Origin of the sequence: Nocardioides flavescens (assembly GCF_009823805.1) — a bacterium.
Taxonomy (GTDB): domain Bacteria; phylum Actinomycetota; class Actinomycetes; order Propionibacteriales; family Nocardioidaceae; genus Nocardioides; species Nocardioides flavescens.
In genome coordinates, this window is sequence record NZ_WUEK01000013.1 from 1 (window position 1) to 54,793 (window position 54,793).

The 54,793-nt window shown below is 72.9% G+C and carries 64 protein-coding genes (1 of these 64 cut by a window edge); 23 read left to right on the forward strand and 41 right to left on the reverse strand.

Features of this window, described 5'->3' with window-relative positions; all coding sequences use genetic code 11:
• Positions 1-89: 89 nt before the first annotated feature.
• From GRQ65_RS18115 to GRQ65_RS18130, 4 genes are all read right to left on the reverse strand, one after another.
• Positions 90-2,261, reverse strand: a complete 2,172-nt coding sequence (locus GRQ65_RS18115) for an alpha-galactosidase (protein ID WP_337191854.1) — start codon at positions 2,259-2,261, stop codon at positions 90-92.
• 179 nt (positions 2,262-2,440) lie between these two features.
• Positions 2,441-3,364 (reverse strand): carbohydrate ABC transporter permease, encoded by a 924-nt coding sequence (locus GRQ65_RS18120; RefSeq protein WP_237448501.1) that lies wholly within the window; start codon positions 3,362-3,364, stop codon positions 2,441-2,443.
• Entirely contained in the window at positions 3,361-4,533 is a 1,173-nt protein-coding gene (locus GRQ65_RS18125; RefSeq protein ID WP_337191855.1) for a carbohydrate ABC transporter permease, read from the reverse strand. Before GRQ65_RS18125 ends, GRQ65_RS18120 begins: the two co-directional genes overlap by 4 nt.
• Entirely contained in the window at positions 4,530-5,912 is a 1,383-nt protein-coding gene (locus tag GRQ65_RS18130; RefSeq protein WP_160879413.1) for an ABC transporter substrate-binding protein, read from the reverse strand. Before GRQ65_RS18130 ends, GRQ65_RS18125 begins: the two co-directional genes overlap by 4 nt.
• Before the next feature lie 311 nt (positions 5,913-6,223).
• Between GRQ65_RS18130 and GRQ65_RS18135 the strand changes: the two genes are divergently transcribed.
• Positions 6,224-7,213, forward strand: a complete 990-nt coding sequence (locus GRQ65_RS18135; protein WP_160879414.1) for a LacI family DNA-binding transcriptional regulator — start codon at positions 6,224-6,226, stop codon at positions 7,211-7,213.
• A gap of 106 nt (positions 7,214-7,319) precedes the next feature.
• Here GRQ65_RS18135 and GRQ65_RS18140 read toward each other — a convergent pair whose 3' ends face one another.
• Entirely contained in the window at positions 7,320-7,940 is a 621-nt protein-coding gene (locus tag GRQ65_RS18140; protein ID WP_160879415.1) for a DUF1707 SHOCT-like domain-containing protein, read from the reverse strand.
• Between the two features lie 37 nt (positions 7,941-7,977).
• On the opposite strand from GRQ65_RS18140, the gene GRQ65_RS18145 reads away from it, so the two are divergent.
• The gene (locus GRQ65_RS18145; protein ID WP_337191856.1) at positions 7,978-9,690 is read left to right on the forward strand and encodes a fumarate hydratase; all 1,713 of its coding nucleotides are present in this window, start codon (positions 7,978-7,980) and stop codon (positions 9,688-9,690) included.
• 108 nt (positions 9,691-9,798) lie between these two features.
• Here the strand turns inward: GRQ65_RS18145 and GRQ65_RS18150 are convergent, their stop codons facing one another.
• A complete protein-coding gene (locus tag GRQ65_RS18150; protein WP_160879417.1) occupies positions 9,799-10,008 on the reverse strand; it encodes a hypothetical protein in 210 nt (69 codons plus the stop codon).
• A gap of 55 nt (positions 10,009-10,063) precedes the next feature.
• Between GRQ65_RS18150 and GRQ65_RS18155 the strand changes: the two genes are divergently transcribed.
• Positions 10,064-10,759, forward strand: a complete 696-nt coding sequence (locus GRQ65_RS18155; RefSeq protein WP_337191857.1) for a spermine/spermidine synthase domain-containing protein — start codon at positions 10,064-10,066, stop codon at positions 10,757-10,759.
• Here the strand turns inward: GRQ65_RS18155 and GRQ65_RS18160 are convergent.
• Entirely contained in the window at positions 10,741-11,415 is a 675-nt protein-coding gene (locus GRQ65_RS18160; RefSeq protein ID WP_337191858.1) for a GNAT family N-acetyltransferase, read from the reverse strand. The genes GRQ65_RS18155 and GRQ65_RS18160 overlap by 19 nt on opposite strands.
• A 61-nt stretch (positions 11,416-11,476) precedes the next feature.
• On the opposite strand from GRQ65_RS18160, the gene GRQ65_RS18165 reads away from it, so the two are divergent.
• From GRQ65_RS18165 to GRQ65_RS18185, 5 genes are all read left to right on the forward strand, one after another.
• Positions 11,477-12,829 carry a class II fumarate hydratase gene (locus GRQ65_RS18165; protein WP_202388349.1) on the forward strand — a complete coding sequence of 451 codons (1,353 nt, stop codon included), beginning with the start codon at positions 11,477-11,479 and terminating at the stop codon, positions 12,827-12,829.
• Entirely contained in the window at positions 12,826-13,299 is a 474-nt protein-coding gene (locus tag GRQ65_RS18170) for a methyltransferase (protein ID WP_160879420.1), read from the forward strand. Before GRQ65_RS18165 ends, GRQ65_RS18170 begins: the two co-directional genes overlap by 4 nt.
• A 258-nt stretch (positions 13,300-13,557) precedes the next feature.
• Positions 13,558-13,917 (forward strand): ArsR/SmtB family transcription factor, encoded by a 360-nt coding sequence (locus GRQ65_RS18175; RefSeq protein ID WP_160879421.1) that lies wholly within the window; start codon positions 13,558-13,560, stop codon positions 13,915-13,917.
• Positions 13,914-14,639, forward strand: coding sequence for a cation diffusion facilitator family transporter (locus GRQ65_RS18180; protein WP_160879422.1), 726 nt, complete (start codon positions 13,914-13,916; stop codon positions 14,637-14,639). Before GRQ65_RS18175 ends, GRQ65_RS18180 begins: the two co-directional genes overlap by 4 nt.
• Positions 14,636-15,574 carry a cation diffusion facilitator family transporter gene (locus tag GRQ65_RS18185; RefSeq protein ID WP_160879423.1) on the forward strand — a complete coding sequence of 313 codons (939 nt, stop codon included), beginning with the start codon at positions 14,636-14,638 and terminating at the stop codon, positions 15,572-15,574. The genes GRQ65_RS18180 and GRQ65_RS18185 overlap by 4 nt, the downstream gene beginning before the upstream one ends.
• Positions 15,575-15,608: 34 nt before the next feature.
• Here the strand turns inward: GRQ65_RS18185 and GRQ65_RS22230 are convergent, their stop codons facing one another.
• The 3 genes from GRQ65_RS22230 to GRQ65_RS18200 all read right to left on the reverse strand — a co-directional run bounded on the left by GRQ65_RS22230 (position 15,609) and on the right by GRQ65_RS18200 (position 19,099).
• Complete coding sequence (locus tag GRQ65_RS22230; protein ID WP_202388337.1) at positions 15,609-16,379, reverse strand: aggregation-promoting factor C-terminal-like domain-containing protein; 771 nt, start codon at positions 16,377-16,379, stop codon at positions 15,609-15,611.
• 194 nt (positions 16,380-16,573) lie between these two features.
• Complete coding sequence (phoH2, locus tag GRQ65_RS18195; RefSeq protein ID WP_160879424.1) at positions 16,574-17,899, reverse strand: RNA 5'-3' helicase PhoH2; 1,326 nt, start codon at positions 17,897-17,899, stop codon at positions 16,574-16,576.
• A 426-nt stretch (positions 17,900-18,325) separates the two neighbouring features.
• The gene (locus GRQ65_RS18200; RefSeq protein ID WP_160879425.1) at positions 18,326-19,099 is read right to left on the reverse strand and encodes an isoprenyl transferase; all 774 of its coding nucleotides are present in this window, start codon (positions 19,097-19,099) and stop codon (positions 18,326-18,328) included.
• 48 nt (positions 19,100-19,147) lie between these two features.
• On the opposite strand from GRQ65_RS18200, the gene trhA reads away from it, so the two are divergent.
• Positions 19,148-19,888, forward strand: coding sequence for a PAQR family membrane homeostasis protein TrhA (trhA, locus tag GRQ65_RS18205; RefSeq protein ID WP_160879426.1), 741 nt, complete (start codon positions 19,148-19,150; stop codon positions 19,886-19,888).
• 34 nt (positions 19,889-19,922) lie between these two features.
• Here trhA and GRQ65_RS18210 read toward each other — a convergent pair whose 3' ends face one another.
• Genes GRQ65_RS18210 through mca form a run of 4 tightly spaced genes read right to left on the reverse strand, consistent with a single transcriptional unit; the run spans position 19,923 to position 22,048 of the window.
• Positions 19,923-20,150: a hypervirulence associated TUDOR domain-containing protein gene (locus GRQ65_RS18210; RefSeq protein WP_160879427.1), complete on the reverse strand. Its 228-nt coding sequence runs from the start codon at positions 20,148-20,150 to the stop codon at positions 19,923-19,925.
• A gap of 37 nt (positions 20,151-20,187) precedes the next feature.
• Positions 20,188-20,862, reverse strand: coding sequence for an alpha/beta fold hydrolase (locus tag GRQ65_RS18215; RefSeq protein WP_160879428.1), 675 nt, complete (start codon positions 20,860-20,862; stop codon positions 20,188-20,190).
• Between the two features lie 31 nt (positions 20,863-20,893).
• Positions 20,894-21,157, reverse strand: a complete 264-nt coding sequence (locus GRQ65_RS18220) for a hypothetical protein (RefSeq protein ID WP_160879429.1) — start codon at positions 21,155-21,157, stop codon at positions 20,894-20,896.
• Positions 21,158-21,169: 12 nt separating this feature from the next.
• Entirely contained in the window at positions 21,170-22,048 is an 879-nt protein-coding gene (gene mca / locus GRQ65_RS18225; protein ID WP_160879555.1) for a mycothiol conjugate amidase Mca, read from the reverse strand.
• A gap of 73 nt (positions 22,049-22,121) precedes the next feature.
• On the opposite strand from mca, the gene GRQ65_RS18230 reads away from it, so the two are divergent.
• Both GRQ65_RS18230 and greA read left to right on the forward strand, forming a co-directional pair.
• Positions 22,122-22,550, forward strand: a complete 429-nt coding sequence (locus GRQ65_RS18230; RefSeq protein ID WP_160879430.1) for a DUF4307 domain-containing protein — start codon at positions 22,122-22,124, stop codon at positions 22,548-22,550.
• A gap of 206 nt (positions 22,551-22,756) precedes the next feature.
• Positions 22,757-23,266 (forward strand): transcription elongation factor GreA, encoded by a 510-nt coding sequence (greA, locus tag GRQ65_RS18235; RefSeq protein ID WP_160879431.1) that lies wholly within the window; start codon positions 22,757-22,759, stop codon positions 23,264-23,266.
• 3 nt (positions 23,267-23,269) lie between these two features.
• Here the strand turns inward: greA and ilvA are convergent, their stop codons facing one another.
• From ilvA to GRQ65_RS18255, 4 genes are read right to left on the reverse strand one after another with little or no spacing between them, the layout of a single operon-like run.
• Positions 23,270-24,487: a threonine ammonia-lyase gene (gene ilvA, locus GRQ65_RS18240; RefSeq protein ID WP_160879432.1), complete on the reverse strand. Its 1,218-nt coding sequence runs from the start codon at positions 24,485-24,487 to the stop codon at positions 23,270-23,272.
• Positions 24,484-25,761 (reverse strand): AI-2E family transporter, encoded by a 1,278-nt coding sequence (locus GRQ65_RS18245; protein ID WP_337191859.1) that lies wholly within the window; start codon positions 25,759-25,761, stop codon positions 24,484-24,486. The genes ilvA and GRQ65_RS18245 overlap by 4 nt, the downstream gene beginning before the upstream one ends.
• Positions 25,758-27,173 (reverse strand): glutamate mutase L, encoded by a 1,416-nt coding sequence (locus GRQ65_RS18250; protein ID WP_160879433.1) that lies wholly within the window; start codon positions 27,171-27,173, stop codon positions 25,758-25,760. The genes GRQ65_RS18245 and GRQ65_RS18250 overlap by 4 nt, the downstream gene beginning before the upstream one ends.
• Positions 27,160-28,320: a cystathionine gamma-synthase gene (locus tag GRQ65_RS18255; RefSeq protein ID WP_160879434.1), complete on the reverse strand. Its 1,161-nt coding sequence runs from the start codon at positions 28,318-28,320 to the stop codon at positions 27,160-27,162. Before GRQ65_RS18255 ends, GRQ65_RS18250 begins: the two co-directional genes overlap by 14 nt.
• A 246-nt stretch (positions 28,321-28,566) precedes the next feature.
• Here GRQ65_RS18255 and msrA point away from each other — a divergent pair, with 246 nt between their 5' ends.
• Positions 28,567-29,217 (forward strand): peptide-methionine (S)-S-oxide reductase MsrA, encoded by a 651-nt coding sequence (gene msrA / locus GRQ65_RS18260; RefSeq protein WP_160879557.1) that lies wholly within the window; start codon positions 28,567-28,569, stop codon positions 29,215-29,217.
• A 189-nt stretch (positions 29,218-29,406) separates the two neighbouring features.
• Here msrA and GRQ65_RS18265 read toward each other — a convergent pair whose 3' ends face one another.
• From GRQ65_RS18265 to GRQ65_RS18275, 3 genes are all read right to left on the reverse strand, one after another.
• Positions 29,407-29,649, reverse strand: a complete 243-nt coding sequence (locus GRQ65_RS18265; protein ID WP_160879435.1) for a hypothetical protein — start codon at positions 29,647-29,649, stop codon at positions 29,407-29,409.
• 247 nt (positions 29,650-29,896) lie between these two features.
• Positions 29,897-30,418 carry a hypothetical protein gene (locus GRQ65_RS18270; RefSeq protein WP_160879436.1) on the reverse strand — a complete coding sequence of 174 codons (522 nt, stop codon included), beginning with the start codon at positions 30,416-30,418 and terminating at the stop codon, positions 29,897-29,899.
• Between the two features lie 41 nt (positions 30,419-30,459).
• On the reverse strand, positions 30,460-30,861 hold the full coding sequence (locus GRQ65_RS18275; RefSeq protein ID WP_160879437.1) for a hypothetical protein: 402 nt from the start codon (positions 30,859-30,861) through the stop codon (positions 30,460-30,462).
• Between the two features lie 114 nt (positions 30,862-30,975).
• On the opposite strand from GRQ65_RS18275, the gene GRQ65_RS18280 reads away from it, so the two are divergent.
• A complete protein-coding gene (locus tag GRQ65_RS18280) occupies positions 30,976-31,245 on the forward strand; it encodes a hypothetical protein (RefSeq protein WP_160879438.1) in 270 nt (89 codons plus the stop codon).
• A gap of 41 nt (positions 31,246-31,286) precedes the next feature.
• On the opposite strand, the gene GRQ65_RS18285 is transcribed toward GRQ65_RS18280, so the two are convergent.
• Together GRQ65_RS18285 and GRQ65_RS18290 are read right to left on the reverse strand one after the other, a co-directional pair.
• Positions 31,287-31,478: a hypothetical protein gene (locus tag GRQ65_RS18285; RefSeq protein WP_160879439.1), complete on the reverse strand. Its 192-nt coding sequence runs from the start codon at positions 31,476-31,478 to the stop codon at positions 31,287-31,289.
• Positions 31,479-31,582: 104 nt separating this feature from the next.
• On the reverse strand, positions 31,583-31,816 hold the full coding sequence (locus tag GRQ65_RS18290) for a hypothetical protein (protein WP_202388371.1): 234 nt from the start codon (positions 31,814-31,816) through the stop codon (positions 31,583-31,585).
• Positions 31,817-31,903: 87 nt separating this feature from the next.
• Between GRQ65_RS18290 and GRQ65_RS22965 the strand changes: the two genes are divergently transcribed.
• Entirely contained in the window at positions 31,904-32,161 is a 258-nt protein-coding gene (locus GRQ65_RS22965) for a cold-shock protein (protein WP_439331871.1), read from the forward strand.
• Between the two features lie 122 nt (positions 32,162-32,283).
• Here the strand turns inward: GRQ65_RS22965 and GRQ65_RS18300 are convergent, their stop codons facing one another.
• On the reverse strand, positions 32,284-33,030 hold the full coding sequence (locus tag GRQ65_RS18300) for a glycosyltransferase (protein WP_160879442.1): 747 nt from the start codon (positions 33,028-33,030) through the stop codon (positions 32,284-32,286).
• The gene (locus tag GRQ65_RS22970; protein WP_160879443.1) at positions 33,027-34,547 is read right to left on the reverse strand and encodes a glycosyltransferase family 39 protein; all 1,521 of its coding nucleotides are present in this window, start codon (positions 34,545-34,547) and stop codon (positions 33,027-33,029) included. Before GRQ65_RS22970 ends, GRQ65_RS18300 begins: the two co-directional genes overlap by 4 nt.
• A 113-nt stretch (positions 34,548-34,660) precedes the next feature.
• On the opposite strand from GRQ65_RS22970, the gene GRQ65_RS18310 reads away from it, so the two are divergent.
• Genes GRQ65_RS18310 through GRQ65_RS18320 form a run of 3 tightly spaced genes read left to right on the forward strand, consistent with a single transcriptional unit; the run spans position 34,661 to position 36,936 of the window.
• Positions 34,661-35,332: a DedA family protein gene (locus GRQ65_RS18310; RefSeq protein WP_160879444.1), complete on the forward strand. Its 672-nt coding sequence runs from the start codon at positions 34,661-34,663 to the stop codon at positions 35,330-35,332.
• 9 nt (positions 35,333-35,341) lie between these two features.
• Entirely contained in the window at positions 35,342-36,106 is a 765-nt protein-coding gene (locus GRQ65_RS18315; RefSeq protein ID WP_337191861.1) for an ABC transporter permease, read from the forward strand.
• A 38-nt stretch (positions 36,107-36,144) separates the two neighbouring features.
• Entirely contained in the window at positions 36,145-36,936 is a 792-nt protein-coding gene (locus GRQ65_RS18320; RefSeq protein WP_237448503.1) for a COG4705 family protein, read from the forward strand.
• Here GRQ65_RS18320 and GRQ65_RS18325 read toward each other — a convergent pair.
• On the reverse strand, positions 36,879-37,316 hold the full coding sequence (locus GRQ65_RS18325) for a DUF6611 family protein (RefSeq protein WP_337191862.1): 438 nt from the start codon (positions 37,314-37,316) through the stop codon (positions 36,879-36,881). The two genes, GRQ65_RS18320 and GRQ65_RS18325, sit on opposite strands and share 58 nt — an antisense overlap.
• 110 nt (positions 37,317-37,426) lie before the next feature.
• Between GRQ65_RS18325 and GRQ65_RS18330 the strand changes: the two genes are divergently transcribed.
• On the forward strand, positions 37,427-37,630 hold the full coding sequence (locus GRQ65_RS18330) for a hypothetical protein (RefSeq protein WP_160879446.1): 204 nt from the start codon (positions 37,427-37,429) through the stop codon (positions 37,628-37,630).
• Positions 37,631-37,641: 11 nt separating this feature from the next.
• Positions 37,642-37,995, forward strand: coding sequence for a hypothetical protein (locus tag GRQ65_RS18335; RefSeq protein WP_160879447.1), 354 nt, complete (start codon positions 37,642-37,644; stop codon positions 37,993-37,995).
• 12 nt (positions 37,996-38,007) lie between these two features.
• On the opposite strand, the gene GRQ65_RS24155 is transcribed toward GRQ65_RS18335, so the two are convergent.
• The 4 genes from GRQ65_RS24155 to GRQ65_RS18355 all read right to left on the reverse strand — a co-directional run bounded on the left by GRQ65_RS24155 (position 38,008) and on the right by GRQ65_RS18355 (position 41,408).
• The gene (locus tag GRQ65_RS24155; protein WP_160879448.1) at positions 38,008-39,399 is read right to left on the reverse strand and encodes an AAA family ATPase; all 1,392 of its coding nucleotides are present in this window, start codon (positions 39,397-39,399) and stop codon (positions 38,008-38,010) included.
• A 64-nt stretch (positions 39,400-39,463) separates the two neighbouring features.
• On the reverse strand, positions 39,464-39,922 hold the full coding sequence (locus GRQ65_RS18345) for an arsenate-mycothiol transferase ArsC (RefSeq protein ID WP_160879449.1): 459 nt from the start codon (positions 39,920-39,922) through the stop codon (positions 39,464-39,466).
• Entirely contained in the window at positions 39,919-41,028 is a 1,110-nt protein-coding gene (arsB, locus tag GRQ65_RS18350) for an ACR3 family arsenite efflux transporter (RefSeq protein WP_337191863.1), read from the reverse strand. Before arsB ends, GRQ65_RS18345 begins: the two co-directional genes overlap by 4 nt.
• A complete protein-coding gene (locus GRQ65_RS18355; RefSeq protein ID WP_272917760.1) occupies positions 41,025-41,408 on the reverse strand; it encodes an ArsR/SmtB family transcription factor in 384 nt (127 codons plus the stop codon). The genes arsB and GRQ65_RS18355 overlap by 4 nt, the downstream gene beginning before the upstream one ends.
• A gap of 351 nt (positions 41,409-41,759) precedes the next feature.
• On the opposite strand from GRQ65_RS18355, the gene GRQ65_RS24160 reads away from it, so the two are divergent.
• Positions 41,760-43,151 (forward strand): M15 family metallopeptidase, encoded by a 1,392-nt coding sequence (locus tag GRQ65_RS24160; RefSeq protein ID WP_160879450.1) that lies wholly within the window; start codon positions 41,760-41,762, stop codon positions 43,149-43,151.
• 48 nt (positions 43,152-43,199) lie between these two features.
• The gene (locus GRQ65_RS18365) at positions 43,200-44,540 is read left to right on the forward strand and encodes an ABC1 kinase family protein (protein WP_160879451.1); all 1,341 of its coding nucleotides are present in this window, start codon (positions 43,200-43,202) and stop codon (positions 44,538-44,540) included.
• On the opposite strand, the gene GRQ65_RS18370 is transcribed toward GRQ65_RS18365, so the two are convergent.
• The 8 genes from GRQ65_RS18370 to GRQ65_RS18405 form a co-directional block, all read right to left on the reverse strand.
• Entirely contained in the window at positions 44,506-45,117 is a 612-nt protein-coding gene (locus GRQ65_RS18370) for an arylsulfatase (protein WP_160879452.1), read from the reverse strand. The two genes, GRQ65_RS18365 and GRQ65_RS18370, sit on opposite strands and share 35 nt — an antisense overlap.
• A gap of 10 nt (positions 45,118-45,127) precedes the next feature.
• On the reverse strand, positions 45,128-45,490 hold the full coding sequence (locus tag GRQ65_RS18375; protein WP_160879453.1) for a hypothetical protein: 363 nt from the start codon (positions 45,488-45,490) through the stop codon (positions 45,128-45,130).
• A gap of 20 nt (positions 45,491-45,510) precedes the next feature.
• The gene (locus tag GRQ65_RS18380) at positions 45,511-46,266 is read right to left on the reverse strand and encodes a VOC family protein (protein WP_202388338.1); all 756 of its coding nucleotides are present in this window, start codon (positions 46,264-46,266) and stop codon (positions 45,511-45,513) included.
• The gene (locus GRQ65_RS18385) at positions 46,263-46,670 is read right to left on the reverse strand and encodes a pyridoxamine 5'-phosphate oxidase (RefSeq protein WP_202388339.1); all 408 of its coding nucleotides are present in this window, start codon (positions 46,668-46,670) and stop codon (positions 46,263-46,265) included. Before GRQ65_RS18385 ends, GRQ65_RS18380 begins: the two co-directional genes overlap by 4 nt.
• Before the next feature lie 393 nt (positions 46,671-47,063).
• Positions 47,064-47,690: a YigZ family protein gene (locus GRQ65_RS24165; RefSeq protein ID WP_160879454.1), complete on the reverse strand. Its 627-nt coding sequence runs from the start codon at positions 47,688-47,690 to the stop codon at positions 47,064-47,066.
• 4 nt (positions 47,691-47,694) lie between these two features.
• Positions 47,695-48,474 carry a TSUP family transporter gene (locus GRQ65_RS18395; RefSeq protein WP_160879455.1) on the reverse strand — a complete coding sequence of 260 codons (780 nt, stop codon included), beginning with the start codon at positions 48,472-48,474 and terminating at the stop codon, positions 47,695-47,697.
• Between the two features lie 7 nt (positions 48,475-48,481).
• Entirely contained in the window at positions 48,482-48,793 is a 312-nt protein-coding gene (locus tag GRQ65_RS18400; RefSeq protein ID WP_160879456.1) for an AzlD domain-containing protein, read from the reverse strand.
• Positions 48,790-49,446, reverse strand: coding sequence for an AzlC family ABC transporter permease (locus GRQ65_RS18405; protein WP_160879457.1), 657 nt, complete (start codon positions 49,444-49,446; stop codon positions 48,790-48,792). Before GRQ65_RS18405 ends, GRQ65_RS18400 begins: the two co-directional genes overlap by 4 nt.
• Positions 49,447-49,477: 31 nt before the next feature.
• Here GRQ65_RS18405 and GRQ65_RS18410 point away from each other — a divergent pair, with 31 nt between their 5' ends.
• Entirely contained in the window at positions 49,478-50,335 is an 858-nt protein-coding gene (locus GRQ65_RS18410) for a helical backbone metal receptor (protein WP_160879458.1), read from the forward strand.
• A 169-nt stretch (positions 50,336-50,504) separates the two neighbouring features.
• Here the strand turns inward: GRQ65_RS18410 and GRQ65_RS18415 are convergent, their stop codons facing one another.
• From GRQ65_RS18415 to GRQ65_RS18425, 3 genes are read right to left on the reverse strand one after another with little or no spacing between them, the layout of a single operon-like run.
• Complete coding sequence (locus GRQ65_RS18415; protein ID WP_160879459.1) at positions 50,505-52,553, reverse strand: vWA domain-containing protein; 2,049 nt, start codon at positions 52,551-52,553, stop codon at positions 50,505-50,507.
• On the reverse strand, positions 52,546-53,943 hold the full coding sequence (locus tag GRQ65_RS18420; RefSeq protein ID WP_160879460.1) for a magnesium chelatase ATPase subunit I: 1,398 nt from the start codon (positions 53,941-53,943) through the stop codon (positions 52,546-52,548). The genes GRQ65_RS18415 and GRQ65_RS18420 overlap by 8 nt, the downstream gene beginning before the upstream one ends.
• A 22-nt stretch (positions 53,944-53,965) precedes the next feature.
• Positions 53,966-54,358 carry an SseB family protein gene (locus GRQ65_RS18425; RefSeq protein WP_160879461.1) on the reverse strand — a complete coding sequence of 131 codons (393 nt, stop codon included), beginning with the start codon at positions 54,356-54,358 and terminating at the stop codon, positions 53,966-53,968.
• Between the two features lie 117 nt (positions 54,359-54,475).
• Here GRQ65_RS18425 and GRQ65_RS18430 point away from each other — a divergent pair, with 117 nt between their 5' ends.
• Positions 54,476-54,793: the 5' portion of a YchJ family metal-binding protein gene (locus GRQ65_RS18430; RefSeq protein WP_160879462.1), read on the forward strand. It continues 45 nt past the right edge of the window; the window shows 318 of its 363 coding nt (coding positions 1-318); the start codon lies at positions 54,476-54,478; the stop codon falls past the right edge of the window.

Sequence of the window (54,793 nt, forward strand, 5' to 3'; positions counted from 1 at the left end):
CAGAGACCTCTACCGACACCTGCAACACCCAGCCCTTGACCAGACATAGGAGCGTCAGGACTTCGTCCTCACCTCAACCACCGGTGCGGCTAGCGCGCCGTCACGTGCAGCACCCGCGCCGCCTCGGGGGCCATGGCGGGGAAGCCGACGCCGAGCTCGGCGAGAGCGGCCCCGCCGAGGACGACCCCGTCGCCGTCGAGCCAGGTGGTGCCCATCGAGGCCCGGTGGCCGGGGCCGGCGGGGGTGCGGTCGACGACGTCGTACGACGCGCCGCGGTCGAGCCCGGGGAGGCGGACGGGGCCGACGGACTGGGTGACGGGGGTGTCGACGGTCGCCACGACGTACCACCCCTCGCGGCGGTCGGCGGAGACGACGCCGCTGACCACGACCGCGGGGTCGTGGTGGTCGCCGCGCACGAGCGTGCCGTCGAGCAGGAGCGGGCGCAGCTCGCGGTGCAGCGCGACCCAGGCGGCGACCTCGTCGCGCTCGGCGTCGGTGAGGGTGCGCAGGTCCCACTCGATGCCGAAGTGGCCGAGCAGCGCGGTGGCGGCACGGAAGCCGGTCGGCAGCGTGCGCCCGGTCGTGTGCGCCACCGGCCCGCCGAGGTGGGCGCCGAGCATCTCCGGCGGCACCAGGAGCGAGGTCCAGCGGTTGATGCGCTGCCGCTCGACGGCGTCGATCGTGTCGCTCGGCCAGACCCGGTCGGTGCGGGTGAGCACCCCGAGGTCGATCCGGCCGCCGCCGGAGGCGCACGACTCGATCTCGAGACCCGGTGAGTGCTCGCGCAGCTCGTCGAGCAGCCGGTAGAAGGCCAGCGTCTGGCCGTGCACGGCCGGCCGGCCACCGTGGGAGACGTCGACGAGGTCGCGGTTGTGGTCCCACTTGAGGAAGGCGATGTCGTACTCGTCGAGCAGCGCGACGAGCGCGTCGCGCACGTGGGCGTAGGCGTCGGGGTGCTGGAGGTCGAGCACCTGCTGGTGGCGCCACGGGTCGGGCAGCGCCTCGCGCCCGCGCAGCACCCAGTCGGGGTGGGCGCGCACGAGGTCGGAGTCCTCGTTGACCATCTCCGGCTCGACCCACAGCCCGAAGTCCATGCCCAGGGCGTGGACCCGGGCGATGAGCGGGTGCAGCCCGTCGGGCCAGACGTCGGCGTCGACCTGCCAGTCGCCGAGCCCCGCGTGGTCGGTGCGGCGACCGGTGAACCACCCGTCGTCGAGCACGAACCGCTCGACCCCGACGGCCGCGGCCGCCTCGGCCAGGGAGCTCAGCGTCGGCAGGTCGTGCTGCATGTAGACCGCCTCCCAGGTGTTGACCACCACCGGGCGAGTACGCCGGGTGCGCGGGGAGTGCCGGCGCAGCCAGCCGTGCAGCCGCGCCGAGGCGGCGTCGAGCCCGGTGGGCGAGAAGCTGCCGACCAGCCACGGTCCGGCGTACGACGCACCGGGGTCGAGCACGACCTCGCCGGGGCCGAGGAGCTCGCCGCCGCCGAGCAGGCACTCGCCCTCGGGGGTGCGCTCGGCGTAGGCCTGGTGGTCGCCGCTCCACGCGACGTGCGTGGCCCACACCTCGCCTTGGCCGAACCCGAAGCCGGGGGTGCCGGCGGCCAGCAGCAGCGTGGCGTCGTGGCCGGTGCGGCCGTGGCGGCCCTCGCGCAGGTGGGTGCCCGCGGTCCAGGACCGGCGCACGGGGGTGCGCTCGCGGCACCAGCGCCCCGTCATGTCGAGCAGCTCGCTCGCGCGCCCCGGCACGGGCAGCGCGGTGCGCACGGCGGCGAGGACCAGCGGCGAGTCGCCGGTGTTGGTGACCGAGGTGCGCATCCGCACGAGGCCCTCGCGGGTGAGCTGCAGCTCGACGCGCACGCCCCAGCCCGCCTCGTCGTCGCTCGAGGTGAGCGTGACGAGCGCATCGGTGTCGGGCTCGCCCGAGTCGTCGACGTCCCACGCCCACGACCGCAGCCGCGGCGCCCAGGCGGACCCGCCCGCGGGCCGGAACCCCTCGAGGCCGGGCAGGCCGGTGAAGCCGGTGACGTTCTCGCCGACGACCCCACGCTGGCGCGGCGCGTCGAGGGCCGAGTGCGACGTGCCGGGCACCAGCGCGGCCGCCGCGCCGTCGAGGGCGGCGGGGTCGAGCTCGCCGAGCGCGGCGCCCCAGTGGAGCACGACGGGCACACCCGACAGCGAGGGCGTGAGCAGGATGCTCACGCCCTCGCGGGTCAGGTGGACGACGGGGTCGGTGGTCGCGCCGGCGACGGGGTCGTTCACCCGGTGGATTCTGCTAGGAGACTGCTGATCAATGGCAAGGGGCGGCGTCAGCCCCGCCCCAGCACGCACCCGAGCGGCTTCTCCTCAGTCGCCGTGCCTCCGGCACGGCTCCCTCGTCGGCACCACTCGTGCACGCACCGCGACGACGCTGACATCCACCCCCATTGACCAACAGCCTCCTAGCCCTTCACGGCCCCCGAGGTCAGGCCCCGGACGAAGAAGCGCTGGAGGGTGAAGAAGACGATCATCGGGATCACCATCGAGATGAACGCCCCGGCGGGCAGGAACTCCGTGCCCTGACCCTGGGCGCCCAGCAGCCCCTGCAGCTTGACGATGACGGTGGCGTTGTCGGTGGTGAGGAACAGCTTGGCGATCAGGAGGTCGTTCCACACCCACAGGAACTGCAGGATCGCGAACGCCGCGATGACCGGCACCGACATCGGCACGATGAGCCGCCAGAACGTCTGGAAGTGGGTGGCCCCGTCGATCTTGGCCGACTCGATGACCGTCTTCGGCAGCGTCGCCATGTAGTTGCGCAGCGTGTAGATGGCCAGCGGCATGCCGAAGCCGGTGTGCAGGATCCACACGCCGATGAACTGCCCGGAGATGCCGAGCCCGTTGGGACCGAACAGGTTGAGCAGCGGCTGGAAGGCCACCTGGATCGGCACCACCATCACCGCGACGATCGCGATGAACAGCACGTCCTTGCCGCGGAAGTCCATGAACGAGAAGGCGTACGCCGCGAACGCGGCGAACATGATCGGGATGATCGTGGCCGGGACCGCGACGATCACGCTGTTGAGCAGCGAGGTGCCGATGTCGGCGCTGCCGAAGACCCCGCGGTAGTTGTCGAAGGTCCAGCCGCCGTTCCACAGCGCCGTCCACCAGCCGGTCTCGGCCTGGGCGTCGCGGTCGCGCAGCGAGGTGACGAGCAGACCGACGGTCGGCAGCGTCCACAGCACGCACAGGACGACCATGGTGATGATCGAGGTGGTGCTGCGCGGACGGCCGTCGGCCATGATGCCGCGCGTGCGCACCCGGCGCGGCTCGGTGCGCGAGGCCTCGGCGACCTCGCTGGGCGTCTTGGTGACGTCGACGGTCATCGACCCAGCTCCTCTCGGCGGAAGTGGCGGACCTGGTAGATCAGGACCGGCGTGACCGCGAGCAGCAGGATCACGACGATGGCGGAGGCCTGCCCGGACTGGCTGTCGCGGAACAGCTTGGCGAAGAACAGGTTGGCGATCACCTGGGTCTTGTCGCGACCGTCGGTGAGCACGTAGACGATGTCGAAGACCTTGAGGACCAGGATCACGACGGTGATGAAGACCGTGATGATCGTGCCCTTGATCTGCGGGATCACGACCCGGAAGAAGATCTGCAGCTCCGAGGCGCCGTCGATGCGCGCGGCCTCGAGGGTGTCCTCGGGGACTCCCTTGATGGCCGAGCTGAGCAAGATCATCGCGAAGCCGACCTGCAGCCACACCAAGATGACCATCATCAGCAGCGAGTTGAGCCGCAGGCCGGAGTTCTGCAGCCAGCTCTGCGGCTCCCCGCCGACCGCGCGCCACACGGCGTTGAGCAGGCCGGTGGCGTCCTCGTTGGCCGGGTCGTACTGGTAGACGAGCAGCCAGATCGTCGAGGCACCGACGAACGAGATCGCCATCGGCAGGAAGATGACGCTCTTGGAGACCTTCTCGCCACGGGTGGAGAGCTTGTCGGCGAGCACGGCGATGATCACGCCGAAGAACACCGTCACGGCCGGCACGATGATCAGCCACAGCACGTTGTTGAGGATCGCGGAGCGGAACTCCTGCGAGCCGAGCACCGTGCGGTAGTTCTCCAGCCCGACGTACGCCGTCGCGTCGGAGTTGGCGAAGGAGTAGTTGATCGTCTGGATGGTCGGGTAGAGCAGCATCAGCGCGATCAGCGCGTAGCCCGGTGCGAGGAACGCGTAGGGCATCAGCCCCCGGGAGATCCGGCCCGGCAGCCCCTCGACGAAGGTGTTGAGGAAGTAGAAGAAGAAGTACGCGCCACCCACCCCCACGACCAGCGCCAGCAGGCCGATGAGCACCTTGCTGTTGGCGAACCAGCCGGGGTAGTAGGCGAAGGCCAGCGAGGCGTTGGCGACGAACCAGCCGACCACCACCATGCCCACCAGGCCGAGGAGGATCTTGGCCGGGACGGCGGCCTCGGTCTCGCGGGCGCCGATGCCCGGGCCCACTGGCTCCGGCTCGGTCCCGGTCAGCTCCGGGTCCTGCGTGCGGGCGCTCACTGCGGCCAGCTCGCTTCGATCGCGTCGGTGGTCTCCTGCGACGACTGCCCCTGGATCCAGTTGACCATCCCGGTCCAGAACGTCCCGGAGCCGACCTCCTTCGGCATCACGTCGGAGCCGTCGAAGACGACCTCGGAGGCGCTGGTGGCGGCCTCGGCGATGTCCTTGGTGGTCTGGTTGGGGTAGTTCGAGGCGTCGAACGTGCGGTGCGGCGAGAGCCAGCCACCGGCCTGCGCCCACTCGGCGCCGAACTGGTCGGAGGTCAGGAACTGCATGACCTTGATCGCGTCCTCGTCGTTGCCGTTGAACAGCGCGGCGAGGTCACCGCCACCGAGGATCGGCGGCGCCTCGGCGGACTCCTCGGCGGCGGGGAACGGGAAGACCCCCACCTCGTTGTCGAGGTCGGCCTGGATCGCGGCGGGCAGGAACGAGATCTCGAAGGAGCCCTGGCGCTCGAGCATGCACTCGGCGGGCTGGCGGAACGCCGGCACCATCGACTCGGCGACCTGGGTGTTGATCACGGTCTGCACGCCGCCGTAGACCTCGCCCTGGGTCTTGGCGATCGCTCCGAAGTCGTCGAAGGCCTTGGTGATCTGCGGGTCGTTGAACGGGATCTGGTGCGAGGTCCACTCGTTGTAGACGTCGGGGCCGTAGAGCGAGAGGACGTACTGCTCGATCCAGTCGGTGCCGACCCAGCCGGTCGCCTGGTCGGCGTTCCAGGCCATGCACCACGGCGTGATGCCGGTCTGCTTGATCTGGGCGGAGAGCGCGGTGAGCTCCTCCAGCGTCTTCGGCACCTGGTAGCCGGCGGCGTCCCAGGCCTTCTTCGGGTACCAGACCAGGCTCTTGTTGGCCAGGCGCATCGGGGCGCCGTAGATGCGGCCGGCGCCGGTCACGGCGTTGTCGCCCGTCGGGTCGCCGGTGAGTCGCGCGGAGTCGAGCAGGCCGGGGACCAGCGTCTTCTCGAGCGACCCCACGTCGAGGAACGTGTCGATCGGCTGCACGTCGCCCGAGCGCGCGAGCTCGAGGAGGCCGCCGGGCTGGGGGAAGAACGCGATGTCGGGGGCGTCGCCGGCGGCGACGCGGGTCTTGATCGTGGTCGTGAAGTCGGTGTCGCTGGTGTACTCGATCTGGATGCCGGTCTGCTCCTCGAACGGCGCGAGCGCCTTCTCGAAGTTGGCCTGCTCGTCACCGCCGTACGCGCCGAGGATGGTGACCTTCTTGTCACCGTCGGTGGAGGCGTTGTCGGCGAGCTGGCCGGCCCCGCCGCCTGCTCCCCCGCCGCCGGCGTCGGGGTCCTGCAGGCAGCCCGAGAGGGCCACGGCGCTCAGCGCCACCACCCCGATCGTCGCGAGCCGCCGCCTGGTCCTGGCACCCATCTGATCTCCCTCACCGTGGTGGCGGTCCGCCCGGGCGGGCCGCACTGTCGACTGCTGCGTGACTGCGGTCACAGAGTTGTACCCCTGTCTAACTGCGGACCACGCGTTTGTACAGGACCGGCGCGGGGCCGTTCCGCGATCGTGACGAACCATGAAAACGTTTGCATGGGCCACTGTCAGGGTGGTCCAGATCACATCGCGTCGTCAAGGGCCGGTGGCAAACGTTTGCAGGACCGGTAGGGTGCCTTGACGTGGACGGGGGTGCACCAGAGCCGGGGGCGGTCAACCCCTCTGTGAACCCCTCGGTGAACATGGCTGATGTCGCTCGCCTGGCCGGGGTCTCCATCGCCACGGTCTCGCGCGCTCTGCGCGACGTGCCGGGCGTCAGCCAGCCGACCCGCGACCGCGTGCGCGACATCGCCCGCGAGCTCTCCTACGTCATCTCCCCCGAGGCCTCAGCGCTGTCGCGCGGCCACACCGGACGGGTCGCCGTCGTCGTCCCCCGGCTCGAGGCGTGGTTCTACGGCGCGATGCTGGGCGCGATGGCGCCAGTGCTGCGCGCGGCCGACCTCGACATGCTCGTCTACGAGACCGAGGGCGAGCAGGAGCGCACGCGCTTCCTGCGCGAGCTGCCGGCGCGGCGCAAGGCCGACGCCGTGCTGCTCACGGCGCTGCCGCTCTCGCAGACCGAGGTCGCACGCCTCGACCTGATGGGTGCCCACGTCGTGGTCGCCGGCGGCACCGTGCGCGACTTCCCCCACGTCGCCGTCGACGACCTGGCCGCCGGCCGGACTGCCGTACGCCACCTGCTGGACCTCGGCCACCGCCGCGTGGCGATGCTGCGCACCAACGACACCGACGGGGCCGTGTGGTCCGCCGACGTCCAGCGCACCGAGGCCTGGCGCACCACCCTGCGCGACGCGGGCCTCGACGCCTCCGACGAGCTGCTCGCCTCGGAGTCGTACGGCGTCGACGCGGGCGCGCGCGGACTCGCCCGGCTGCTCGCCCTGCCCGAGCCGCCGACCGCGGTCTTCGCCTACTCCGACGAGCTGGCCTTCTCCGCGATCGCCCACGCCCGCCGGGTCGGGCTGCGGGTGCCGGAGGACCTCTCGGTCATCGGCGTCGACGGCCACCCGCTGGGCGAGACCCTGGGCACGACGACCGTCGACCAGCACGTCACCGACCAGGGGCGCCTCGCCGCCGAGCTCGTGGTCGGCCTCCTCGCTGGTGGGACGGTCGCCGACGTCGAGGTGCCCGCCACCCTCGTCGTCCGCGACACCACCGCTCCCCCGGCTCACTAGGCCCCCGAGGAATCCCAGCATCTGCTGGGGTCCGCAACGTTCTGGGGCGTTGCAACACCCCAGAACGTTGGCGATCCCAGCAGATGCTGGGGTTCCGTCAGCCAGGTCAGCCCTGCTTGCGCTCGACGCTGACGCCGCCCCAGATGGCGACGCCGCGGACGCGGACGACGGGCGAGGAGGGGTCGAGGTCGGCGTCGACGAGGCCCGAGGGGCCGGAGTAGCCGCCCATGATGCCGACGCCCTCCATGACGACCCGGGTGCGCGGCCCGACGACGACGGTGGCGCCGCCCATGAACACGTTGATGGTGAGGGTGACCTCGTCGGCGGTGAACGTCGCGTGCCGCAGGTCGAGCTCGGCGCCGCCCATCATCGCGAAGACCGTCATCTGCCGCGGCACGGTCCAGGTCCCCGAGCGCTTCAGGCCGCTCATCACGGCGACGTGGCTCTCGCGCTCGGGGCCGTCGACCTGCGCCGGCGCCGTCCGGCCGCTCGCCTGGGTCGGCGCCTGGGTCGGCGCCTGGGTCGGGAGGTCGGCGGTGATCGGGACGAGGTCGGCGTAGGTGCGGGCGGCGTACGTCGCGGCGAGGCGCTCGTCGAGCTCGTCGAGGTCGAGACGCCCCTCGCCGGCGGCCTCGCGCAGCAGCTCGGCGACCTGGTGGCGCTCGGCGTCGGAGATCCGCAGGAGCGCGGGGTCCGGGCCCTCGCGCGGGCTCAGCTCACCCGACATGCCCTCAACCTACGACGGTGAGCGATACTCGTCGCTCGTGGCTGCCGAACCCGAGTTCCGCTACTCCGACCTGCTGCCCATCGGGGCCGACGAGACGCCCTACCGGCTCGTCACCACCGAGGGCGTCTCGACGGTCGAGGCCGGCGGGCGCACGTTCCTGCAGGTCGAGCCGGAGGCGATCCGGAGGCTGACCGAGGAGGCGATGCACGACATCGCCCACTTCCTGCGCCCCGCGCACCTCGCGCAGCTGCGCCGGATCATCGACGACCCGGAGGCCTCGGGCAACGACCGGTTCGTTGCCCTCGACCTGCTCAAGAACGTCAACATCTCCGCCGGCGGCGTCCTCCCGATGTGCCAGGACACCGGCACCGCGATCGTCATGGGCAAGAAGTCCGAGGGCGTGCTCACCGGCGCCGACGACGGCGAGGCCATCTCGCGCGGCGTCTTCGACGCCTACACCCGGCTCAACCTGCGCTACTCCCAGCTCGCGCCGCTGACGACCTGGGAGGAGAAGAACACCGGCTCCAACCTGCCGGCCCAGATCGAGCTCTACGCCACGCCGGACCACGCCGGGCGTCCGGAGTACAAGTTCCTGTTCATGGCCAAGGGTGGCGGCTCGGCCAACAAGTCGTTCCTGTTCCAGGAGACCAAGGCCGTGCTCAACCCGGCCCGGATGCGCTCCTTCCTCGACGAGAAGATCCGCTCGCTCGGCACCGCCGCGTGCCCGCCGTACCACCTCGCCATCGTGATCGGCGGCACCTCGGCGGAGTTCGCGCTCAAGACCGCGAAGTACGCCTCGGCGCACTACCTCGACGCGCTGCCGACCGAGGGCTCGATGAGCGCCCACGGGTTCCGTGACCTCGAGCTCGAGCAGGAGGTCTTCGAGCTCACGCAGTCGTTCGGCATCGGCGCGCAGTTCGGCGGCAAGTACTTCTGCCACGACGTGCGCGTCGTGCGCCTGCCCCGCCACGGCGCCTCCTGCCCGGTGGCGATCGCGGTCTCGTGCTCGGCCGACCGCCAGGCGCTCGGCAAGATCACCGCCGAAGGCGTCTTCCTCGAGCAGCTCGAGACCGACCCGGCGCAGTACCTCCCCGCCACCGGCGCCACCCAGCCCACCGAGGCCGGCCCCGGCGAGGAGCAGGACGTCGTCCGCATCGACCTGAACCGTCCGATGACCGACATCCTCGCCGAGCTGAGCCGTCACCCGGTCAAGACCCGGCTCTCGCTCACCGGCCCGCTGGTCGTGGCCCGCGACATCGCCCACGCCAAGATCAAGGAGCGGCTCGACGCCGGCGAGGAGATGCCCGACTACCTGCGCGACCACGCCGTCTACTACGCCGGCCCGGCCAAGACCCCCGAGGGCTACGCCTCCGGCTCCTTCGGCCCCACCACCGCCGGGCGCATGGACTCCTACGTCGAGCAGTTCCAGGCGGCCGGCGGGTCCAAGGTGATGCTCGCCAAGGGCAACCGGTCGAAGGCCGTGACCGACGCGTGCGCCGCCCACGGCGGGTTCTACCTCGGCTCCATCGGCGGCCCCGCCGCCCGGCTCGCCCAGGACTGCATCAAGTCCGTCTCCGTGCTGGAGTACGAGGAGCTCGGCATGGAGGCGGTCTGGAAGATCGAGGTCGAGGACTTCCCCGCCTTCATCGTCGTCGACGACAAGGGCAACGACTTCTTCACCGACCCGGGCGGTGCCGTCACCGTGCCGATCAGCGGAATCCGGGTCAGGAGCGCCGAGCCGACTGCCTGACCGCCTCGGTGGTGGTCGAGGAAGGACGGAGTCCTGTCTCGAAACCACGTCATCATCGGCGGTGGTTCCAGACGGTCGCTGGCGCGACCTCCTCGACCAGCCGAAGCCTCAGCCGCCGGCGGTGGCGGCGTCGCTCCCGTCCTCGGGCTCACCGGTGCCGTCACCCTGGTTGGTGTTGGCGTTGGGACCGGCGGCGCCCTCGTTGCGACCGTCGTCGTCGTTGGCCGGGTCGCCGGCGATCGCCTGGCTGTCGGCGACCGGCGCCGCCGGACCCCTCAGGTTCTCGGCCTCGGACACCTGACCCTGCTCGTCACTCATGCACGTCCGGTGCCCGACGCCCGCGGGAGGCACACCCACCCGCGAAGATGGCTGGGTGAACGACGGCGTGGACGACAGGGTGGAGATCGTGGAGCTCGCCCGAGCCGAGTCCGAGCGCGGCGAGCTGGTGCTGCGCGAGCGCCGGCCCGCCTCGGGCCCGGCCTCGCTGGAGCTGCGCGCCAACGGCGTCTTCGTGATGGACACCCTCGAGGTGAGCAGCGAGCGCGCCATGGCCACGGCCGCCCTCGCGCTCGTCGAGGAGCCCCGCGCGGTCGTGGTCGGCGGCCTCGGGCTCGGCTACACGATGCACGAGGTCCTCGCCGACTCGCGGGTGGAGCGGTGCGCCGTCGTCGAGATCGAGCCGGCGCTGGTCGAGTGGATGCGCTCGGGGCTCGTGCCCCACGGGCCGGCCCTGCTCGCGGACGACCGGGTCGGCGTCGTCGTGGCCGACGTGGCCGTCGCGTTGGCGGAGGCCCGCCCCGCGTCGTACGACCTGGTGCTGCTCGACGTCGACAACGGCCCGGGCTACCTCGTCCACGAGGCCAACGCGACGCTCTACCAGGCCCCCGCCCTGGCGTCGGCGCGCGCGGTGCTGCGCCCCGGCGGTGCCCTGGTCGTCTGGTCGGCCGCCGAGGCCCCCGACCTGCTCGACGCCCTGCGCGCGGTCTTCGGCGCGGCCGAGGAGCTGCCCCAGCAGGTCCGCCTGCAGGAGCGCGACGAGGCCTACTGGCTCTACGTCGCGCGCGCCTGACCCGCGCCGACGAGGTCCAGGAACGCCGCCGCGCCCTCCACCTCCACGGCGTACGACGGCCGCACGAGCGCGTCGGGGGTGAGCACGAGGCGCACGTTGGTCGCCACGGCGCCGTCGCGGACCAGGCGAGACTCGCCGTCGCGGACGTAGCCCACCTTGCGCGAGACGCCGAGCGACTCGGGGTTGTCGGAGAAGGCTCCCGAGGTGACCTCCTCGAAGCCGAGGTGGTCGAAGCAGGCGACGCAGAGGGCCTGGCGCATCAGGGTGCCGATCCCCCGACCGTGGAAGCGCCGCCCCAGCCACGAGCCGGTCTCACCGGTGCGGGTGACGGGGAAGTCGCTCGTGCTCACGCCCTGCATGCCCACGAAACTCCCCTCGTGCCACACCCCGAGCTCCAGAGCCCACCGCTCGGGACTCATCTCGGCCCGCTGCCGCCAGTGGAACTGGGCGAACTCGCGCTCGAGCTGCACGCCCGTCGAGTCGGTCCACGGCACGTAGAACACACGCCGCTCGGGCGCGTGCACCCCCTCGCGCAGCACCGCGAAGACCTCGGAGAAGTCGCCGTCGCGCAGTGCCCTCATCTCGAGGGGTCCGCAGGTGATGCGGACCCCGAACGGTGGCCAGGCACGGACGAGGTCGTCGGCGATCGGTTCCACCGGGCGAGGGTAGTTTCGAGGCGTGGCTGCAGACGACGCATTTCGGACCGAGCACGACTCGATGGGCGAGGTGCAGGTGCCTCGCGACGCCCTGTGGCGGGCCCAGACCCAGCGCGCGGTCGAGAACTTCCCCATCAGCGGCACCCCGATCGAGCCCGCCCTGGTCCACGCCATCGGTCAGGTCAAGGCGGCCGCCGCGGTCGTCAACGGTGCGCTCGGCGTGCTGCCCGGCGAGCAGGCCGACGCCATCGCCGCCGCCGCGCGCGAGGTGGCGGCGGGCCAGCACGACGAGGCGTTCCCCATCGACGTCTTCCAGACGGGCTCGGGCACGAGCTCCAACATGAACGCCAACGAGGTCATCGCCTCCCTCGCCGCGCGGGCCGGCACCGAGGTCCACCCCAACGACCACGTCAACGCCTCGCAGTCGAGCAACGACACCTTCCCCACCGCCATCCACGTCGCCGCCGCCTTGGCGGTGACCGGTGACCTGCTCCCGGCCCTCGACACGCTGGCCTCCTCGCTCGAGGCGAAGGCCGTGGAGTTCGCCGGGCTCGTGAAGTCCGGTCGCACCCACCTCATGGACGCCACGCCCGTGATGCTCGGCCAGGAGTTCGGCGGGTACGCCGCGACCGTGCGCTACGCCGCCGAGCGGCTCGGCTCGGTCCTGCCCCGGGTGCGCGAGCTGCCGCTGGGCGGCACCGCGGTCGGCACGGGCATCAACACCCCGGCCGGCTTCCCCGAGCAGGTGATCGCCGAGCTCTCCCGGGCAACGGGTGAGGAGTTCACCGAGGCCCGCAACCACTTCGAGGCCCAGGGGACCCGCGACTCGCTCGTCGAGCTCAGCGGGGCGCTGCGCACGTACGCCGTCGGCCTCACCAAGATCTGCAACGACCTGCGCTGGATGTCGTCGGGCCCCACCACCGGCCTGGCCGAGATCCACCTGCCCGACCTGCAGCCGGGATCGAGCATCATGCCCGGCAAGGTCAACCCGGTCCTCCCGGAGGCGACGCTCATGGTCTGCTTCCAGGTCGTCGGCAACGACGCCGCCGTCACCGCCGCCGGCGCCAGCGGCTCCTTCGAGCTCAACGTCGCCATGCCGGTGATCGCGCGCAACGTCCTGGAGTCGACCCGCCTCCTCGCCGCCACCTCCCGCGTCCTGGCCGAGCGCTGCGTCGACGGCATCACCGCGAACGCCGAGCGGATGCGTGCCTATGCCGAGTCCTCCCCCTCGGTCGTCACTCCGCTCAACAAGCACATCGGCTACGAGGCCGCCGCAAAGGTCGCCAAGCAGGCCCTCGCCGACGGCGCCACCATCCGCGAGACCGTGATCCGGCTCGGCTACGTCGAGCGCGGCGAGCTCACCGAGGCGCAGCTCGACGAGGCGCTCGACGTGGAGTCGATGACGCACCCGTGAGCGACGCCGGCGAGCACGACGAGGTGGTCCTCCGGCTCGTCCTCGACGGCCTGCCCACGGGCCGGGCCATGCCCGACGTGCTCGAGGTCGGGTGCGGCGACGGGGCGTTCGCAGAGCGGTTCACAACCGCGCACCCGCACGTCGCCTACCTCGCCACCGACGCCTCGCCCGCGGCCGTCGAGCTCACCCGCGCCCGCGGGGTGCCCGCCCAGCTCATGGACGTGGGCACCCTGCTCGCCGGCGAGGCGTCGTACGACGTGGCCGTGGCGGTGCGGGTGCTGGACCACCTCGCAGACCTCGACCGCGGCCTCGGCGAACTGCGTCGCGTCCTGCGACCCGGAGGTCGGCTCGTCGCGGTGGTCGAGGGACCTGACGACGACCGCACCGAAGACCGGCTCGAGTCTGCGCTGCGCCGCCACTTCGCCGCGGTCACGCGCACCGGGGACCTACGTGTCCTCACCGCCTCCTGACGCCGACCCGTCTCCACCGCCCGGTGGTTGAGGAGGTCGCTCTGGCGACCGTCTCGAAACCCTTCTCCGCAGCGGGTGGTTTCGAGACAGGACTCCGTCCTTCCTCAACCACCGGCAGCGCGGCTCCGCCCTGCTTCAACCACCGGCAACGCGGCGCCGCCCTGCTTCAACCACCGGCAACGCGGCTCCGCCCTGGCTCGACCACCGGCGGGCGGGTTGCGCTTCGGCCGCCAGGCAGGCCATCATCGCCGTGTGGCGATGAAAGCACCCGAGAGCGTTGAGACGCACGCGGCCCACCTGGACGCGGCTGCCTGCCTGTTCCACGGGTTCTCCGACCCGTCCCGGCTCGTCATCCTGCGCCACCTCGCGCTCGGCGAGCACCGAGTGACCGACCTGACCGCCCACCTCGGGCTCGCCCAGTCGACGGTGTCGAAGCACCTCGCGTGCCTGCGCGACTGCGGGCTCGTGCAGGTGCGACCGGTCGGCCGGGCGTCGGTCTACTCGCTGAGCCACCCCGAGGCCCTCGATGTGCTGTTCCGGGCGGCCGAGCACCTGCTCGACCTGACCGGGGAGGCCGTCACCCTGTGCTCCACCCACGGCACCGAGGCCCGCCGATGACCGTCGTGACAGGCGCCCCCGCTCCCAGCGCGGCCGAGCGCACCCGACTCGGGCGTCGCGCACAGCTGCTCGCCGGCGCCTCGGTCGCCTACAACGTCGTCGAGGCCGTCATCGCCGTCTCCGCCGGCCTGGTCGCCGGGTCGGTCGCGCTCGTCGGCTTCGGCCTCGACTCCGTCGTCGAGGTGTCGTCGGGCCTGATCGTCCTGTGGCAGTTCCGCCACCCCGTGCCTGAGTCCCGCGAACGCCGGGCGCTGCGGCTGATGGCCGTCTCGTTCTTCGCCCTCGCGGCGTACGTCGCCGTCGAGTCGGGCCGAGCGCTCGTCACCGGCCACGAGCCGGAGTCGTCCACGGTGGGCATCGTGCTCGCCGCGGCGTCGCTGGTCGTGATGCCGTTCCTGTCCTGGGCGCAGCGCCGCACCGGACGGGCGCTCGGCTCGGGCGCGGTGGTGGCCGACGCCACCCAGACCCTGCTGTGCACCTACCTGTCGGCCGTCCTGCTGGTCGGCCTCCTGCTCAACGCGACGCTCGGGTGGGCGTGGGCCGACCCGCTCGCCGGGCTCGTGATCGCGGCCGTCGCGGTGCGCGAGGGCCTCGGCGCGTGGCGCGGCGACGCGTGCTGCGGACCGCTCGGCGCCACATCAGAGCCGACGACCACCGGTGGGTGCGACTGCGACTGCGGCGCGGCGCCCCTCTCGATCGACACCCTCGGGAGCGCACGATGACCGCATCCCACGCGTCCGGGCACGGGCACGGGCACGGGCACGGTGGGCCCGAGCTCGCCGACCACCGCGGGCGGCTCGCCGTCGTCCTCGCCATCACCCTCACGGTCTTCGTCGTCGAGGTGGTCGGCGCCGTCGTCTCGGGCAGCCTCGCACTGCTCGCCGACGCCGCCCACATGCTCACCGACGTCGCCGGCCTCACCCTCGGGCTCATCGCGGCCGTCCTGATGCGCCGCCCGGCCAACAGCCAGCGCACCTACGGCTACCAGCGCGCCGAGGTGCTCGGCGCGGCCGCCCAGGCCGCGGTCCTGCTCGCCGTCGGTGGCTACGTCCTGGTGGAAGCCGTGCGACGGCTCATCTCGCCCGACGAGGTCGGCTCGACCGCGATGCTCGTCTTCGGCGTCGTCGGCCTGGCCGGCAACGCTGTCGGACTTCTGGTCCTCGCCTCCGGTCGCGCCGACAACATGAACATGCGGGCGGCGTTCCTCGAGGTCGCGAACGACGCGCTCGGCTCGGTCGCCGTCATCGTCGCGGCCGTCCTGGTCGCCACCACCGGCTTCCTCCGCGCCGACGCCCTCGCCTCACTGCTGATCGGGGTGCTGATCATCCCGCGCACGCTGCGGCTGCTGCGCGACAGCGTCGACGTGCTGCTCGAGTCGGTCCCGCGGGGCCTCGACCTCGGCGACGTGCGCGAGCGCATCCTGCGCCTGCCCCACGTGACCGAGGTCCACGACCTGCACGCCACCCAGGTCGCCACCGGGCTCCCTGTGCTCACCGCCCACGTCGTGGTCGACGACTCGTGCTTCCACGACGGCCACCTCGGGGCGATGCTCGACGAGCTGCAGGCGTGCATCCACGACGACTTCGACATCGAGCACTCGACGATCCAGTTCGAGTCCGCCCGGCACGGCGAGCACGAGCACGCGACCCACGCGTGAGCCCGCTGTCGGGCGCGGGGTCAGACCGCAGGGCTCAGTAGAAGCCCTGCGCCTCGCTGTGGCCCCAGGCCGCGCAGGGCGAGCCGTAGCGGTCGCGGATGTAGCCGAGGCCCCACCGGATCTGGGTGACCGGGTTGGTGGCCCAGTCGGCGCCGGCGCTGGACATCTTGGAGCCGGGGAGCGCCTGGGGGATGCCGTAGGCGGAGCTGGACGGGTTGTCGGCCGAGGGGTTCCAGCCGGACTCGCGGGTCCACAGCGAGTCGAGGCAGCCGAACTGGTCCTGGTCGAAGCCGAACTCGGGCAGCAGAGCTTGCGCGATCGTGCGGGGGTCCTCGTCGGACAGGTCCTCGGTGCGGGTCAGCGCGTTGCTGTCACCGAGGTCGAGGGTCTCGCGCTTGAGCGGGTCGGCCGCCGGCACGCGGGACTCGCTGCGGGTGACCTCGGGAGCGCGCGCGGTCAGCGTGGTCGTCTCGCTCGCCTCGGCGTCGGGGGCGTCCTGAGCCGCGTCGGCGGCCGGCGCGTCCTGAGACGTCGCGGAGGTGCCGCTTGCCTGGCCGCTCGACGCACCGGAGCCGTTGACGTCGGTGGTGCCGGCGACCGCGGTGCGGGCACTCGCCGACGCGGCGACGGTCGCGTCGGGCCCGCCGAGCAGGCTCGAGCCGGAGCCGACCGCCAGACCGGTCGCGACGACGGCCATCGAGGAGAGCGTCAGCGAGGTCTTGAGGGCCACCTTGGGTGCGCGGCGGGCGCGGGGCGCCCGGTGCTTCGCGCGGTGCTTCGGCGCGTGCTTGACGTACGACGACACGAGGTGGCGAAACCAATCTGACGGGGCTGGGACGAGGTTCAGACGAGGGAGGCCCGGCCTCGGGCCCCGTCCACCATGCATGAGGCCCTGGGTGGTTGCAAACCCAACCACCCACGCTGTGGACGAACGGATGACTCACGCGTCACAGCCGCCACACGGGCCCCGCAGGGCCCGCGTGGCGGCAGGTGACAGCCTCAGAGCGAGACGCTCTCCAGCATCTCCGTGACGAGCGCGGCGATCGGCGAGCGCTCGGAGCGGGTGAGGGTGACATGGGCGAAGAGCGGGTGGCCCTTGAGCTTCTCGACGACCGCGACGATGCCGTCGTGACGTCCCACGCGCAGGTTGTCGCGCTGGGCGACGTCGTGGGTGAGCACGACCTTGGAGTTGGCGCCGATGCGCGAGAGGACGGTGAGCAGCACGTTGCGCTCGAGCGACTGCGCCTCGTCGACGATGACGTAGGCGTCGTGCAGCGAGCGACCGCGGATGTGGGTCAGCGGGAGCACCTCGAGCATCCCGCGGGCGAGGATCTCCTCGATGACCTCGCGCGAGGTGACGGCGCCGAGGGTGTCGAAGACCGCCTGGGCCCAGGGACCCATCTTCTCGGCCTCCGAGCCGGGCAGGTAGCCGAGCTCCTGACCGCCGACCGCGAAGAGCGGGCGGAACACCACGACCTTCTTGTGCTCGTTGCGCTCCAGCACCGCCTCGAGACCGGCGCACAGGGCGAGCGCTGACTTGCCGGTGCCGGCGCGGCCGCCGAGCGAGACGATGCCGACCTCGGGGTCCAGCAGCGTCTCGAGCGCGATGCGCTGCTCGGCCGAGCGGCCGTGGATGCCGAACGCCTCGCGGTCGCCGCGCACCAGGTGCACGCGCTTGTCGCTGCCGACCCGGCCGAGCGCCGTACCCCGGTCGGAGAGCAGCACGAGACCGGAGTGGCAGGGCAGCTCGCGGGCGGCGTCGAGGTCGAGCACGCCGTCGTCGTAGAGCTCGTCGAGGTCGCTCGCGAGGACCTCGAGCTCGGCCATGCCGGAGTAGCCCGGGTCGGACTCGGAGATGGTCTCGCCGCGGTACTCCTGGGCGTCGAGGCCCACCGCGGACGCCTTGATGCGCAGCGGCAGGTCCTTGCTGACCAGCGTGACGGCGCGACCCTCGTCGGCGAGGTTCTTGGCGACGGCCAGGATGCGGGTGTCGTTGTCGCCGAGGCGGAAGCCGCTCGGGAGCGCGTCGGGGCTCGTGTGGTTGAGCTCGACGCGCAGCGTGCCGCCGAGGTCACCGACGGGCACGGGCTCGTCGAGGCGTCCGAAGGTGACCCGGAGCTCGTCGAGCATCCGGAGCGAGCTGCGGGCGAAGTAGCCCAGCTCGGGGTGGTGACGCTTGCCCTCCAGTTCGGTGATGACCACCACCGGGAGGACGACCTCGTGCTCCTCGAAGCGCCGCAGCGCCCCGGGGTCGGCCAGCAGGACGCTGGTGTCGAGGACGTACGTGCGGACCTGCTGCTGCGCCTGGCTGTCGTTCGCTGCCACGGGGTCACCCTCCGCGAACCGGCGCGCGCACTCCTCGCCCCGGCCCTAGCTCTCCTGCACGGACCGGGAGAGCACCCGGAGGCCGGAGTGCCGGCCTCCGCGGGCGAGACGCGGCGCACCGCTCCTCGCACTGCAGTCGTGGATCAACACGCCCGGGCCTCCCAGCGCGACGGGCTTCCCCACCCGTCGTTGTCTGCGACGGTACGCCGCGACGCTGGGTGTCCAGGACCGACACGCCCGACCGTGGGGTGAACGGCCTGTTAAGGAAGTGCTGATCAATGGGGGTGGATGTCAGGGTCGTCCCGGTGCGTGCACGAGTGGTGCCGACGAGGGAGCCGTGCCGGAGGCACGGCGACCGAGGAGAAGCCGCTCGTGTGCGTGCTGGGGCGGGGCTGACACCGCCCCCTGCCATTGATCAGCGCTTCCTTAAGAGCCGTACCGTCGTTCGCGGAGCCCGTAGGCCCGGATCGCACGCAGGAAGTCGACGCGGCGGAAGTCGGGCCAGTAGGCCTCGCAGAAGTAGAACTCCGACTTCGCGCTCTGCCACAGCAGGAAGCCGCCGAGCCGCTGCTCGCCGGAGGTGCGGATGACGAGGTCGGGGTCGGGCTGGCCCTTGGTGTAGAGGTGCTCGGCGATGTGCTCGACGTCGAGGATCTGGGCGAGCTCCTCGAGCGAGGTGCCCTTGGCGGCGTGCTCGGAGAGCAGCGAGCGGACGGCGTCGGTGATCTCGCGGCGCCCGCCGTACCCCACGGCGATGTTGACGAGCATGCCGTCCACGTCGCGGGTGGCCTCCTCGGCGGCCTTGAGCCGCTCCGAGGTCGACGCCGGCAGCAGGTCGAGGGCGCCGACGGGGTGCAGCCGCCAGCGGCGCCGACGGGCGAGCGACTCGACGGCCTCCTCGATGATCCCGAGCAGCCCGCCGAGCTGCTCTGGCGGTCGGTTGAGGTTGTCGGTCGAGAGCAGCCAGAGCGTGACCACCTCGATGCCGACCTCGTCGCACCAGCCGAGGAGGGGCTCGATGTTGGCGGCGCCGGCGCGGTAGCCGTGGGCGGTGTCGCGGCCGACGGTGCGGGCCCAGCGGCGGTTGCCGTCGAGCATCACGCCGACGTGCTTGGGCAGGTCGGCCGGCAGGCGGCGCAGCAGCCGCGCCTCGTAGAGGGGGTAGACGACCTTCCGGAGTCCGCCCTTCCAGTCCGCCACCCGCCGATCCTAACGACCCTCTCAGGCCGCGCCGGTACATTGGCGCCCATGAGTCAGCCCATCTCGGACGCCGTGCGCGCAGGCGTCGAGTCCGTCGGCGAGCGGCTCGACGACCTGCGTGACGACCTGCGCGAGCTGAAGCCCAAGCTCCGCGGCTACCTCCACCTGGCCAGCGCGCCGCTGACCCTCGCGGCCGGCATCGTCCTCATCGCGCTGTCCCCGACCACCGTCACGAAGATCGGCTCGGCAGTCTTCATCGCCTCCGCGCTGGTGCTGTTCACGGTGTCGGCGATCTACCACACCGGCACCTGGTCACCGAGGACGTGGGCGTTCCTGCGCCGCTTCGACCACTCCAACATCTTCCTGCTGATCGCCGGCTCCTACACGCCGTTCAGCCTGCTGCTGCTGCACGGCACCGCCGAGGTCGCGCTGCTGACCACCGTGTGGACGGGCGCGATCCTGGGGGTGCTGTTCCGGATCTTCTGGACCGACGCCCCGCGCTGGCTCTACGTCCCGATCTACATCGCTCTCGGCTGGGCAGCGATCTTCTTCATCCCGGCGTTCTTCGAGGGCGCCACCGCCCTCGGTCTCGGCATCGGGATCGCGGTGTTCGTGATGATCATCGTCGGCGGTGCGCTCTACACCGCCGGCGGCGTCGTGTACGGCGTCAAGCGGCCGAACCCGTCGCCGCGCTGGTTCGGCTTCCACGAGGTCTTCCACTCGTTCACCGTGCTCGCCTTCGCCGCGCACTACGTGGGCGTGTCGATGGCGACCTACGCGCTGCGCTGACCCACCTGGGCCGGTCGGCCAGCGCAGCGGCGCGCTAGTCGGCCTTCTTGTTCGTCTTGCTCAGTGCGTCGGGCTTGTGCACGGCCTCGCCGCCGGACTTCTCGCTCTTGACGAGGTACTGCGGGTCGTCCTCGGAGGCCTTGACCTTGCGGCCGCCCGCCTCGGTCTCCTCGGTGATCTTCTTCTCGACCTTGCCGATCGCCTCGCCGCCGTGGCTGTCCCACTCGACGCGGTCGCCCTTCTTGAACTCCTGATCGCTCATGGGCGAGCGGTACCCCGCGTCGAGCGGGTCAGGACCGTCAGGCGGTCACCCACGCCTCGCCGGCCAGCACCTCGGCCACCGGGCCGCGCGCGAGCGAGGGGTCGTCGAGGAGCACCGCGGCGCTGAACTGGGCGGCCGCGCGGTCGAAGAACCGGCCGTGGGCGAGCATCGCGTGCTTGCCCTCGGGCACCCGCACGAAGCCGACATCGGCCCTCGCACCGATGCGGCGCGCGACCTGCTCGGCGCGCTGGGGGGACGCCACGCGGTCGCGCTGGCCGTGTACGAAGAGCACGCGCCGCCCGCTCAGGTCGGCGTCGTCGGTGGCGTAGACCCACGGGTTGAGCGCGACCACACTGCGCACCGCCGGGTGGTCGCCCGCCTCGAGTGCCGCGCGGCCGCCGAGTGAGTGACCGACGAGACCGACCGGCGCGTCGGCGTACCGCTCGCGCACCCGGTCGACCGCCCGGTCGGCGTCGTCGACCGGGGTGTGCGTGGCGTCCCAGCCGCGGTAGGTGTTGAGGAGGCGGTAGACCGCGAGACGCCTCGACACCGCGGCGACCGCACGCGCCGTCGGGACCATGCGGACGACGGACAGCTGGGTCGGGCTGACGACGACCTGGTCGCCACGCGAAGCGCCCCCGTGGAGCACGACGACCACGGCGTCGGCCGTGGCGGGCTCGTGGACGGCGACGAGTCGCGGGGAGGCCTGCACAGACGGTGAGGTACCCGGTCCGGGTGGCTCGTCAGGCCGCGGGTCCGGCGGCGGAGGTGGGCGTCTGCTCCTGCTCGGCCGGCTCGTCGCCGAACAGCCCCTCGTCGCGGTTGTCCTGGGCCTTGCGCAGGTGCCGGCTCAGGCTCCACCCGAGCAGGCCCACCGCGACGATCAGGGCGATGAAGATGACGAACGCCATCCAGCCGGCCTTCACGTCCTCCGGCTGCGGCGCCTGGTCGGCAGCACTCAGCACCAGGGTGCTCAGCTGGGAGAGGACGGCCTGCGGGGCGATCATGCGTCCATCCTCTCAGGCCGCACCAGACTCGGCCGAGTCGGCGGAGTCCGCGGAGATGCCGGCGAACAGGTCGTCCTCCGGGGTCGGGCTGTCGACGTACGACGTCACGAGCTCGAAGTCCTCGGTCGGCCACACCTCGGCCTGGAGCTCGCGCGGGATGGCGAACCACATGCCGTCGGGGTCGATCTGGGTGGCGTGGGCGAGCAGCGCCTGGTCGCGCACACCGAAGAAGTCGCTGCACGGCACCCGCGTGGTGATCCGGGCGTCCCACTCGGGCTCGTGCTTCCACTCTCGCAGCCGCTCCTCCCAGGGCGACTCCAGCCCGTGGGCCAGCATCGCCTCGTGCAGCGCCTCCATGCGGGGCCGGTTGAACGAGTGGTGGTAGTAGAGCTTCGAGACCCGCCACGGCTCGCCCAGGTCGGGGTAGCGCTCCGGGTCGGCCGCGGCCTCGAACGCCGCCACCGAGATCTCGTGGCACTTGACGTGGTCGGGGTGGGGGTAGCCGCCGCGCTCGTCGTAGGTCGTCAGCACGTGGGGGCGGACCTCGCGGATCAGGCGCACCAGCGGCGCCACCGCCTCCTCGAGCGGCACCAGGCCGAAGCACCCCTCCGGCAGCGGCGGCTTCGGGTCGCCCTCGGGCCAGCCGGAGTCGACGAAGCCCAGCCAGTGCTGGGTGATGCCGAGGATGTCGCGCGCCCGCTCCATCTCCTGGCGGCGCACCTCGGTCATGTTGGCGAGGATGTCGGGCCGCTCCATCTTCGGGTTGAGGATCGAGCCCCGCTCCCCGCCGGTGCAGGTCACGACGTGGACGTCGACGCCCTGGGCGACGTACATCGCGGTGGACGCGGCGCCCTTGCTCGACTCGTCGTCGGGGTGGGCGTGCACGTGCATGAGCCGGAGTCCGGCGCGGGGTGCTGCGGTCACGGGTTCCAGACTATTGCAGCGCGGATGTCAGTCTTGCGGGGTGAGCACCACCCGTCCCGAGCGACCCACCGACGACCGGCTCTCCCAGCGGTACGGCGCGTCCGCGGCGCGTCGGCGCCGCCCGCTCCTCATCGCGGGTGTCGTGCTCGCGGTGGTCTTCGGCGGGTGGCTGGCCTGGACGATCTGGTTCCACGCCAACCCGGTCGTGACCTCCGAGCTCGAGACCTTCGAGGTGGTCGACACCCACACGGCGAACGCCGTCGTGGTCACCACGCTCGCCGACGACGCGGTGCGTCCCGAGTGCACGGTCCGGGCGTTCGCCGAGGACCACACCACGGTCGGGCAGAAGAGCTTCACGCCCGAGCCGGGCCGCGGCCGACGCCAGACCGTGGAGATCCGCACCGAACGGCGGGCCACGTCGGTCGAGAGCATCGGCTGCACCGCACAGGGCCAGGACCGGCCCCGCTGAGCCTGCGCTCGTCGGCCCGATCTGGTTAGACTGGACGATCTGATCGTCCCGCGCGGCCGACCGGACGCCCCGCATCCTGCGGGCGACGCCGTGGCCACGCCCCGACGACCACTCTCGCGAGACCCCCTCGCACACCACCCCCGTGCATCCGCAGCACCACCGAGCAGCACCACCGGACGCACGCAGACACGAAGCAGGAGTGACCGATGAGCCAGCAGACCGAGCAGGACGCCGTGTGGCTGACCCAGGACGCCTACGACAAGCTGCGCGCCGAGCTGGAGGACCTCAAGGGCCCCGTCCGCCAGGAGATCATCGCCCGCATCAGCGCCGCGCGCGACGAGGGTGACCTCAAGGAGAACGGCGGCTACCACGCCGCCCGCGAGGAGCAGGGCAAGCTCGAGGGCAAGATCCGTCAGCTCGAGGCCATGCTCGAGAAGGCCCAGGTCGGCGAGGCCCCGGCCGACGACGGCACCGTCTCCCCCGGCATGAAGGTGACCTACAAGTTCGTCGGCGACGCCGACGACGAGGCCGAGACCTTCCTGCTCGGCGCCCGCGAGATGGAGGACACCGCCGGCGGCCTCAAGGTCTACTCCCCGCAGTCGCCCCTCGGCTCGGCCATCATCGGCGCGAGCGTCGGCGACACCGTCGGCTACGAGGCGCCCAACGGCAAGACCCTCGAGGTCGTCATCGTCGACGCGACGCCGTTCACCGGCTGAGCCTCAGCCCACCACCCGGTAGCCCCGCTCGCGGAGACGGTCCAGCACCCTCTCCGCGTGCGGGGCTCCGCGCGTCTCGAGCTGCACGTGCACCTCGACCTCGTCGAGGTGGAGCTGCGGGCTGATGCGCTCGTGGGCCACCTCGAGGACGTTGGTCCCGAGCTCGGCGAGCTCGCCCAGCAGGGTCGCGAGCCCGCCCGGCGAGTCCGGGATGGTCACGTGCAGGTTGAGGTAGCGCCCGGCCGCGGCCATGCCGTGGCCGATGACCTTGCCGAGCAGCAGCGGGTCGATGTTGCCGCCCGAGAGCACCGCGACGGTCGGCCCCTCCCACCGCTCGGGGTGGTCGAGCAGCGCGGCGACGGCCGCGGCGCCGGCGGGCTCGACGACCTGCTTGGCCCGCTCGACGAGCGCGAGCAGGGCCCTCGAGAGCGACTCCTCGGAGACGGTGACGATCTCGTCGACGTGGTCGCGCACCGCGGCGAAAGGCACGTCGCCGGGCAGCCCGACCGCGATACCGTCGGCCATCGTCTTCATGCTCGTCAGCTGCACCGGGCGGCCCGCCTCGAGCGAGTCCGGGTACGCCGCGGCCCCGGCCGCCTGCACCCCGACGACGCGCACGTCGGGCCGGGCCTCCTTGATGGCGATCGCGCAGCCGGCCAGCAGCCCGCCCCCACCCGCCGGGATGACGACCGTGCGCACGTCCGGCACCTGCTCGAGCACCTCGAGGCCGAGGGTGCCCTGGCCCGCGACGATGTCGACGTGGTCGAAGGGGTGGATCAGCACCGCGCCCGTCTCCTCGGCGTACGCGCGGGCCGCGGTGAGCGTCTCCTCGAGGTAGCGGCCGTGGAAGACCACCTCGGCGCCGTACCCCCGGGTCGCCTTCTCCTTCGGGATCGGCGCGCCCTCGGGCATGAAGACGGTCGAGCGGATGCCGATCAGCGACGCCGCGAGCGCGACGCCCTGGGCGTGGTTGCCGGCAGAGGCGGCGACCACCCCGCGAGCGCGCTCGTCGGCGGTGAGCCGCGAGATGCGCACGTAGGCGCCGCGGATCTTGAAGGAGCCGCAGCGCTGGAGGTTCTCGCACTTGAGCCACACCGGGTCGCCGCACAGCGCGGTCAGCCAGCGCGACTCCTCCATCGGCGTGAGGACCGACGTGCCGCGCAGCACCTCGCGGGCCGCCTCGACGTCGGCGAGGGAGACCTGCGCGCTCGGGTCGCTCACTCGTCCACCGGCCGGTCGAGCTCGTCGGGTGGTCGGTCGAGGTCCTCGGCGAGCCCCTCGACCGGGTCCTCACCCGGTCTCGAGAACGACGCCAGGTGCTGCACGACGGCGTTGACCGCGGCGGCGAGCGGCACGGCGACGAGGGCGCCGGCGACGCCGGCGGTGAGCACACCGGCGGCGATCGCGAGGATGACGCCGAGCGGGTGCACGGAGACCCAGCGGCCCATGAGGAACGGCTGCAGCACGTGGCCCTCGAGCTGCTGGACGAGGATGACCACGCCGAGCATCAGCAGCGCCCGCACCGGGCCGTGGTCGACCAGCGCGACGAGCACCGCGACGGTGCCGGCGACGGTCGCGCCGATGATCGGCACGAAGGCGCCGAGGAAGACCAGCACGCCGATCGCCAGCGAGAACGGCACCGACAGCAACGCCGCGCCGAGACCGATGAGCACCCCGTCGACGGCGGCGACGATGACCGTGGCGCGCACGAACTGCGTCAGCGAGATCCAGGCGACGCGGCCCGAGCTGTCGACCCGCTCGCGCGCGGCGCGCGGGGAGAGCCGGACCAGCCAGGCCCAGATGCGCCGGCCGTCGGAGAGGAAGAAGAACGTCGAGAACAGCACGATGAAGAAGCCGGCGAACACGTGCCCCACGGCGGTGCCGAGCTCGGTCACCCGGGTCACCACGCCGCCCTCGCGCGACTGCTCGGTGATGGTCTCCTGCGCCCGCTTGATGACGTCGTTGATCTGCGAGTCGCTGGCCGCCAGCGGGCCGTCGCGCAGCCAGTCCTTGATCTCCTGCAGGCCCGCGACGGTGGAGTCCGCGAGGTCGCTGGCGCCCTTGGCGACCTGCTGGCCGGCGAAGGTCAGCAGCAGCGAGACGGCGCCGATCGTCAGCACCACGACGAGGAACGACGCCAGGCCCCGGCGCAGCCCGATCCGGGTCAGCCGCTCGACCAGCGGCGAGACCAGCGCGGTGATCAGCAGCGCGACGACGACCGGGATGACGACGACGGCGAAGAACGAGACGAGGTAGCCGACCAGCGCCATGCCGGCGGCGATGACGAGCAGCCGCCACGACCAGGCCGCGGCCAGGTCGACGCCGTACGGCACCTCGGCGCGGCTGAAGTTGGACGTGCCGCCCGCGACCACGACCGGGGGCGGCTCGGGGGCCCGCTCGGCGCGGCGCATGGCCGCCCACTGCTGGGCGAGGCGCCCGGCCACGCCCGCCTCGGGTGAGCGGGTCCTTCGGGCGGAGTCGTCCGGCTCGCTCACGTCGTCACCCTAGCCCTGGCGTCGTGGGGCAGCAGCGACCTCACGAGGGCGCGAGCCGCGGCCGGGTGCTCGCCGGCCAGCAGCCCGACGGCGGCGAGCACGTAGGCGTTGTCGACGACGACGCGGGCCCGCTCGGGCAGCTGCCAGTCGCCGTGGTGGCCGACCGAGGTGGCGAGCACGCGGTCGGCGACCCCGGCGCGGCCGTGGCGCAGGACGCCCCCGGAGCCGACCAGCAGGTCGACCTCGCGCAGGTCGACGCCGGTGCGCTCGACGACCCGCCCCTCGGGGCTCACGACCACCTTGGACCGGCCGGCGTGGCGGCGCAGCGCGAGGCCGACCGCGGCGCGGGCGATGGCCTCGTCGTCGTCGAGGTCGGTGTCGGTGGCGGGCAGCCACCCCGGCTCGTCGCGGCGTACGACGGCCGCCGGCTCGAGCTCGGGCAGCCCGGCCTCGGCGACGGTCGAGACGGCCGACCAGCGCATGCCGAGGTCGCCCTCGACGGTCCGGGTGACCGGGGTCGGGGCCACGACGTCGCGGGCGAGCTCGCCGGTCTCGGGGTCGAGCTCGACGACCGAGTGCACGTCGGTGGTGGCGCCGCCGACGTCGACGACGACGACCTCGCCCACCTCCTCGGCGAGCAGCTCGACACCGGTGAGCACGACGTCGGGGGTCGCGCCGCGGACCATCGCCGTGAACGCCGCTCCCCCGTCGCGGCGCGAGAGGTGCTTGCCGCCGATGACGTGGGCCAGGAACACCTCGCGGATCGCGGCGCGCGCCGCCGTCGGGGCGAGCACGCCGATGCGCGGCACGACGTTGTCGGCGACGACGTGCGGCACGTCCGCCGCGGCCAGCAGGGCGGCGACCTCGTCGGCGACGTCGGCGTTGCCGGCCACCACGACCGGTCCGGCCCAGCGGGCGCCGGCCAGGCCCCGGGCCGCGGCGAGGAGCGCCTCGCCGTTGCCGCCGTCGGTGCCGCCGGTGAGCAGCACGACGTCGGGTCGACTCGTGTGCTCCAGAGCGAGGAAGAGGTCGGCGTCGGGCACACGACCCGCGACCGCGACCACCTCGACCACCTTGCCGCCGCTCGAGAGCGCCACGCGGCGCCCGGCCTCGGCGGTCACGAGCTCCTCGTTGCCGACGACCGCGATCCGCAGCCCGCCGCCGGCGCTCGAGCAGGCGAGCACCGGGGCGTCCGCGGCCCGCGGGTCGGCGGCCACCAGCGCGGTCAGGCAGGCGTCGAAGCCGTCGAGGACGTCGGTGCCGATCGTCGTGGGGTGCTCGGCAGAGGCCACCACGGTGCCTCGCTCGTCGCCGTCCGAGGCTCCGTCCGAGACGTCGACGAGCAGCGCCTTGGTGAACGTCGAGCCGAAGTCGACGCAGACCGCGAGCGGGGGCGGGTCAGCCGAGGGCACGGTCGAGATCCGCGACGAGGTCCTCGACGGTCTCGATGCCGACGCTGAGGCGCACGAGGTCGGCGGGCACCTCGAGCTCGGTGCCGGCGACGCTGGCGTGGGTCATCCGGCCGGGGTGCTCGATGAGCGACTCGATGCCGCCCAGCGACTCAGCCAGCGTGAAGACCTCGGCACCGCCGCACACCGCCAGCGCCTGCTCCTCGCCGCCGGCGACGCGGAACGACACCATCCCGCCGTACCTCTTCATCTGCCGGCTCGCGACCTCGTGGCCGCGGTGGCCGGCCAGGCCGGGGTAGAGCACCTCGACGACGCGGGAGTCGGCCTCGAGGAACTCCACGATCCGCTCGGCGTTGTCGCAGTGGCGCTCCATGCGCACGGCCAGCGTCTTGAGACCCCGCAGGGTCAGCCACGACTCGAAGGCGCCGGCGACAGCACCCATGGCGTTCTGGTGGTAGCCGACGCGCTCGGCGAGCTCGAGGTCACGCACGACCACGGCCCCGCCGACGACGTCGGAGTGCCCGCCGACGTACTTGGTCGTCGAGTGCACGACCACGTCGGCGCCGAGCGTCAGCGGCTGCTGGAGGTACGGCGAGGCGAAGGTGTTGTCGACGACGAGCAGCGCGCCTGCGGCGTGGGCCAGCTGCGCGATCGCCTCGATGTCGGCGACGCCGAGCAGCGGGTTGGTGGGCGTCTCGACCCAGACCATCTTGGTCTCGGGGCGGATCGCGGCCTCGACGGCGGCGAGGTCGGAGAGCGCGACCGGGGTGTGGGCCACGCCCCAGCGCTGCTCGACCTTGTCGAAGAGCCGGTGCGTGCCGCCGTACGCGTCGTTGGGCAGCACGACGTGGTCGCCCGGGTCGAGCAGGCCGCGCACCACGGTGTCCTCGGCGGCCAGGCCCGAGGCGAACGCGAAGCCGCGCTCCCCCTCCTCCAGGGCCGCCATCGTCTCCTCGAGGGCGGTGCGGGTGGGGTTGGCGGAGCGGCTGTACTCGTAGCCGCCGCGCAGGCCGCCGACGCCGTCCTGCTTGTAGGTCGAGGTGGCGAAGATGGGCGGGATCACCGCGCCGGTCGTCGGGTCGGGCTCCCAGCCCGCGTGGATCGCACGCGTCTCGAAACCGGACTTCTCCACGTTGCTGTCCTGGGTCACCTCCCGAGGTTAGGCCCCATCGATCCGTCCCGCGCGGTCGCCCACCCGGTGTCGCATCGGATCTGGGCGGCGTTGTCGTCGCCCGCCGTGGCCCGCCACGGCGGGCTCCTCCGCCTTGCCAGATCCGCGCGACACCAGGTCTGCTCCCACGGGGGCCGGCTCGATGAGACCTGCCAGCAGGGAAGGTTCCGCTCACCAACGGTGTTGTTGACTCGTCACCACCAACGACTGGAGGTCAGCGTGTCCATCTTCTCCCGCGCCAAGTCCGAGCTGCTCGAGCCGTCGCAGACCCTGCCCGGCCGCGGCGACCGGCCGTTCCCGGTGGGTGAGCGGCACGCGGTCCTCGGCACCCCGATCATCACCGACGAGGTCCCCGAGGGCCACGAGGTCGCCGTCTTCGGCCTCGGCTGCTTCTGGGGCGCCGAGGAGGCCTACTGGGGCCTGCCCGGCGTCTGGTCGACCTCTGTCGGGTACGCCGGCGGCACCACCCCGCACCCGACCTACGAGGAGGTGTGCACCGGTCGCACCAACCACACCGAGGCCGTGCGCATCGTCTTCGACCCCTCGGTCGTGAGCTACGCCGATCTGGTCAAGCGCTTCTTCGAGATCCACGACCCGACCCAGGGCTTCCGCCAGGGCAACGACGTCGGCACGCAGTACCGCTCGGCGATCTACTACACCACCCCCGAGCAGGAGCAGACCGCCCGCGAGCTCACGAGGGTCTACGGCGAGGAGCTCACCCGTCGTCGGCTCGGCACCATCACCACCGAGCTCCGCCCGGCCAGCGAGACGCCGTACTTCTACGCCGAGGCGCCGCACCAGCAGTACCTCGCCAAGAACCCCTTCGGCTACCGCTGCCACGCCAACACCGGAGTGGAGTTCCCCGAGACCGCCTGAGGCCCTGCCGAACGCATGAACGAACGGCCGGGCCGTTGCGCGTGATCCTTCATGCGCTCAGCAGCGACAGCCCGATCGCGGACTACGGAGGGGGTCAGCAGATGAGGGCATCCGCCGTGGGTGACGTGGAGTGCTCAGCGTCTCCGCTCGGCTGGCCGTCACGCTCATTCCGACCCGGGTCGACGTCCCTCACGCGGCGAGCAGCTCTCGACGGCGTCGGAGCCGCCGGGTCGTCCCCAGGTGGAGGACCAACAACCCCGCGAAGGGGAGCCCTGCCAGGCTCCACCAGGCAGTCTCGACCACGGCCAGCCAACAGCTGAGCCCGATGAAGACCACCCACATCGGGACGGCCCACCACAGCCTCCCGATCGCCGAGATCTGGTGCTCGACGAAGGCTTGCGACGCTGCCCGCACCTCCGGGTCGTCGGGCACCGGGCCACGCATCGCCGCCCGACGGACCACTCGCTGCCGAGCAGGCGGGAGGTCGCCCATGGCCGCGATGCTGCACCGATTGATTCGCCGCAGCACCGGTCCCATGACGAGACCGACCGCCGCCCCTTGGATGACAGCGCTGAGCGCCGCCCTCGCAGCCGAGCCATGTGAGGGCGAGGCGATCGGTCGACAGCCACACCCCACGCGGCCGACCGTGCCGCTCCCCTGGCTCGGGGCCGCAACGGGGTCAGGATTGAGTCGCCTCTCGCCAAGCCATTGCTGTCTCGGCGTCGTAGTAGCGGGTGAAACCGCAGGACCAGGCGATGGGTTGCTCCAGCGCAGAGCCTCCCCACCGGGGCTCGCCGCTCACCAAGAGGCGAGAGCCGATGTCGAATCCATCTGCGACTTCCGCGTTCGAGGAGGAGCCCGCTGCCCCCTGCAGGTCGACGGTGACGATGCCACCCGCGCCCCCGGAAAACCACTCACGCACCTCGAAGGTCACGCCCACGAGGTCGAGGTCCGTGCCCTGCCCACGGGCCGTGACGGACGGCCCGATCTCGACCACCTCGCCATCGAAAGCAAACGCACGGCGAGATACACGTTGCGGGCCGTAGGACTCGACGCACGAGGGTTCCGAACCACCGAGGAGCGATCCTGCGCGGTCTGCTGTCGGATCATGGCGGCCCGATTCATTCGCGTGCCCAGCGCAAGCGGCCACGGAGACGAGGAGCGCGGCAACGACCGCTGTTCCCTTCATCACGATCTCCACACGCAGGCGTCCCTCAGGAGTCAGTGTCGACCCTTTCGACGTTACGCCTGCGGCTTGAAACCTGCTGACGTCCTCTCACGCCCAGCGAAGAGCCTGGACTGACCGCTGCTCGCGCCGGCGGGGAGCCGACCACGCGACAGCTCATGCACGATCTCCTCGTAGCGCGCGGTGGCCTCGGCTTCGTTCGGATAACGCTCCAGCAGGACGTTGCGCCATCGCAGGAACTTGCACCGGGTCACTCGAACGGTCCACCCGAAGCGCGAGTTGCGGAGCGCGAGGGCGACGACGATGACGATCACGACGCCCCACAGGTCGTCGAGGAAACCCGGAGTGAAACGTGGCCAGCAGGTGGGGGCGTACACAGCCCCGTCGACGACGTACCGCGTCGATCCACCGAACTCCGACAGGTCCCTGTTGTTGCCACGTCCCGCCGGTTCGGCCACGGGGGGAATCTAGGGCGAAATCCAGGCGGGGGAAGTGAACGAAGTGTGACCGCACGTGGACAACTCGAGGGCAGCCGCGGGCCCCGTCGGAGCGCCCAGGGAGCCGGGCACCTCGTGTTCACCCTGTACTGCAAGCGTCGTCGCACGGCACTGCGCTATCAGCCGTTCGGGCGCGCGGGCTCCATCGGCGAGGTGGTCGTCGGTCTGTACCTGGTCTTCGACCTCTCAAGGGGCAGCCTGCCTCTCACGAACTGGTTCGTCATCGTGGGCTTCGGCTTCGCCGGGCTGCTGGTCGCGTCAGGGGCGTTCGGTCTCGTCTCGACCCACACGTCGACGCGCGAGCGGCGGACTCAACCGCGGGCGCTGGAGCCACGGGATCCGTGACCGGACCGGACGGGCGCCGCAGGGACCCGGCCGGGGCACACTCAGCTCGTCCGCGCGTCCTCGTCCTCCCCGGACAGACCGCGACGGAACTCCACCACGGCCTCCCAGACGAGCACGACGACGCCCGCGACCACCAGAGCCGCCATCAGCACACGCACCGGCAGTCCCCAGCCGTCGGTCGGGACGAACGTCATGAGGGCCCACCAGACCAGGCACCCCACGACGAAGCCCACGACGTTCCTGGTCCACCGTCGGGCCCTGCTCGCACCTGCGTCCACCCCTGTGGAGTGCCCATCCCGGCGGGCCACCACTCCCGCGTCACCGGGTCGACCTGGCGCTACCGCAGGCTGGCGAAGACGTCGTCGAGCACCACGCCGCCCGGATCACGGCCGACCTCGCGGAACCACTCGGTCCCGAGCACACGGCGCGACAGCCAGCGCGGGAGCCGCAGCAGCAGGCCGATGGTGCGGGTCCCGTCGTCGGCGCCGCTCTGGAATTCCCCGAGACCGCCTGAGGCCTCACCGAACACATGAACGAACGGCCCGGCCGTACGTCTGATCAGGCGTGCCACTGGGCCGTCGTGCGTGATCGTTCATGCGTTCGGCGGTCAGCGACCTGGGGCACGCTGGCAGCAGACCTGTTGCCTAGGTTCGAGGCTGTGGAGAGCGATCTGGACATCCGCCGCGTCGACCTACGTGGAGTGGAGCGTGCCGGGACCGTGCGCTGGTTCAAGCCGGACAAGGGCTACGGCCGGATCACCGCTGACGACGGCGAAGTGCTCTTCGTCCACTTCTCAGACATCCAGGCCGAGGGCTACCGGTTCCTGGAGGAAGGCCAGCGTGTGACGTTCTCCTGGCGCGGCGGGCTGGCTGCTCAGGGTCGCCACCACGCCGAGCAGGTGCGCCTGCTCGGTTGACACCCCCTCGGCCTCCATCGGTGGGCTGGTCGTCGGTCTCCACACACTGTGGCGCTCGTGGACTCTGGCTCCGCCGGGCTGCTGAGTCGCAGCGCGATGGCGTCCGCCTCGCCACGGTCGCCTCAGCCGCCGACCAGCGACCGCGCCGAGGCGCGAGGGCCTCGTCCGGTGAGCTCGCCGAGACGCCAGCGGGCCACCCGGACCAGAGCCTCGGCAGCGATGCCGGCCGTCATCTTCGACCGGCCCACGGTGCGGTCGGTGAAGGTGATGGGGACCTCGACGATCCGCAGGTCGTGGCGGTCCGCCCGCCACGTGGTCTCGACCTGGAAGGCGTAGCCGTCGGACTCCGCGCTGAGCACCCGGATGGCGCGCAGGGTGGTGGCCCGGAACGCGCGGTAGCCGCCGGTCGCGTCGTGCACGTCGAGGCCGAGGACACCGCGGACGTAGGCGTTGCCCAGCCGCGAGAGGACGGCCCGGCGCCACGGCCAGCCCTCGGTCCTCCCGCCGGGCACGTAGCGCGAGCCGATGACCAGGTCGGCGTCGGCCAGTGCGGCCACGAGCCGGGGCAGTTCGTCGGGCGGGTGCGACAGGTCGGCGTCCATCTCCACCACCGCCTCGTAGCTGCGCGCCAGCGCCCAGGCGAAGCCGTCGCGGTAGGCCGAGCCGAGGCCGGACCGTCCCGGCCGACGTAGCAGCCGCACCCGGTCGCCGTACGCCGGGTGCGCCGCGACGAGGTCGCCGGTGCCGTCGGGGCTGGCGTCGTCGACGACGAGGACGTCGACCTCGGGTGCCGCGGCGAGCACGGCGTCGAGGACGCGGACCACGCCGCCGGCCTCCTGGTAGGTCGGGACGATGACGAGGGTGTTCACGGCGACTCCTGGGTCGGCGGGTGGGACAGGGTGGGGGTGGCCCGGCGGACTCCGTCGAGCAGGTAGACGGTCTGGCCGTGCAGGGTGGCGACGGGGTGGTAGCGGGCGCTCACGACGGCCTCGGCGGCGCGCGCGTCGAGCCCCCACGACGAGACGTGGTGCGTGACGACGAGCCAGGTGGGCGCGTCGGGGCCGTCGAGGACGTGGTCGAGCTCGCGCAGGTCGGGGTCGAGCGTCTTGACCGGCAGGCTCCACAGGTGCTCGTACGGCGAGCGCTGGCCGGCGGCGAGGTCGACCTGCGGCTCGCCGTACAGCGTGGTGAGCGTGTCGCCCGGCGCCGCGCTCGCGGCGATGGCTCGGCCGATGTCGACGCCGTCGGAGGACGGCGGGTGCACCGCGGTCACGGCCAGCGAGCCGACCGTGGCGATCGAGGCGGTCGCCAGCGCGGCGCGGGGCAGCAGCCGCACGAACCGGCCGCCGCTCGTGGCGACCAGGCCCGCGGCCACCGAGAGCGGCACGACGAGCTGGAGCAGGTAGTGCAGCCAGTAGCCGCCGCCGAGTCCGATCGAGACGGCGTCGAAGGCTGCGGCGGCGCCGAGCGCGGCCAGGACGGGGTCGCGGCCGCGGGAGCGGACCAGGGCGACGACGAGGCACGCGGTCAGCAGCGCGAGGCCGCTGCCCAGCCAGGCCTCGACGAAGCCGCCGAGGCGGTGCGCGGCGTACTCGCTGCCCCCGGCGGCGACGACGCGGGCCGCGGCCAGGCGGAAGGGGTAGGTCGCCTCGAAGACGGCGTAGGGCGACGTCCCGAGCGACACGGTCCCGGCCACCGCGACCAGCGCCGCGGCCGAGGCTCCGAGACCGGCGTGCACGAGGAGCCGCCCGGCCGCGCGGCGGGTGAGGTGGTGGCCGAGCACGCAGGCCGCGAGGAGGGCGGCGCCGAAGACGGCGACGTCGACGAAGTTCTGCTTCACCAGCAGGGCCGCGACGCCGGACGCCCCGGCGGCCCACGCCCACCGGACGCGGCCGGTCCGGACGGCGGCGACGCTCGCACCCACGCCGGCCGCCACGAACGGCGCGGCGAGCAGCTCGCCGTTGACCTCCAGCGCGCCCGTCAGCGGCGAGACCACCAGCGCGGCGGCGACCAGGGCGGCCCACCTCCCGGCCCGCGGTCCCCCGACCTGGCGTGCCGTCCACGCCACCAGCATTACGACGACCGCGGCCGCGAGGCAGCCCAGCAGCCGCAGCGGGACGACCCCGCCAGCGGCCGCGGCCGCCCGGAAGAGCGCGATGAGCAGCGGTGGCCGGTCGACCCAGTAGTCGCCGTAGAGCGACGACCCGGGACCCGACCACTGCGCGCCCACCTGGAGGAAGCCCGCCTCGTCCGCACCCGGCGGCAGCGTGAGGAACGGCAGCCGCGCCGCGACGGCGGCGACGGTCGCGGCCGGCACGGCGTACCTCCCGAGGTCGCGGACCCGGACCTGCGCCGGGCGCTGCGGCGCGAGGACGGACGACACCATGACCCCACCGTCGCCCGGCGTACCTGCACGGCACCTGACTGCCTCGCGAGCCGGTTCTCGGGCTGAGCCTCGCAGTCAGGTGGCGTGCAGGTGGGCGTCCCTAGCGTGGCGTCATGACCGTGCTGCTCACCCCCCTCATGCTGGCGCTGGGCACCGGCGCCGTCGCGCTGCTCGCCGCGGTGGTGTTCGTCGAGTCCGGGGTGCTGCTCGGGTTCTTCCTGCCCGGCGACTCCCTGCTCTTCACCGGTGGGCTGCTCGTCGCCTCGGGGGTGATCCACCTGCCCGTCGCGGTGGTCATCGCGGTCGTGGCGGTCGCGGCCGTGCTCGGCGACCAGCTCGGCTACACCCTCGGGCGACGTCTCGGTCCCCGGGTCTTCAGCGGGCGCGCCTCCCGGTTCCTCTCCCCCGCCCACCTGGCCCGGGCCGAGCGCTTCTTCGAGCGGCACGGCTCCCGCGCGGTCGTCCTGGCCCGCTTCGTCCCGGTGGTGCGGACCCTCGTGCCGTTCCTGGCCGGCACCGCCGCGATGCCGCGCGGCCGGTTCACCACCCGCAACGCGGTCGGCGGGGTCCTGTGGGCCGCGGGCGTCGTGCTCGCTGGCTTCTTCCTCGGCGGGGTGCCCTTCGTCGCGCACCACGTGGAGCTCGTCGTCGTGGGCGTCGTCGCCCTCTCCCTGGTGCCGGTGGCGGTCTCGCTCGCCGTACGCCGCCTCACGGGTCGTGATGCGGCCGACGACGCCGCGCACGACGGCGAGGCGCGGGAGCTGGTCGGGGCCGGGAGCCATTAGGTTGCCCGGGTGCCGTCGCTGACCGACCTCGGCGGGTTCGGCGCCGGGCTCCTCGTCGTCGTCGGCACCACCGTCGCGCTCGGCCGGGTCGCCGGTGTCGGGCTGGGGTGGGCGCCGCTGACGTCGCTGCTGCGCGCCGTGGTGCAGCTGAGCGTCGTGGCGCTGCTGCTGCGCGGCATCCTCACCGTCGAGGGCACGGTGGTGGCCTTCGTCCTCCTGATGCTCGCCACCGCGTCGTGGACGTCGGCCGGCCGCCTGCGCGAGCTGTGGCACGGGCGACGGATCGCCGTCCTCGGCGTCTGCGTCGGCGCCACGACGAGCACCGCGCTGGTCTTCGCGCTGCACCTCGTCGACCTGCAGACCCGCTACGTCGTCGCTGTCGCCGGCATCGTCATCGGCAGCGCCATGAGCGCCGCGACGCTCGCGGGTCGCAACTTCCTGCGCGGCGCGCACCACCGCCGCGACGAGATCGAGGCCTGGCTCTCGCTCGGCGCCACGCCGGCCCGGGCCCACCTCGAGGTCGGCCAGGAGGCCGTGCGCGAGTCGCTGCTGCCCAACCTCGACCAGACCCGCTCCACCGGCCTGGTCACCCTGCCCGGTGCGTTCGTCGGCGCCCTCTTCGGCGGGGCGAGCCCTGCGCAGGCCGCGCAGTTCCAGCTGGTCGTGCTCGCCGCGATCGCCCTGGCCATGACGACCTGCGGCATCCTCGTCACCCGGCTGCTCGGGCGCACTCCGTACGTCGGCCCGGGGGTCTCGAGACCGTCGGGGACGTAGTCAGGTCGTGTGCAGGCTGCGGCCCCCACCCTCGCTCCATGACGACCACCACAGCGCCCTGGACCGGGCGGCAGATGCTCAACAAGGTCCCCGAGGTCACCGTCTTCTTCTGGGTCATCAAGATCCTCTGCACGACGGTCGGCGAGAGCTTCGCCGACTACATCAACGAGACCCTCGGCTTCGGCCTCACCAACACCACGGTCCTGTTCTCCGTCGCCCTGGTCGCCGTGCTCGTGGTGCAGTTCCGGCTGCGTCGCTACGTGCCCGGGGTCTACTGGCTGGCGGTCGTGCTGATCAGCGTCGTCGGCACCCTGCTGACCGACAACCTCACCGACGCCCACAACGTCCCCCTGGCGCTCAGCAGCACCGTCTTCGCCGTGCTCCTCGCCGCGGTCTTCGCGGTCTGGTACGCCCGCGAGCACACCCTGTCGATCCACTCCATCAACACCACCCAGCGCGAGGGGTGGTACTGGCTGGTGGTCCTCGTGACCTTCGCCCTCGGCACCGCGGTCGGCGACTGGACCCTCGAGCTCACCGGCTGGTCGCCGGGTGCCTCGATCCTGCTCCCCGCCGGCCTGATCCTGGCCGTCGTCGTCGCCTGGAGGGCCGGCGCCGGGCCGGTCCTCTCCTTCTGGCTGGCCTACGTCCTGACGCGGCCGCTGGGTGCCAACATCGGCGACTTCCTGGCCTCGCCCCGCGGGGACGGCGGCCTCGGACTCGGCACGCTCATCACCAGCGTGGTCTTCCTCGTCACCATCGCCGCCACCGTCGCCTACCTCACCATCACCCGCGTCGACCGCACCGAGGAGCGCCGCGAGCTCGTGGCCTGACCGAGCATGGGCTCACGGGGCCGGCGCCCCGGCGCGGCCCGTGCCGACCGCTGCCGCCGAGCGGTGGAACGCCCCCACAGCAGCTCGAGGTCGACGGCCGAGAGGGTCCCCGCGGCGTGGGCCCTCTCGGCCGCCGCCACCAGCGCCGTGACGAGCGGTACGACGGACGCCAGCGTCAGAGTGATCGCGACCGCCAGCGCCGTGCCGGTCACCGGCCAGGCGAACAGCCGGCGGAGCGCGGCGCGCTCGCGGTCGGTGACCCCTGGAGGGAACACCACGAGCTGGTGGTGCAGGACCCCACCGCGGGGCAGCGCACCGCCCGTGCACGATCCCCAGCTGTGCTGTGTCGGCCCGTAGGCACACCTGAGGTCGAGGTCCACCCGACCATCGTGTGGTGCCCCCGAGCCGATGAGCGCGACCTCGACGCGACCTCGACGGTGAGCGCGGGACTCCTGACGGTCCTCCGCTCCGCGCCCTAGGGTTCTGTTCCGTGACGGCCGGGAGCGCAGGTGGGTCGGGGTCGCTGGTGCTGTACGACGTCGTCGACGTGCTGGTGCTCGGGCTGGCCGTCGTGGTCCTGGTCGCCGCGCTCCACTTCGCCCGCCGGGCACGGGCGCGCCGAGAACCCGCCTGGCCCTTCTACCTCCTGGCCGTCTGCACGGTGGTCGTGGCCGTGGGTCGGCTCCTCTCCTGAGGTGAACGCCCGTGGTTGGTGTCCGCGCGGTGGACGTCGTGCAGATCTCCTACCCGGCCCTGAAGTTCACTCTCATGTTCGGCCTCGAGGCGGTGGCGTTCCTCAGTGCCGCGGTGCTCGGCGCACGACGAGCACCGCGTGGAGTCTCGGGTCGTCTCGGCCTGGCGGGGGGAGTGCTCGGCACCCTCTCCTCGGGCACCTTCGCGATCGGCTGGGCGCAGTTCCGGTGGACCTCGAGCTCACCTGTCCTCGACGCACTTTCCTCGCCCTGGTTGGGACAGCTGGACTGGGTGCGAGCGGTCGCGGTCGCGCTCCTCGCGGCCGCCCTCGTGACCGCGCACCGGTCGCCTCAGCGCAGTCGGTGACGAGACGGCGACCTAGCCCCGGCTCTGGTCGCCGGGAGCCGACCCCAGCAGGCTCCGGGTCAGCTGCTCTGAGTCCGAGAGCAGCTCGTCCAAGGCATCGCGGACGTCGGCGTCGGTGACCTCGCGTCCGGCGTCCGCGCCGAGGAGGACGGCGCGGCGCAGGAACTCCTTGGCGAAGCTGGCCGTGACACCCGGGGTCCGCGACGCCGCCTCGTCCAGCACCTCGTCCGAGACGGACAGACCGCTGGCGTAGAGGCGGTAGAGCGCGCGGCGGGCGGCCTCGTCCGGCAACGGCACCTCCACCGCCAGGTCGACACGCCCGGGCCGCTGGGCCAGGGCCCGCTCGAGCAGGTCGGCGCGGTTGGTGGTCAGCAGGAACACCACGTCGGCGTCGCCGTCGAGGCCGTCCATCGCATCCAGCAACTGGAACAACAGAGGCCGCTGGCCGGGGTCCATGCCTCGGTCCTCGGCGACCAGGTCGCAGTCCTCGAGGACCACGATCGCGGGCTGCATCGCTCGCGCGAGGTGGGCCGCCATCGACACGAACGCCAGGGACTGGCCCGCCAGCAGGACGACAGTGCTGCCCTCGGCCCGGGCGACGAGGTGACGCACCGTGTGGGTCTTCCCGGTGCCAGGCGGGCCGTACAGCAGCACTCCGCGCTTGAGGTGCTGGCCCGAGCTCGTCAGGCGTCCCGCGTGCGCACCGACCCCCAGGACGTGGCGGGCGATCCGGTCCAGGGCACCGTCCGGGAGGACGACGTCCGTGGCCGCGACCCGGGGCCGGTGGAGGAAGGTGACCCCGGCGTTCTGCTGCTCGTACGGCGAGCCGGAGAAGGACAGCACCTGCCCACGCAGGACGCTGTGCTCGACCATCAGCCGCCGGACCTCGGCGATGAAACGGGCGACCAGCTCCTCGTCGGTGCACACGACCTCGATGCCTGCCGGGTAGCCACTGTGGCGCATGCTCGCGCGCTGCAGCAGCGCGACGGGCCGGTCCTCCCACCGCAGCAGCCGGACGCCGAAGCCCACGGCTCGACGGCTGGTGTCGGGCCCGGTCGCGCAGTTGACCCGGTCGACCGCTCCCACGCCGAACCTGCCGTAGGTGCCGCTCAGCAGCTCACCGAACCCGTGGTGACCGCGCTGCTCGCCGCCACTGACCCCGATGACCTCCTCCCCGCCGCCGTCCTCGGCGAGCATCGAGAGCACCAGGTCCAGGTCGACGAACTGGTGCTCGGGCACCTCCTCGCGCACGACGGGGAGCTGTGAGCTCGCGGCGCCGAGGTGGGCGTCCACCAGGTCGGACAGACTCGGTCCCGCCGACTCGGCGTCGACCGCCGAGGAGTGCACGACCTCGTCGAGGAAGCGACGTACCGACAGGGCCAGCTCGCGCGCATCTGCGTCCACGGCGCCATCGTGCCCGAACCGGACGCGACCTCGCCGCCTCTTTCTGCCCGGGCAGGCTCGACGCTCAGGCCGACCGTGGCTCGATCACCGACGGCGGCAGCTCGTGACCGGGCACGAGCTCGGCAACCAGGGCCCGCACGCGGGCGTCGATGTCGGCGACGATGCGACGCACCGTGGCGTCGTCCTGACCCTTGGGGTCGTCGAGGGGCCAGTCGAGCATCCGGGTGCTCGGCGACCAGGGGCACGCGTCGCCGCAGCCCATCGTGATGGCGACGTCGCTGGCGGCGACGGTCTCGACGGTGATGAGCTGGGGGGTCTCGCGGCTGGTGTCGAGGCCGAGCTGCTCGAGGACGGCCGCGACCTCGGGGTGGATGTGCTCGCCGGGCTCGGTGCCGCCGGAGAGCGCGCGCACGCGGCCCTGGGCGTAGTGCTCGGTGAGCAGCCGGGAGGCGACGGAGCGGCCGCCGTTCGCCCGGCAGACGAACACCACCTGGGGCACGAGATCGGGGACGTCGGAGCTCATGCGGTCCTCCCGGGAGCGGTCGTGAAGAAGCGTCGCGCCCACAGGCTGACGTAGACGAGCCCCACCAGGACGGGGACCTCGATGAGCGGGCCGACGACGCCGGCGAGGGCCTGGCCGCTGGTGACGCCGAAGACGCCGATCGCGACCGCGATGGCGAGCTCGAAGTTGTTGCCGGCCGCGGTGAAGGACACCGCCGTCGCGCGCTCGTAGTCGAAGCCGAGAGCCCGGGTGAGCAGCATGGAGCCGCCCCACATGAGGGCGAAGTAGGCCAGCAGCGGCAGCGCGATGCGGGCGACGTCGAGGGGCCGGCTGGTGATCGTGTCGCCCTGCAGGGCGAAGAGCACCACGATCGTGAACAGCAGCCCCCACAGGGCGGCGGGGCCGATCCGCGGCAGCAGCCGCGTCTCGTACCACTCCCGGCCGCGGGCGCGCTCGCCGAGCGTGCGGGTGAGGAAGCCGGCGACGAGCGGGATGCCGAGGAAGACCAGCACCGAGCCGGCGATGTGCCACACCGAGACGTCGAGGCCCCCGTCGGCGGACCCGTCGCCGAGCCCGAGCCACCCGGGCAGGACCTCGAGGTAGAACCACCCCAGGGCGGCGAAGGCCAGGATCTGGAAGACCGCGTTGACCGCGACGAGGACCGCGGCGGCCTCGCGGTCGCCGCAGGCGAGGTCGTTCCAGATCAGCACCATCGCGATGCAGCGGGCCAGACCGACGACGATCAGCCCGGTGCGGTACGCCGGGAGGTCGGGCAGCAGCAACCACGCCAGGGCGAACATGAGCGCGGGCCCCACGAGCCAGTTCAGGACGATCGACGTCGCGAGCAGCCGACGGTCGGCGGTGACGTGGCCGAGCTCGTCGTAGCGGACCTTGGCCAGCACCGGGTACATCATCACGAGCAGCCCGACGGCGATCGGCAGCGAGACCGAGCCCATCTCCACGGCGGCGAGGGCCTCGTCGAGACCGGGCACGAGCCGGCCGAGCAGGAGCCCGGCCACCATCGCGAGCACGATCCACACCGGCAGGAACCGGTCGAGCGTCGAGAGCCGCTGCAGCACGGCCGCGTCGTCCGCGGACACGGGCGCGTCGCGGACGGTGTCGCTCACGCCGGCGCCCCGACCACCGCGGGCGTCGCGGGCGCGAGACCCTCCGCCGTGAACAGCCGCGCCAGGGCCTCGAGCGTCTCGGGTCGGGCCCGGTAGTAGACCCACACCCCGCGCTTCTCACGCTCGAGCAGCCCGGACTCGTGCAGCACCTTCAGGTGGTGGCTGATCGTCGGCTGCGAAAGGTCGAACGCCGGCAGCAGGTCGCAGACGCACGCCTCACCGCCCTCGTAGGACAGCACGAGCGAGACCAGCCGCAGCCGGACCGGGTCGGCGAGCGCCTTGAGCAGCCCGGCCACCTGGCCGGCCCGCTCGGAGCTCATCGGCTCACGCGCCAGCGACGTGCAGCACGCGAGGGGCTCACCGGCATCGGACATCGACATGCGTCGATATTGACACACGTCGATGTCCGAGGCCTCCCAAGCCCCGACGTCGGCGACGAGAGCTAGGGAGTGCCGCCCCCGAAGAGCATGGCGAGGACGAACGAGATCGTCGGCACCGCCCAGAGCAGCACGAAGGCGAAGTTGTCGGCGCGCAGCAGCTTCACGACATCCGCTCCCATCCAGACACGACGATTCCCTCACTCACGAGACAGTCCCTTCGCAGCAGTTCCGTCCCCCGACGAAGACCCTGCGGGCCACAGGTCTGGTGCCCGGTCCCCCGAGCGGCGAAACCGACCAGTCGGGTGAGAGTGTCGAGGCCCCGCTCACAGGTCGGGTCGTCAGACTCCGGGAGTGCGCCCCTCCCCCACGGCTCTGCTGGTCCTCGTGACCACGGTCCTCGCGTCGGTCGCGACCGGCCTGTTCTCGCCCGCCGCGTCAGCGGCCGAGCCGACCAGCCTCACCCTGACCGCGACCGGCGGCACCGCGGGCGCCGCCTCGACCGTCACGGCGCAGCTGGTGCGTGCCGACGGCTCCGGCGTGGCCGGCGCCCCCGTCCTCCTCGAGCGGTCGCACGCCGGCACGTGGGTCGCCGTCGCGACCCTCACCACCGACGCGAGCGGCCGCGCGGTCACGTCGGCGCCGCTGGCGCAGGCGAGCGCCGACAACGCCTTCCGCGCGTCGTACGCCGGCGACGCGTCGCTGGCACCGGCCGCGAGTCCGGTGGTCGTGGCCCCGCTGGAACGCGTCGCCAGCCGGCTGCGGCTGCGGGCTCCGAGGACGGTGGTCGACGAGCGCACCGCGACGCTGCGGGTGCGCTGGACGACGAACGACGGCGGGCCGGTGAGCGGCGAGGTGCGGCTCGAGCAGCGGGTCGGGAAGCGGTGGCAGGTCGTCGAGGTCGTCACCACCGATGCGTCCGGCCGCGCCCGCCTCGAGGTCGAGCCGCGCACCGACAGCCGTTGGCGCGCCCGGGCCGAGGCGCTCGAGTGGGTCGACGGCGCCACCAGCCGGCCCCACAGCATCGACAACCTCCCGCCCGGGGAGCGGGTGCGCCTGCCCGCCGGCGCCCCGCGCCCGCGCATCTCGCTGCCCGACCAGCCCCACGCCGTGGGCGAGGGGCCCAACCCGGTCGTCACCACGATCCCCGACGACGTGTGGGACGAGATGACCGGCGTGAGCTGGCACCCGGGGTGCCCGGTCGGGCGCGAGGGGCTGCGGCTGCTGCGCATCAACTACTGGGACTACGACGGCTACCGCCGCCGCGGCGAGCTGGTCGCCGCCACCGGCGCGATGGAGCGGATGCGTGGTGCGCTCGCCGACATGTACCGCGCCCGGCTTCCGATCCGCTCGATGTGGCGCGTCGACCGCTTCGGCTTCTCGGGCCGCTCGCGCGGTGGCGACGACTACGCCTCGATGGCCGCGGGCAACACCTCGGCGTTCAACTGCCGCGACGTGACCGGTCGCCCCGGCGTGCGCTCGCCGCACTCCTGGGGCGGCTCCCTCGATGTCAACACCTGGGAGAACCCGTTCCGCTCGGCCCGGGGCATCGTGCCCAACGCCTGGTGGCAGCCGCGCTCGCACCCGCGGGTCGCCTGGCGCTCGCGCAGCCACCCGGTCGTGCGGATCATGGTGCGCCACGGGCTGCGGTGGGCCTACGGCCTCAGCGACACCCAGCACTTCGAGACGGCCTACCGACCCAGCCGGGCGGCGTACCCCCGCTGCGCCGTGCTCTCCTGCGACTGAGCGCCCGTTCGTCCCCGCCTGCCTTGGCCCGTGGGACAGACTGGAGCCATGCCCGACCGGGACTCGCCGCGAGACCTGCCCCGCAAGGCCGCCGCGCGCACCGCCCGGCTGGCCGCCCTCCCCCTCGGGTACGCCGGCCGCACGGCCTGGGGGTTCGGCAAGCGGCTCGGCGGCGCGCCCGCCGAGGCGGTGCTGACCGACATCCAGCAGAAGACCGCCGAGCAGCTGTTCCGCACCCTCGGTGAGCTCAAGGGCGGGGCCATGAAGTTCGGCCAGGCCCTGAGCGTGCTCGAGGCGGCGCTGCCCGAGGAGGTCGCCGGGCCCTACCGCGAGCAGCTCACCAAGCTGCAGGACGCCGCCCCGCCGATGCCGACCTCGACGGTGCGCGCCCAGCTCACCGCCGGCCTCGGCAGGGACTGGAAGGAGCGGCTGGTCTACCTCGACGGCGGCCCGACCGCGTCGGCCTCGATCGGGCAGGTCCACGAGGGCCGCTGGCACGACGGACGCCGGGTCGCGGTCAAGGTGCAGTACCCCGGCGCCGGCGACGCCCTGGCCGCCGACCTGCGCCAGATCGCCCGGCTCGGACGCACCATCGCGCCGATCGTGCCGGGCATCGACCTCAAGCCCCTGATCGAGGAGATGCAGGAGCGCACGGTCGAGGAGCTCGACTACGGCCTGGAGGCCGAGGCCCAGTCGGCGTACGCCGCGGCGTTCCGCGACGACCCCGACCTGGTCGTGCCCGACGTGGTCGAGGCCGGCGACGCCGTGCTGGTCACGGAGTGGCTCGACAGCCCCTACTCGCTGGCGCGGATCATCGCCGAGGGCACGCAGGCCGAGCGCGACCGCTACGGCCAGCTCTTCGTCCGCTTCCTCTTCGACGGCGCGGCCCGCACGGGCATGCTGCACGCCGACCCGCACCCCGGGAACTTCCGCGTGCTGCCCGACGACGACGCCCTCGGCGTGCTCGACTTCGGCGCGGTCGCGCGCCTGGAGGAGGGCGGGCTACCCGAGGCGATGGGGCGCCTGATCAAGGTGGCGTCGCGCTCCGACGAGGCGGGGCTCGAGCAGGGGCTGCGCGACGAGGGGTTCATCAAGGACCGCGTCAAGGTGGACGCCGAGCTCCTGCTCGACTACCTCAGCCCGTTCATCGAGCCCACCCAGGTCGAGTCGTTCCGGTTCAGCCGGGAGTGGATGCGCACCCAGTTCCAGCGCATCAACAACCCCCGCGAGCCCGCCTACACGGTGGCGATGAAGCTCAACCTGCCGCCGTCGTACCTGCTCATCCACCGCACCTGGCTCGGCGCGCTCGGCATCCTCAGCCAGCTCGGGGCCGAGGTGTCGTTCGACCAGCTGCTCACCGACTACCTCCCGGGCTACGCAGACGCCTGAGCGCGTCCTCGAGCCCGAGGCGCGGCGAGGCGAGCACCCGCGGGTGGGCCGACAGGGCGGCGGCGGGTGCCATCGAGGTCTGCGCCAGCACGACCACGGCGTCGGGGTGACGCTCGGCCTCGTCGGCGACGAGGCGGTGGTAGCCGTCGAGGTCGCCCGCCTCCCACCGCTCCCACGCCCCGTCGACCACGACCGCCCGCGCGTCGTCGACACCCTCCTCGGCCAGCAGCGCCAGGGTCGGCGCCAGCGTGCTCTCGAGGGCGGCGAGCGCCACCACCGGGGCGTGGTGCGCCGCGGCGGCGACCGCCAGAGGCCGGTCGATGCGCAGCGCTCCGGCGCGCTCGGCGACCCCACCGATCGTGGAGCAGGTGCAGAGCACGACGTCGTACGCCGCCACGAGGGTCGCGACCCGCTCGGCGACCGCCTCGGGGCCGTCGGCGCGGGCGTCGGCGAGCAGGTCCTCGCGCACGACGTGCTCGAGCTCCAGGCCGAGCGCGAGGTCGGGTGCGAGCTCGTCGCGCAGCGCCTCGAAGGTCGCGACGTGCGCCGGCGAGGTGTGCAGCAGGGTCAGCCTCACCCCAGCATCGTCACACGAGCTCGACGCGGGCCTCGGTGGCGTCGGGGTCCCGCTCGACCACCAGGTCGAGGCCGCGGATCTCGGATGGCTTGACGCGGTCCCAGAACGACAGCTCGGCGTTGGCCGATCGCGAGGGCACGCTGATGCGCGCCGCGACCGCCGAGGTCGCCCGCGGCTCGTCCGGGGCGGCGGCCACGAGGTGGAACGTCACCCCCGCCGGCGAGCGGAGGACGGCGCGCTCGCCGCGGTCGAGCAGCACTGCGCCGGCCTCGGTCGCGTGCACGATCGCCCGCCCGACGTCGTCGACGTGCAGCTCGAGCAGCACTCCCGACCGACCATCGACCACGGCGCTGGTCCAGCGGGGTCCCGTCACGGGCGACGGGTACCCGCCTCCTACCGCTCGACGCCCGCCCGCCGGGGTGAGCGGTCGGTGACGCAGTAGCGCAGGCCGGCGGGGTCCCGCAGCACGGTCCACTCGTCGTGGCGGGCGAGGACCTCGGCGCCGGCGGCCGCGTGGTCTGCGACCTCCGCGTCGCGGTCGTCGGTCGAGAGGTCGAGGTGGGCGCTCGCGACCGGCTGCTCGTCGTCGAGGCGCTGCACGAGCAGCTGCAGGCCGAACGACGCATCGGGAGTCAGCCGGGCGAACTCGGTCTCGGGCACCGGGTCGCGGCGCGTCCACCCGGTGAGGCCGGCCCAGAACTCGAACTCCTCGACGTAGCGGCTCGGCGCCACGTCGATGCTGACCTGGTCGACGAGCGACGTCCGCCCGCCCGGCCAGGTCCGCGGGGCCGGCCGGTCCCCCGCCGCGTGCGCGACCAGGCAGAAGGCCAGCCCCGCCGGCGAGGCGAGCACCCAGTAGTCGCCCTGGTCGGCACTGACGGTCGCGCCGAGCCGGACCGCGGTCTGCGCGGCCGCGTCGGGGTCGGCGACGTGGAGGTCGAGGTGCACCGCAGGCTCGGCCGCGCCGGTGCGCTGCACCTTCAGCACCGCCTCAGCGGCGTCGGGCTCCAGCGTCGCGAACTCGCCCGCGGCTCCGCGCGGTGCGGACGGCGTCCACCCCGTCACCTCGGCCCAGAACGCCGTGCCGACACCGTGGACGTCGGCCGGCAGGTCGAGGAACGCCGTCAGCCAGGTGGGGTGCACGCTCACGCGACGGGTCCGCACTCGTGCCCGCACGCGCTGTCCCCGGCGGCCGCGGGGGCCGGCGCCTCGAACGGCGGTGGCGGCCCGTCGGCGTGGGCGCGCGGCCGGTGCAGCACCGCGCCGGTCGGCGCGATGCGCACGTCCTCGCCGTCGACCGCACCGGTGCCGTCGACGAGCAGCGCGAACCCGTGCCGCTCGGTGGGCGGGAACAGCACGGTGAGGGCGGGGTTGCCCGCGAGGTTGCGCAGCGTGCCGCCGCCCGGCCCGCGCACCAGCAGCCCCTCACCCTCGACCACCGGGTCGACGGTCACGATCTTCACGCTGCCCCCCTCCGAGACGGTGGCGAGGTGTCCCGACCCGAAGGCGCCCAGGGCACGCTCGAGGTCGGCCAGGTCGACCGGGATGCTCATGGTCGAAGGCTAGGACCTCAACCCAGCGGCTGAGGAGGAGAACGTCGCCAGCGGTCGCCCATCACCGCTGGTTGAGGAGGCGCGCCAGCGCCGTCTCGAAACCGCTACCCCGGACTGACGTGGTTTCCAGACAGGACTTCGTCCTTCCTCAACCACCAGAGACGGAGCCCGCCGCCGCTGGTTGAGGAGGCGCGCCAGCACCCTCTCGAAACCACTCCATCGGCGAATGTGGTTTCGCGACAGGACTTCGTCCTTCCTCAACCACCGTGGCGACAGGACTTCGTCCTTCTTCAACCACCGTGGCGACAGGACTTCGTCCTTCCTCGACCACCGGGGACGGAGCCCACCACCGCTGGTTGAGGAGGCGCGCCAGCGCCGTCTCGAAACCACTCCTCAGGTCCAGCGCTCGCCGACGGTCTCGACCTGGCCCCGGCCCGAGCTGACCGCTGCGACGAGGGAGGCGAGTCGGGCGGTGCGCTCGGGAGAGGTGGCGATGCGCAGCGCGACGTCGGCGCCGAACTCCCGGTCGAGCACGACCACGTCCAGCCCGTGGAGCGCGCTCTCGAAGACGCCGGCGGTGGCGTGGTCGAGGCGGACCAGGTGCTCGACCAGCAGGCGCCGGGTGCGGGTGCCGGCCGCGTCGAGGCCGAGTCGCACGGCCTCGGCGTAGGCGCGGGCGAGGCCGCCCGCGCCGAGGAGCGTGCCGCCGAACCACCGCGTCACGACCACGACGACGTCACTGACCTCGCGTCCGCGCAGCACCTCGAGCATCGGGGCGCCGGCGGTGCCGGCGGGCTCACCGTCGTCGGCCGCCCGCTCCACGACGGCCGGTGGTACGCCGATCCGCAGGGCCGAGCAGTGGTGCCGCGCGTCGTGGTGCGCGCGCCGGAGCCGGTCGAGCACCTCCCGGGCGGCGCCCTCGTCGTCGGCGCGCACGAGCGTGCAGAGGAAGCGCGAGCGCTTCACCTCGAGCTCGGTCTCCGCGTCCCGACCCGGGACGAGGTAGGAGCCGGTCACCACGAGGTCACCACACCCCCAGCACGCCGCCGCCGAGCCGGACGACGAACGCCGAGACCACGACGATGAAGAACACGCGCACGAACCGCGCGCCGCGCGAGACCGCGACCCGCGCCCCGGCGTACGACCCGAGGAGCTGGCAGACCCCCATCACGAGGCCCACGTGCCACAGCACCGCGCCCTGCGGCACGAAGAGCGCGAGGGCGCCGAGGTTGGTGGCCCAGTTGGCCAGCCGGGCCTTGGCGGAGGCCTCGAGGAAGGAGTAGCCGAGCAGCCCCACCAGCGCGAAGACGAGGAAGCTGCCCGTGCCCGGACCGAGCGCGCCGTCGTAGAACCCGATGACGAAGCCGACCGTCAGGGCGGTCGCGAGGTGACGCCGGCCGGCGTGACGCAGGACCGTCGCCTCGCCGAGCGACGGCTTGAACAGCACGTAGGCGCCGACGACGACCAGCGCGACGAGCACGATCGGCTCGAACGCCGAGCGCGGCACCTGGCTCGCGACGAGCGCGCCGCAGAACGACCCGGCGAAGGCGACGAGCATCATCGGCAGGAAGGTGCGCGGGTCTGGACGGACGCGGCGGTAGTAGGTGAGCGAGCTGGCCGTCGTGCCGCAGATCGAGGCGAGCTTGTTGGTCGCCAGCACCTGCACCGGGCTGGCGCCCGGCAGGCCCAGCAGGAGCGCGGGCAGCTGGATGAGCCCGCCGCCTCCGACCACGGCGTCGACGAACCCGGCCGCCACCGCCGCCAGGCCGAGCAGGGCGAGCGTCGTCGTCGAGACGTCGCTCACGGCGCACTCACGGCGCGCCCAGGGCGCGCAGCGCGGCGGTCAGGACGACCGCGGTCAGCACGCCGACGATGACCGGCGCGCCGCGCCAGAAAAGGACCCCCGCGACGGCCACGCCCGCAGTGGCGGCGTCCACCTGCAGGTGGCGGCCGTCGGCGAGCGCGGAGGTCACCACGAGCGCGGCCATCAGCGGTCCCGCCAGCAGCCCGACGACCCGGGTGAACCGCGCCGGCAGCTCCCGCGCACCGAGCACCAGCGGCCCGGCCGCCTTGATCGCGGCCGTGAGCAGCGCGACCCCGGCGATGAGCAGCCAGGCGTTCACCGCAGCGCCACGAGCGCGGCCAGCGCGGCCGCGAGGATCGGTACGCCGGGGGGCGCGAAGGGCACGAGGGCGAGCGCGATGACCGCGCCCGCGAGTGCGACCCACCGGGTCTCGGGGCGGCGCAGCTCCGCGACGAGGAGGGCCAGGAAGAACGCCGGGAAGATGGCGTCGACCCCGAGCCGGTCGGTGTCGCCGAGCAGGTCGCCGCCGAAGGCGCCGAGCACCGTGCCGGTGAACCACCCGGCGTACTGCGGCGCGAAGGCCCCGAAGATCAGCCACCGGTCGAAGGTGCCGTCGTGGCGGTTGGCCATGACGAACGACGGGTCGACGACGGTCTGGCCCTGCAGCGCCCGCGACCACGGCCGGCCCGGCAGGGACGGCGCGACGGCGATGCCCATCGCGAGGAACCGCGAGTTGGTGAGCCCGCTGGCCAGGACGGCGGGCAGGACCCCGCCGCCGGCGCCGAAGACGGCGATCGCGGCGAACTGACCGGAGCCGGCGTGCACGAGGGCCGACATCACCACCGCCTGGAGCGGCGACAGGCCGGCGTCGACGGCGACGACGCCGAAGGACAGCGAGAGCAGCAGCGGGACGCTCGCGAACCCCGCCCCCAGGCGCAGCCCGCGCCGGAAGGACACGTCCGCCTGCGTCACCGCACGAGCGTACGCATGCGAGGCTGGGCCGGTGCGCGTGGTCTCCCTGCTGCCGTCCGCGACCGAGATCCTCTTCGCTCTCGGCGCCGGCGACGACGTCGTCGGCGTGACCTTCGAGTGCGACTTCCCGCCGGCGGCGCGCGAACGCCGGGTCGTCTCGACGACCGCCCTGCCCGAGGGGCTCTCCCCGGCCGAGATCGACGGCTACGTCGTCGCGGCGCTCGCACGCGGCGAGGACCTGTACCGACTGCAGGCCGACGCGCTGCGCGAGCTCGACCCCGACCTCGTGGTCACCCAGGACCTCTGCGCGGTCTGTGCCCTCGACGTCTCGACCGTCGACGCGGCCCTGGCCCACCTCGGCTGCACCGCCGAGGTCCTGACGACCGACCCGCACACGCTGCAGGACGTGCTCGCCTCGATCACCGCGATCGGGGCCGCGGTCGGCCGCCAGGCGGAGGCCGCCACGCTCGTCGCCGACCTGCGCCAGCGGATGGCCGCGATCTGGCGGAGCACGATGGGCCACGACCGGCCGCGGGTCGCCGTGCTCGAGTGGACCGACCCGCCGTACGCCCCCGGCCACTGGATCCCCGAGATGGTCGAGCTGGCCGGTGGGGACAACGTCCTCGGCACGGCCGGCGAGCGGTCGACGCGCACCACCTGGGACGACCTGGCCGCCGCCCGGCCCGACGTCGTGGTGGTCGCGCCCTGCGGCTACGACCAGGCGGGCGCCCAGGCCCAGGCCGACGCCCTCGTCGCCGCCGGGCACCTGCCCGACGACGTGCACGTGGTCGCCGTCGACGCCGATGGGCTCTGGGCCCGCCCCGGGCCGCGGCTCGTCGACGGCGCCGAGCAGCTCGCCGCCGCGCTCAAGGCGCTCCCGCGCCGCTGAGCGGCCAACCCGGCGACGTCAGTGGTTTCGAGACGGGCCTCGCGGCCCTCCTCAACCACCGTGTCGGTGGTTGAGGAAGGACGAAGTCCTGTCTCGAAACCACCCAACCGATCCGACAGTGGTTTCGAGACGGGCCTAGCGGCCCTCCTCGACCATCAACTCCTGAGCATCACTCCACCCAGTCGCCGCGGCCCCAGCCGCCCCAGCCGTCGAAGGCACCGCCGTAGCCACCGCCGGCCGGACCGCGCGAGCCGAGGTAGGACCCCACGACGGCGGCGCCGAGGTCGTCGAGCTCGGGGGCCACGACGCGGCCCTCGACCCGCTGGGCCATCTGCTCGATGAAGCGCGCGAGACCCGGGTCCTCGCCGAGGCGGAAGAACGTCGTCTGCGCGCCGAGGCGGCGGGAGTTGTCGAGCTCGCGGACAGCGTAGGCGACCGTCAGCGGGTGCGGCGGGTAGGAGAAGTACACCTCGCCGTTGGGCTCGAGGTGCGAGGTCGGCTCGCCGTCGGTCACCACCAGCAGCACCGGCTGGGCGTTGGGGTGCTTGCGGAAGTGACGGTTGGCGAGCAGCAGGGCGTGGTGCAGGTTGGTGCCCTTGTCCCACTTGGCGTCGAGCCCGGTGAGGTGCTCGATCTCCATCACCTCGGCGTGCCGACCGAAGCCGATCAGCTGCAGCGCGTCACCGCGGAAGCGCGAGCGGATGAGGGTGTGCAGCGCGAGCGCGGTGCGCTTCATCGGCACCCAGCGCCCGTCCATCGCCATCGAGAACGACGTGTCGACGAGCAGCGCGACGCACGCCTGGGTGCGCGCCTCGGTCTCCTGCACCTCGATGTCGTCGATCGTGAGGCGTACGCCGGCCCGCGGGTCGCCACCCTCGGCGATCGTGCGTCCGACCGCGTTGGTGATGGTGCGCGGGACGTGCCAGGGCTCGGTGTCGCCGTACTCCCAGGCCCGGGTGGAGCCGGACAGGTCGCCGGCGGCGCCGGCCCGGCGCAGCTCGCGCTGCCCCTGGCGCCCCGACATCTTGTCGGCGACGTCGCGCAGCAGCGCCTTGCCGAGCTGGCGCATCGCCTTCGGGGTCAGCTGCAGCGTGCCGTCGGAGCCGCGCCGCAGCGTGCCGCCCTCGCGCAGCGCCCGCTCGAGCTCCTGCAGGGTCCGGGCGTCGACGGCCGCCTCGTCGCCGAGCTGGCGCGAGAGCGCGTCGAGGTCGAGGTCGTCCATCCGGGCGCCGCCGTAGGACTGTGAGAGCTGCTCGCTGAGCGCGTCGAGCTCGGCGAGGTCCTGGAAGACCCCGGTGCCGTCGCCGAGGCCGAGCCCCTCGCCGCCCTCCATCCGCTCCGAGCCGCTCCAGTCCTCGCCGGGGCGCAGCGACTGCAGGTTGGAGTCGAGGCGGGCGAGCGACTCCATCAGCGAGGCCGAGCCGAAGGCCTGCTGCGAGAGCTCCATCAGCTGCTGGCGCTGCTCGGGCGACATCGAGTTCATCATCCGCTGGGCCGCAGCGGCGCGCGCCGCCATCGCGTCCATGAGCTCGTCGAGGTTGCCGGGGTTCTCCGGGAAGAACTCGCCGTGCTTCGCCATGAACTCCGCGAAGTCCTCGGGGGTGTCCTCGCCGCGCTGGCGCTTCTCGAGCAGCTCGTTGAGGTCGCCGAGCATCTCGTCGATGGCCTGGCGGTCCTCGTCGGTGGCGTTCTCGAGGGCCTGCTTCATGCCGGCGAAGCGCTGGTCGAGCATCTCGCGGCCGAGCAGGTCCTTGATCTCGTCGTACTTCTCACGGGCCTCGCGGCTCTGCCAGTCGTACGACGACAGCTCGCTCACCGCGGCCGCTGTGTTGGCCGGCAGCCCTTCGAGCTGCATCTCGCGCAGCGCGCGGTCGCCGTCGTCCATCTGCACGTCGCGGGCGAGCTGCTTGCGCTCCTCGAGCACCGCCTCGTCGAGCAGGCGGCGCACCTCCTCGAGGGTGCCGTCGAGGTTGTGACGGGCGGTGAGCTCGCGACGGCGCTCGGCGACCCGGCGGGCGAGGTCGTCGAGCCCCTGCTGGTCGCGACCGCCGCGGCGCAGGAACTCGCGCATCGCGCGCTCGGGCGAGTAGCCGGCCATGACGTCCTCGCCGATCGCGTCGAGCGCCTCGGAGAGGTCGACCGGCGCGGCGAGCGGGTCGCCGCCGGCGTAGCGGCCGTAGCTCTGCGCGCTGCGGCGCGAGGTGTGGAGGTTAGCCATAGATGGTCTCGCCCCGTCCGGACTCCTTGGAGATCTTGCGCGCGAGGTAGAGGCCCTCGAGCGCCAGCTCGATCGCGCCGGCGCGCTGGCCGTCGTTGGTGGCTCCGACCCGGGCGCAGATGTCGTCGTAGAGCTCCGACTCGCCCAGCGGTGGCAGTCCGGTGAGGAAGTCGCGCGCGGTGACCTGCTCACCGGTGGTGACCATCGTGCCGTTCTCGATCGCCTCGACGAGCAGCGAGAAGTCGAGGCCGCGGAAGGTGCCGCGCACGGTCTCGGCGGTCGCGGTGCGCAGCAGGTGGTTGAGCACGTCGAGCTCGCGGCCCTCCTCGCCCGACTCGAACTCGATCTTGCCGCCGAGCACGTCGACGGCGGTCTCGAGGTCGACGATGCGCGCCACGGCGTGGTCCTCGCCCTGCACGGTCGCGCGGTGGATCGCGGCCGCGGCGATGGTCTCGGCGCCCGCGATCGCGAAGCGCGCCGAGACGCCCGAGCGCTGGTCGACCGAGGACGACTCGCGCAGGTTGCGGGTGAACCGGGCCAGGATCTCGATCAGGTGGTCGGGGACCTCGGCGGTCAGCTCCGCCTCCTGGCGGATGACCGCGACCTCGTCCTCGAGCTCGGTCGGGTAGTGGGTGCGGATCTCGGCCCCGAACCGGTCCTTGAGCGGGGTGATGATGCGCCCGCGGTTGGTGTAGTCCTCGGGGTTGGCGCTGGCCACGACCAAGACGTCGAGCGGCAGGCGCAGCACGTAGCCGCGGATCTGGATGTCGCGCTCCTCCATCACGTTGAGCATCGCGACCTGGATGCGCTCGGCGAGGTCGGGCAGCTCGTTGATCGCCACGATGCCGCGGTGCGAGCGCGGGATCAGCCCGAAGTGGATCGTCTCCGGGTCGCCGAGCGAGCGGCCCTCGGCGACCTTCATCGGGTCGACGTCGCCGATGAGGTCGGCGACGCTGGTGTCGGGGGTCGCGAGCTTCTCGGCGTAGCGCTCGTCGCGGTGGCGCCACTCGATCGGCAGGTCGTCGCCGAGCTCGGCGGCGCGACGCACCGAGGCGTGGACGATCGGCTCGAAGGGGTGCTCGCCCAGCTCGGAGCCGGCGATGACCGGCGTCCACTCGTCGAGGAGGCCGACCAGGGTGCGCAGCAGCCGGGTCTTGCCCTGGCCGCGCTCGCCGAGCAGCACGATGTCGTGGCCGGCGATCAGAGCGCGTTCGACCTGCGGGATGACGGTGTCCTCGAAGCCGTGCAGGCCGGGCCAGGGGTCGCGGCCGTCGCGCAGCGCGGCGAGGAGGTTGTCGCGCAGCTCGGCTCGGAGGGTCTTGTGGACGTGGCCGGACTCGCGGAGCTGGCCGACGGTGGAGAGGGAGGGAGCGGACGTCGCAGAGGTCACTCCTTCACGCTACGCCGGTCCCCTAGGACGACGACTCCGAACCGGAGGCTGCCTCCGCCAGGTGCGGCAGGAGGCGTACGACGTCCGGCGGGAGGGTCACGCCGTCCGGGCTCGCCGGGTCGACCGCCATCCACAGGTCCTGGTCCGGCCAGCCCCCCGCCAGCTGGGCGAGCGAGACCTCGACGGCACTCGCCCGGTCGACGCCGGCGTTGGAGAGGGTCTCCGCGGTCGTGAAGACGGGCACGTAGTGCACACCGTCCTGCTCGACCACCGGCAGCGCCAGCGCACCCTCGGGTGGCGCCTCGACGTCGTCGGGCAGCTCCTGCGGCAGCAGCGCGGTGCCGACGGCGAGGCGGATGAGCACCGCCTCGGCCTCGGCCTGGGCGTCGGTCCGGTCCTGGGGTGCGTGGGTCACGAGGGTCCTCTCGGTGCGGGGCGGCTCTCGGAGATCGCCGGTATCCCCGGCGCCGGGGCTTCACGCCTGGTCCGTCGGTACCGATCCGCGGCTGTCGTCACGGCTATCGTCACCAGGGTGCTGGCCGAGGACTGCCCCTGCGGCACGGGACTGCGCTACGACACCTGCTGCGGCCGGCTCCACCGCGGAGCCTCGAAGGCCGCCTCGCCCGAGGAGCTGATGCGCTCGCGCTACGCGGCGTACGCCGTGGGCGCCCTCGACCACGTGTTCCGCACCTGGCACCCGCGCACCCGGCCGGCGACCCTCGAGCCCGACCCGGGGCTGGAGTGGACGGGCCTCGAGGTCGTCGACGCGAGCGGTGACGAGGTGGAGTTCGTCGCGCACTGGCGACGCGACGGACGCGCGGGCCGGCTGCGCGAGCGCAGCCGCTTCGAG

Bases quoted from the DNA above. Each gene is read 5' to 3' on its own strand.
- GRQ65_RS18165 (WP_202388349.1), top strand. From the start codon at position 11,477: ATGGGCGAGGTGCAGGTGCCTCGCGACGCCCTGTGGCGGGCCCAGACC.
- GRQ65_RS18365 (WP_160879451.1), top strand. From the start codon at position 43,200: ATGCCCGACCGGGACTCGCCGCGAGACCTGCCCCGCAAGGCCGCCGCG.
- GRQ65_RS18345 (WP_160879449.1), bottom strand. From the start codon at position 39,922: ATGAGCTCCGACGTCCCCGATCTCGTGCCCCAGGTGGTGTTCGTCTGC.
- GRQ65_RS18415 (WP_160879459.1), bottom strand. From the start codon at position 52,553: ATGGCTAACCTCCACACCTCGCGCCGCAGCGCGCAGAGCTACGGCCGC.
- GRQ65_RS18150 (WP_160879417.1), bottom strand. From the start codon at position 10,008: ATGAGTGACGAGCAGGGTCAGGTGTCCGAGGCCGAGAACCTGAGGGGT.
- GRQ65_RS18385 (WP_202388339.1), bottom strand. From the start codon at position 46,670: ATGAGCATCCCGGTCGACCTGGCCGACCTCGAGCGTGCCCTGGGCGCC.
- mca (WP_160879555.1), bottom strand. From the start codon at position 22,048: ATGCACGTGCACGCCCACCCCGACGACGAGTCGAGCAAGGGCGCCGCG.
- GRQ65_RS18320 (WP_237448503.1), top strand. From the start codon at position 36,145: ATGACGACCACCACAGCGCCCTGGACCGGGCGGCAGATGCTCAACAAG.
- greA (WP_160879431.1), top strand. From the start codon at position 22,757: ATGAGCCAGCAGACCGAGCAGGACGCCGTGTGGCTGACCCAGGACGCC.
- GRQ65_RS18130 (WP_160879413.1), bottom strand. From the start codon at position 5,912: ATGGGTGCCAGGACCAGGCGGCGGCTCGCGACGATCGGGGTGGTGGCG.
- GRQ65_RS22970 (WP_160879443.1), bottom strand. From the start codon at position 34,547: ATGGTGTCGTCCGTCCTCGCGCCGCAGCGCCCGGCGCAGGTCCGGGTC.
- GRQ65_RS18175 (WP_160879421.1), top strand. From the start codon at position 13,558: ATGAAAGCACCCGAGAGCGTTGAGACGCACGCGGCCCACCTGGACGCG.
- GRQ65_RS18185 (WP_160879423.1), top strand. From the start codon at position 14,636: ATGACCGCATCCCACGCGTCCGGGCACGGGCACGGGCACGGGCACGGT.
- GRQ65_RS18180 (WP_160879422.1), top strand. From the start codon at position 13,914: ATGACCGTCGTGACAGGCGCCCCCGCTCCCAGCGCGGCCGAGCGCACC.
- GRQ65_RS18210 (WP_160879427.1), bottom strand. From the start codon at position 20,150: ATGAGCGATCAGGAGTTCAAGAAGGGCGACCGCGTCGAGTGGGACAGC.
- GRQ65_RS18355 (WP_272917760.1), bottom strand. From the start codon at position 41,408: ATGTCGATGTCCGATGCCGGTGAGCCCCTCGCGTGCTGCACGTCGCTG.
- GRQ65_RS18310 (WP_160879444.1), top strand. From the start codon at position 34,661: ATGACCGTGCTGCTCACCCCCCTCATGCTGGCGCTGGGCACCGGCGCC.
- trhA (WP_160879426.1), top strand. From the start codon at position 19,148: ATGAGTCAGCCCATCTCGGACGCCGTGCGCGCAGGCGTCGAGTCCGTC.
- GRQ65_RS18220 (WP_160879429.1), bottom strand. From the start codon at position 21,157: ATGATCGCCCCGCAGGCCGTCCTCTCCCAGCTGAGCACCCTGGTGCTG.
- GRQ65_RS18140 (WP_160879415.1), bottom strand. From the start codon at position 7,940: ATGTCGGGTGAGCTGAGCCCGCGCGAGGGCCCGGACCCCGCGCTCCTG.
- GRQ65_RS18135 (WP_160879414.1), top strand. From the start codon at position 6,224: ATGGCTGATGTCGCTCGCCTGGCCGGGGTCTCCATCGCCACGGTCTCG.
- GRQ65_RS18120 (WP_237448501.1), bottom strand. From the start codon at position 3,364: ATGACCGTCGACGTCACCAAGACGCCCAGCGAGGTCGCCGAGGCCTCG.